The following is a 42,189-nucleotide window of genomic DNA, read 5'->3' as shown; positions in this document are numbered from 1 at the left end:
AGATGTTTATAAGAGCCAGGGTAGGGGCGGGCGACCGGGCAGGACCGGTGCCGTCGTCCCCGAGACCCGTGGAGCCGTCATGGACACGCCCACGCCCGAGCTGCAGACGATGCCGCTGGGCCTCTACGACGTCGTGCAGCTCGCGCTCCTGGGCGCCGGCTTCGCGCTGTTCGCCTACTTCGTCTACGCCTGGACGACCAGGGACGAGGTGTCGCCGCGGTACCGGCCCTCGGCGATCGCGGGGCTGTGCCTCGCCGGCGTCGCGATGCTCGCCTATCTGCTGCTGTACATCGACTGGGACACCGGCTTCCGGCTCGAGGGTGAGGTCTGGGTCCCCAACGAGGAGGCCCGGTCCACCGAGGGCACCCGCTACATCGACTGGACGGTGACCGTTCCGCTGCTGACCGTGGAACTGCTCGCCGTCTGCTCGGTGGCCGGCGCCGCCGCCCGCAGGCTGCGCTTCACCACGATGGCTGCGGCCTTCCTGATGATCGTCACCGGGTACATGGGCGCTCAGGTGCTGTCCGAGGGCCGCGACACCACAGCGCTGGTGGTGTGGGGGCTGATCAGCACCGCGTTCTTCGTCTACCTCTACGTCGCGCTCATCGGTGCGGTGCGCACCTCGATGCCCACGATGGGCAGGGAGGCCGCGGCCAGCCTGCGCAACGCGACCATCGTGCTGCTGAGCAGCTTCGGGGTGTACCCGCTGATCTACGCGATCCCGGTCTTCGTCGACGTCACCCCGGCCTGGTTCACGGCCATGCAGGTCGGCTACTCGGTGGCCGACGTCATCGCCAAGGTCGGCTTCGGGGTGCTCACCCACAAGGTGGCCAAGCTGCGCACCGCCGAGGACGTCGTCAACGGCGCGGACACGCACCCGGAGCCGGTGTGGTCGAGCCACGTGCACAAGAGCGACGCCGTGCTGCCCGAGCTGGCGCGGGTGTCCCCGTCGGTGCTGTCCGCGGTGCGCGGAGGGGTCACCCCGGCCGACGACGGGCGCCGGCCGGGGGACACCGGGCTCAGCGGGCGCTGATGCCCGCGGCCACCTCGCTCGGACGCTGCTGCTCACCGGCGTAGGAGCTGATCGCGACCAGCGTGCCGGTGAGGGCCGGGATGACCCACTGCAGCGTGTCCAGCTGCTGCTGGGCGGCGGCCACGTCGGCCTGGGCCACCTTGGTCCGCTTGCTCGGCTTCGTGCCCGACTTCGACGGCACCCCGCCGGCGGCCGACACGCGCGCGCCGAGCACCCGGCTGTAGGCGGTCGCGCCGAGCGCGGCGGCGGTGACCAGCGTCTTGAGGGCGGACATGCTGGCGGCACCCTCCTGGGCGGCGACCCGCTGCTTGTTCGCGCGCAGCTGGCCGATGCTGCCGATCAGGTGGGCGCCGATGGCGGCGGCGTTGACCGGCGTCCAGCGGTCCCAGCCGGCGTTGGCGACCCGGCCGGAGGCCGAGTCCGATCCGGCCTCGCCGGCGGCGGCGTTCAGTGCGACGGCGTTGGCCAGCGTGCCGCCGAACCAGGCCGACAGGCCGAGGTCGTGCAGCGAGCGGGACAGGGTGTTGCGAGCCATGGGAACTCCTCGGCAGGGGGGATGGTCGCTGCCTCCTACCCCCGGGGCCCGGGCCCATGCCGGTCGTGCTCGACCGGACGGCGATCAGCGACGGCGCAGCAGCCGGGCCAGGCGGTGCCGCCGGCCGGCGGTGAGCTCGGCGGGAGGAGCCGGCTCAGGGGGCGTCGTCAGGGCCGCGTGCCGCTCGTGCAGGCGGGTGCGGACGTCGTCGGCCGTGTAGGACCGGCGCTGGCGCTCGTTGCGGGCGAGCACCACGCCGCCGGCGGCGACACCCGCGAGACCGGCAAGTCCGAGCAGCTTGGTCAGGCGCACGGTCCGTAACGTAGCCGCTCGTGCCCGAGCTCTCGTTGGACGACGCGGTCGACCTCACCCGCACCGGCGACGTGTGGATCTTCCGCGGCGCCTCGGTGGCCGACCGGGCCATCCAGACCCTGACCAACGCGCCGGTGAACCACGTCGGCATGGCCGTGGTCCTGGAGGACCTGCCGCCGCTGCTCTGGCACGCCGAGCTCGGTCGCTCGCTGCCCGACGTCTGGACCGGCACCCACCAGCGCGGCGTCCAGCTGCACGACCTCCGGGACGCCGTCCGCACCTGGCGGCACAAGTACGGGCAGCGGGCCTGGCTGCGCCAGCTGGTCGGCCCCTCGGACGACGGCGGCGTGACCCCCGAGATGGAGGACGCCGTCCTGCGCACGATCGCCCGCATGGACGGCCGGCCCTTCCCGACCACGCCCCGGCTGGCCCGCGGCTGGGTGAACGGACGGCTGCGCCGCGGCACCAGCACCGAGGCGGTCTACTGCGCCGAGCTGGTCGCGGCCACCTACACCGCGATGGGGCTGCTGCCCGCCGACCGCCCGGGCAACTGGTACGACCCGGGCAGCTTCTGGTCCGGCGACGGGCTCGACCTGCAGCAGGGCGCGAAGCTCGGACCGGAGATCCCGGTGGATGTGCCGGCCGGCTGACCCGGCTCAGGCGCTCCGGGCGGGAGCCGCGCCCAGCCGGAGGACGGTGTCGCCGGCGCGCTCGACGTCGTCGTCGTGGGTCACGCAGACCACCAGCCGTCCGGCGAGCCCGGACCGCAGGTCGCCGAGCAGCGCCGCAGCCGTGGGTGCGTCGAGGTGCGCCGTCGGCTCGTCGAGGAGGAGGACGTCGCGGTCGGCGAGCAGGGCCCGTGCCGCGGCCAGCCGGCGCCGCTCCCCACCGGAGAGCGCGGTGCCGCCGGCGCCGACGGGGGTGTCCAGCCCGTCGGGGAGCGTGGCCAGCAGGCTGCCCAGCCCCGTGGCGGTGAGCGCCGCCCGCATCCGGACCTCGCCGTCGGCGCCGGTCAGCACCCCGCGGGGCGCGGCCAGCGCCAGGTTCGCGCGGATCGTCGAGGCGAAGACGTGCGCCTCCTGCGGCAGCCAGGCCATCCGGGCGCGGAGGTCGTCGCCGAGCAGCCGGTCCGCCGGTCGCCCGTCCAGGGTGTAGTCGCCGGCCCGGGGTCGCAGCGCCGCCATCAGCACGGCGAGGAAGGTGGACTTGCCGGTGCCCGAGGGGCCGCGCAGCACCAGCCAGCCGTCGCCGGCCGTCAGGGCGGCGTCGATCCCCCGCAGCACGTCGGGTCCACCGGGCCAGCCCGCGACGAGCCCCTCGGTGCGCAGGGACGTGACGCCGGCCGGCGCGGGCAGCGGATCGGCCGGGTCGGCGGCTCCCGGTGCCCCGATCACGGCGTCGAGCCGGCTCTGCGCGTCTGCCAGGGCTCCGCGCCGCTGCAGCCCGCCTCCCAGTCCGGCCAGTGGCTCCGCGAGGGCCAGCGGGGCGAGGGCGAGGACGGCCAGGGCGGGGCCGGGCAGGTTCTCGGCGGCGGCGACCGCGGTGCCGGCCACGGCCGCGAGCCCGGTGCCGAGCACGACCAGACCGGTGCCGAGCGCGGCCGCCCGGCTCCCCGTCCGGGCGGCGGCGGCCTGCCGGTCGGCCAACGCGGCGAGGTCGGCGGCGGCGGACCCGGCCAGGCCGTGCGCCCGCAGGTCGGCCAGCCCGTCCAGCACGGTCGTCGTCTCGTGCAGCGCGGTGATCCGCAGCGTGGTCTCCGCGCGGGCCGCGCCGGCGTCCACCCGGCGGTGGGCGAGCACGACCAGGGCACCGGTCGCCGCGAGCACCGCCGCCACGGCGGCGCCGGCCGCGAGGTCGACCGCGGCCAGCCCGGCGACGGTGAGGCCGGGAACCACGCCGGCGACGGCGATCGGGAGGCGCACCCGCACGGTGAGGTCCTGCACCGTCCCGACGTCGCCGACGACCCGGGCCAGCGCGGAGCCGGGGGTGCGGTCGGCGGCCAGCCCCTGGGCGGCCAGCGCACGCCACACCCGCACGCGCAGGTCCGCTGCCTGGCGCAGGGCGGCGTCGTGGGCGGTCACGCGCTCCAGCCAGCGCAGCAGCGCCCGCCCGAGGCCGAAGAAGCGCACCCCGACGATCGCGACCATCAGCGTCAGCACCGGCGGCATCTCGGCTGCCCGCACGATCAGCCAGCCGGACACGGCGGTCAGCGCGACCCCGGCACCCGAGGAGAGCGCGCCGACCGCGACGGCCAGCCCCATCGCGGTCCCCGACGTCGCCTCCCCGGGACTTCCGATACCGGAAGTCCCCCCGCCTGCCGGGACTTCCGGTACCGGAAGTCCGCGAGCGGGAGCGGGAGCGGTGATCCCGACGTTCCCGGCGGGGAGGTCGACGGCGCGGTCGGCCAGCGCCGCCAGCACCGGGTCGTGGGTCACGAGCACCGTAGTCACCGTGCCGCGGAGGTCGGCGAGGACGGCGGCGACGCGGTCGCGGGCGTCGTCGTCCAGGTGCGCGGTGGGCTCGTCGAGCAGCAGCAGCCGGGCGCCACGACGCAGCCGGACCAGGGCTCGGGCCAGGGCCACGCGCTGGAGCTCACCGGGGGAGAGGAACTCCGGTGCGCGACCGGCGAGGTCCTCGGCGCCGACCCGGGCCAGCGCCTCGATCACGAACGCCTCGCCGGCGACCTCGTCGAGGCCGGGCTCCGACGCGGCGTGCCGGCGCAGCTCGTCGGCGACGGTCGCACCGGTGGTGCGGGGGAACTGCGGCACGACGGCGACCGACCCGACGCCGGTCACCGCGCCGCCGCGCCGGGCCCCGGGGTCGACGAGGCCGGCCAGCGCGGCCAGCAGCGTCGACTTCCCGGAGCCGCTGGGTCCACGGAGCACGAGCAGCTCGCCGGGCCGGACGGCGAGGTCGGTGGGCGGGAGCGCGGCTCCGCCCCGGCCCGGATAGGACACGGTCAGCCCGCGGACGGCGACGTCGGCGCCGCGCGGGTCGTCGTCGACGGCGGGCACCGTGACGGGCGGCGCCGGGGCGGCCAGCGCGGCCCGCGCCTCGGCGGCGGCCAGGGCGGCGTCCTCGGAGGCGTGGTGGGCCGACCCGAGCGCGCGCAGCGGGGCGAACGCCTCGGGTGCGAGCAGCAGTGCGGTCAGCCCGACGGCGAGCGCCAGGTGCCCCTCGACGAGCCGGATCCCGACGGTGACCGCGACGAGGGCGACCGAGAGGGTGGCGATCAGCTCGAGCACCAGCGCGGACAGGAAGGCGACCCGCAGGGTGGCCAGCGTGCGGGTGCGGTGCGCCTCGCCGAGCGACGCCAGCGCGACGGTCTGCTCGGCGGCGCGGCCGAGGCCGACCAGGACCGGCAGGCCGCGCACCAGCTCGGCGACGTGCGCGGCGATGCGGTCGAGAGCCCGGGCGGAGTCCGCGGTCGCCGACTGCGTGTGCCGGCCGACCAGCACCATGAACACCGGCACCAGCGGGAGCGTCACCGCCACGAGCGCCGCCGACAGCAGGTCGGTGGCGGCGAGGACCAGCAGCAGGACCGGAGGCACGACGATCGTCTGCGCGAGCGCCGGCAGGTAGGTGGCCAGCGCCGGGCCCAGGTCGTGCAGCCGGGTGGTGGCGAGGACGGCGGCCGGGCCGGGGCCGCCCGCCGCGGTCACGGCCGCTGGCGAGCCGGCCAGCCGGTCGAGCAGGCCCCGCCGCAGCCGGTCCTCCGCGCGGCGGGCGTCGCGGGCGGCCACCGCCTCGCCGACGGCGCCGGCGCCGGCCCGCAGCGCCGCACCGACCGCGGCCAGGAGGAGCGGCACGGTGGGGGTGCCGTCGGCCATCCCGGCCGCACGGGCCACGGCGTGCGCCAGGCCGCCGGCGAGGAGGACCAGGCCCGTGGTCTGCACGAGGGCGGCCGTCGCGGCCCGCCCCAGCGCACCGGTCAGGCCGGGCACACCGGCCAGTGCGCCGAGCGGGCCCCGTCCGGCCGCCGTCGGAGCGGTCATGCGTGCGCGGCCTCGGTCGGCTCCCCGTGCACCGGCTCGGCGGTCAGTCGCTTCCGGAACACCCAGTAGGTCCAGGTCTGGTAGGCGAGGACGACGGGGAGTCCGACGCCTGCGGCCCAGGTCATGACCGTGAGCGTGTAGTCGCTGACCGAGGCCTCGGCGAGGGTCAGGTCGAACGCGGGGTCGATCGTCGACGGCACGACCACGGGGTAGGCCGCGCCGAACACGGTCGCCGCGGCGGACACCAGCATCGCGCCCCAGGCGGCGAAGGCCTGGCCCTCGCGGCCGACCCGGATGCGCGCCCAGGCGACGACCACGGCAAGCGCGGCGACCAGCCACAGCACGGCCGTGACCGGCGTGCCGTACCGCAGGTGCACGAGGCCCGCCCAGGCCAGCAGGGGCAGCGCCGCCAGCGGCGACCACCGGACGGCGAAGATCCGGGCGCGGGTCCGCAGGTCGCCATCCACCTTGAGCGCGAGGAAGAGCGCGCCGTGCACCAGCGAGAAACCGAACACCGCGACCGCGCCCAGCAGGGCCGGCCGGCCCAAGCCGGCGAAGGCGCCGCCCACGCGGTTGCCGGCGTCGTCGATCGGCAGGCCGAGCGTCGTGGCACCCAGGGCCGCGCCGATGCCGAGCGAGGCGATCAGCGAGCCGGTGACGACGACCCGCGTCCACGTGGTGTCCCACTGCTCGGTGGAGTGCGAGTGCCGCCACTCGAAGGCGACCGCCCGGATGATCAGACCGATCAGCACCAGGACGAACGGTAGGTAGAGCGCGGGCAGCCAGCTGGCGTACCAGCCGGGAAAGGCTGCGAACACGGCGCCGACGGCGGTGATCAGCCACACCTCGTTGCCGTCCCACAGCGGCCCGATGCTGCGCAGCATCAGGTGCCGGTCGCTCGTCCGGCGGCCGAGCACCGGCAGCAGGGCGGCGACGCCGAAGTCGAAGCCCTCGAGCAGCAGGAAGCCGATCCAGAGGGCGGCGACGGCGGCGAACCAGACGGTCTGCAGGTCCATGTCAGCTTCCGTTCTCAGTAGGCGAACGAGAGGACGTCGTCGTCGCGGCGACCGCCGTCGGCTCCGCCCGGCACGTCGTCGTCGGGACCGCCCTCGGGGGTGTGGCCGGGTACGGGTGCGCCGTCGCCGGTGGTGATGCCGCGGCGGACGAAGCGGGTGATCAGCCACAGCTCGACCACCGCCAGCGCGCCGTAGACGACGGTCAGGGCGATCAGCGACGTCCACACCTCGGCGGCGCTGATCCCGGGGGTCACCGCCTGGGCGGTGAAGAAGTACACCTGGTCCTCGACCGGCACGTCGGGGTTCGGGTGGACGACGAAGGGCTGGCGGCCCATCTCGGTGAAGATCCACCCCGAGGCGTTGGCGACGAACGGCGCGCCGACAGCCAGCAGCGAGCCGTAGACGCCGATCCGCGACATCGGCACGCGGCCCCTGCGGGTCGACCACAGCGCGTACGCGGCCACGGCGGCGGCGACTCCGCCCATGCCGATCATCAGCCGGAAGTTCCAATAGGTGACGGCGAGCAGCGGCGTGTAGTCGATCGGCTCGCCGGCCTCGGCGCCGAAGGACGGGTCGTCGGGGTAGCTCGCCCCGTAGACCTCCTCGTACTGCGCCTGCAGCTCGTTGACGCCGGGGACGGCGGTGCTGAAGTCGCCGTGGGCGAGGTAGCTGAGGATGTAGGGCACGGTGATCGAGTGCACGTCGTCGCACTCGTTGGAGCCGAACTTGGCGAAGGCGAAGATCGAGAAGGACGCCGGCGCCTCGGTCTCGCACAGCGCCTCGGCCGAGCTCATCTTCAGCGGCTGCTGCTGGTACATCAGCTTGGCCTGGAAGTCCCCGGTGAGCGCCACGAGGACGAACGCCGCCAGCGAGACCCAGCCGCCCAGCCGCACCGACCGCCGCCAGACCAGCTGGTCGGGATCGGTGGCGGGCTGCTCGGCGAGCTTCCGCTTCCGCAGGTGCCACAGGCCGATGCCGACCAGCGCCGACCCGGCGACCATGAGCGCGCCGACGATCGTGTGGCTGAACGCCGCGAGCGCGGTGTTGTTGGTCAGGACGGCGAAGAAGTCGACCTGCAACGGGCGGCCGGTCGCGTCGTCGGTCACCACCCCGACCGGGTGCTGCATCCAGGAGTTCGCGGCGATGATGAAGTACGCGCTCACGATCGACCCGATGACCGCTGCCCACAGCGCGGCGAGGTGCACCTTCTTCGGGATCCGGCCCCAGCCGAAGATCCAGAGCCCCAGGAACGTGGACTCGAGGAAGAACGCCAGCAGGGCCTCGAGGGCGAGCAGCGAGCCGAACACGTCGCCGACGAAGCGCGAGTACTCGCTCCAGGCCAGGCCGAACTGGAACTCCTGGACCAGGCCGGTGGCGACGCCGAGGACGAAGTTGATCAGGTAGACGCGACCCCAGAAGCGGGTCATCCGCAGCCACTCGGGCTTGTCCGTCCGCACCCACATCGTGTGCATGACCGCGACGAGGACGCCCAGGCCGATCGTCAGCGGCACCATCAGGAAGTGGTAGACGGTGGTGATCCCGAACTGCCACCGCGCGATCTCCAGCACGTCCACGGGCCGGGCTCCTTCTCGTCGTCGAGAGCGACCGTCGTACGATCGACTCGTTCTTTCTACGCCGTGTAGAAGCTGAAGTTCTACAGAACGTAGAAGAGTGTCGTGTGATCCCTGGAACAGGAGGACCCGTGGCGTCGCTGGGGGAGCTGGAACGGGCCGTCATGGACCGGCTGTGGGCCGCCGACGGGCCGGTGGCCGCGACCCGGCTGCGGAACGAGCTGGCCGACCGCGGCGTCGCCCTGACCACGGTGCACACCGTCCTCACCCGGCTGGAGCAGAAGGGTTTCGTGCGGCACGACGACGCCCGTCCGCGTCGCTTCTCGGCCCGCGCCAGCCGCGAGGACCACGCCGCCGAGCTCATGCACGAGGTGCTCGGCCAGGCGGCGGACCGGCAGGCCGTGCTGGCCCGCTTCGTCGGCAGCGTCAACGACGAGGAGGCCCGCCTGCTGCGGGAGCTGCTCGCCGGCGGCTCCACCGGCTGACCCTGCTCCTCCCCACCGATGCTGCCCGTCACCGCGGTCGCCCTCGCCGTCCTGGCCGCGCTGCTCGCGTGGCCGGTGCCGGCGCTGCTGGCCCGTGCGCAGTGGCCGGGGCGGGACCCGCTGGTGGCGCTGGTGTGCTGGCAGGCGGTCGGCCTGGCCGGGGGCCTGTCGATGATCGGGGCGCTGCTGGTCCACGGCCTCGCGCCGTGGGGTCACTCGCTCCCCGAGGCGGCGTGGGCGGTGGTGCGCGGGCACGTGGTGACCGAGCCGGTGCGCGGTGATCACTGGGTCGCGCTGACACTTGCCGGGGTTCTGGCCTTCGAGCTGGTCGGGGTGCTGTTGCTCAGCTGGGCCCGGATCGTCCGTACCCGCCGTCGGCACCGGGAGCTGCTCGAGCTCGTCGTCCAGCCCGGTCCGCAGCCCGATGCGCGGCTGCTCGACCACCCGGCGCCGGTGGCCTTCTGCATCCCCGGCGCGCGGCCGTTGCTGGTGCTCTCCTCCGGCATGGTCGCCGAGCTCGATGACGGGCAGCTCGCTGCCGTCGTGGCGCACGAGCGAGCACATCTCGCCGAGCACCACCACCTGCTGCTGCTGCCGTTCGTGGCGTGGAAGGCGGCGCTGCCCGTGCTGCCCGCGGCCGAGCGCGCTCACGGGGCGGTGCGGGAGCTGGTCGAGATGCGCGCCGACGACGTGGCGCTGGGCTCGCTGTCGGGGACCTCGCCGCGGCGCACCCTCGCCGAGGCGATCGTCGCGGCGGCCGGCGGGGCCGGAGGAGTGCCCACGGGAGCCCTCGCGGTCTCGGGCGCCGGGGTCCGGGCCCGGGTGGTGCGGCTGCTGGAGCCGGCTCACCCGCTGCCGGCCGCCGCTCGGTGGACCGCGCTGAGCGGTGCCGTCCTGCTGCTGCTCCTGCCGACGGCGCTGCTGCTGCTCCCCGCCCTCGGGTGACCGCGGACCCGTCCCCCGGCGCGGGCGGGCTCAGGGACGGCGACCTGGACGCGGGGCGCCGCGGCTATCCACGATTCGGCGGCGCCATCGCGGGTCCCAGAACTGCGTACGCCGCGGCCAGGCCACCGGTCACGAGTGCGGCCCGCCGGTAGCGGGGGAGGGCCAGCACCGGCACCATGCTGGCCGCGTGCAGCCCGTCGACCGCCGCGGCCGCCCGGACCACCGCCGCCTCCGGCGCGGCGAGCACCAGGGCGTGCTGGGCGAGCAGCCGGGCGCCGAGCACGCGCCCGATCCACAGCCGCTCGCGCGGGAACCGGGGGGCCACCGCGGCGGCCACGGCGCCCGGCCGGGCCAGCAGCGCCAGCCCGGCGAGCAGGCCGGCGCCGGCCAGGGCGCGCGTCAGGTCCCGCCGTGCGTCGTCGTCGGAACGGTTCACCGTGGGCCTCCGGAGGCTGGGACGTCTCTCTGCGGACGCTCTGACTCTGCCCCATATGTGGGGCAGAGTCAGAGCGTCGCGGGATGTGCCGGGTCCCCTCAGCGCGCCGGCGTCGCCTCGCGGTTCTCCGCGAGCGGGGCGAACCCACGCAGCCGCAGGCTGTTGGTCACCACGAACACCGAACTGAAGGCCATCGCCGCACCCGCGATCATCGGGTTGAGCAGCCCGGCCACGGCCAGCGGGATCGCCGCGACGTTGTAGGCAAAGGCCCAGAACAGGTTGCCCTTGATGATCGCCAGGGTCCGCCGGGACAGCCGGATCGCGTCGGCGGCCGCGCGCAGGTCACCGCGCACCAGCGTGAGGTCGCTGGCCTGGATCGCGACGTCGGTCCCGGTTCCCATCGCCAGCCCCAGGTCGGCCTGGGCGAGCGCCGGGGCGTCGTTGACGCCGTCGCCGACCATGGCCACGACCCGGCCCTCGTCCTGCAGCCGCCGGACGACGTCGACCTTGTCCTGCGGTAGCACCTCGGCGATCACCTCGTCGATGCCGACCTGCGCGGCGACCGCGCGGGCGGCGCGGGCGTTGTCGCCGGTCAGCAGCACCGGGGTGAGCCCCAGGTCGCGCAGCTGCCGGACGGCGTCGGCGGAGGTGTCCTTGACCGCGTCGGCGACGACCAGCACGCCGCGGGCGGCGCCGTCCCAGCCGACCGCGATCGCGGTGCGGCCGGTCCGCTCCGCCTCGTCGGCGGCGCGGGCGAGCGGCTCCGGCAGGGTCAGCGACCAGTCGGCGAGCAGCCGCGGTCGGCCGACCAGGACCGCCGCGCCCTCGACGACGCCGCGGACGCCGAGGCCCGCCTCGTTGGCGAACCCCTCGACGGCGGGCAGGGGACCGCGCTCGGCGGCAGCGGCGGCCACCGCCCGGGCGATGGGGTGCTCCGACGCTGCCTCCAGGGCGCCGCCCAGCCGCAGCAGCCGGTCGGCGTCCTCGCCCTCGGCGGGCACGACGTCGAGCAGCGTCATGTGCCCAGTGGTGACGGTGCCGGTCTTGTCCAGGACGACGGTGTCCACCCGGCGGGTGCTCTCCAGCACCTCCGGGCCCTTGATCAGGATGCCCAGCTGTGCGCCGCGGCCGGTGCCGACCATCAGCGCGGTCGGCGTGGCCAGCCCGAGGGCGCAGGGGCAGGCGATGATCAGCACGGCGACGGCGGCGGTGAACGCGACCGGCAGGCCCTCGCCGGCGCCGATCCAGAAGCCGAGGGTGGCCGCGGCGAGCGCGAGAACGACGGGCACGAAGACGGCGGAGATCCGGTCGGCCAGCCGCTGGACGTCGGCCTTGCCGTTCTGCGCGTCCTCCACCAGCCGGGCCATCTGGGCCAGCTGCGTCTCGCTGCCCACCCGGGTGGCGCGCACGACCAGCCGGCCGCCGGCGTTGACCGTGCCGCCGGTGACCGCGTCGCCCGGCCCGACCTCCACGGGTACCGACTCCCCGGTGAGCATCGAGGCGTCGACGGCGGAGGCGCCCTCGGTGACCTCGCCGTCGGCGGCGATCTTCTCCCCGGGCCGGACGACGAACAGGTCTCCGACCACGAGCTGGTCCACCGGCACGCGGGTCTCGCTGCCGCCGCGCAGCACCGACACCTCCTTGGCGCCCAGTCCGAGCAGCGCCCGCAGCGCGGCGCCGGCCCGGCGCTTCGAGCGGGCCTCGGCGTAGCGGCCGGCCAGCAGGAAGGTGGTCACGCCGGCCGCGGCCTCGAGGTAGATGTTCCCGGCACCGTCGGAGCGGGCGACGGTGAGCTCGAAGGGGTGCGTCATGCCGGGTTGACCGGCGCTGCCCAGGAACAGTGCGTAGAGCGACCAGCCGAAGGCGGCCAGGGTGCCGAGGGAGACCAGGGTGTCCATGGTCGCGGCGCCGTGCCGCAGGTTGGTCCAAGCCGCGCGGTGGAAGGGCAGGCCGCCCCAGACGACGACCGGGGCGGCGAGGGTCAGCGAGAGCCACTGCCAGTACTCGAACTGCAGCGCCGGCACCATGGCCAGGAGGACGACCGGGAGGCTGAGCAGTGCGGAGACCAGCAACCGCGTGCGCAACGTCGCGGTCGGCGGAAGGACCCCGTCCTCCTCACCCCTCGCAGGCTCGGGGTGAGCCTCTGGACGGGGCCGAGGGAGTGTGGCGGTGTAGCCGGTCTTCTCCACGGTGGCGATGAGGTCGTCGGTCGTGACGTCGCCGGCGACGCTGACCTTCGCCTTCTCCGTGGCGTAGTTGACCGTCGCGGTGACGCCCTCGAGCTTGTTGAGCTTCTTCTCCACGCGGGCGGCGCACGAGGCGCACGTCATGCCGCCGATGAGCAGCTCGACGTCGGTGGGAGTGCCGGTGGAGGTCATGACCCGTGCTCCTCGTGGGCCTCGACGGTCACCGTGAACGCGGCGGTGCGGACGACGTCGCCGTGGCGGAAGTCGAGGAACAGCCGGTAGGTGCCCGCAGTGGGTGCTGTGGTGGCGAAGCGGACGTGCGGCCCGGGTGCCGGTGCGCGGCCGTCGTCGGGCTCTCCGGGGTGGACGTGCAGGTAGCCCAGGTCGCCCTCGCGCAGGGCGACGAGGTGGCCGTAGGCGCCGAGGTAGGGCTGCAGATCGGTCACCGGAACGCCGTCGCGGCTGACGGCGAGCGTGAGCTCGGACTCGCTGCCCGGCGTGAGCTCACCGGAGAGGACCACCGTGTAGCCGTCCACGTCGGCGACCGTCGACGGCGCGGGCAGCGGGCTGGGCTCGTAGGACCCGGCGACGGCCAGGTCGGCGCCGAGCGTCCGGTTCTCCCCGTCGGCCGCCGGGGAGAAGTCGGCGAACAGCCGCCAGGTGCCGGGGTCCAGCGCCAGCGGTGCCCGCCAGACGCCGTCGGCGCCGAGCTCGGGGTGTACGTGCTGGTAACCGGTGAGGTCGCGCCGGACCGCCACGAGGTGCAGGTCGACGTCGTGCTCGCGGTCGTAGGCGCTGACGGCGGAGCCGTCGGGCCCGAGGATCTGGAAGGCGATGGGCGTGGCCGGACCGGCCGCTGCGGTGCTCGACGCCAGTGCCAGCGTGTAGCCGTCCTCGCTCACCTGGAGCCCGCCGGGACCGGCGTCGGCCGCCTCGGCGTGACCGGCTGCGGCATGGCTCCCGCCGCCGTGCGCGCTCTCGGTGTGCGCCGGTGACGACTCGGTCGCGGTGCCGAACGGCCCGACCGCGGCGCCCACGCCGACGGCCGCGCCGAAGACGGCGACCAGACCCAGCGTGAACGCCGCGACGCGCAGGGGGGTGTTCATGGCATCGGCCGCGTCAGCGGCCGCTCACCTCGTATCCGGCTTCCTCGACGGCGGCGCGGACGGCGGACTCGTCGACCGGCTGCTCGCTGGTGACGGTCAGGCCACCGGTGGCGAGGTCGACGTCGACGTCGGTCACGCCGGGGAGCGCCGAGACCTCCTCGGTGACGGCGGTGACGCAGTGCCCGCAGGTCATGCCGGTGACGGTGTAGCTGGCGGTGCTGCTCACGGGAGCTTCCTCTCGGGTGGGGGGTGGTCAGGAACGGACGAGCCGCGCGATGGCCTGGGTGGCCTCACGCACCTTCTCCTCGGCCTCGCGGCCACCGGCCTTGGCGGCGTCGACGACGCAGTGGCTGAGGTGCTCCTCGAGCAGGCCCAGGGAGACCGCCTGCAGCGCCTTGGTCATCGCCGCGACCTGGGTGAGGATGTCGATGCAGTACTTCTCGTCCTCGACCATCCGCTGCAGACCGCGGGCCTGCCCCTCGATCCGGCGCAACCGCTTGAGGTAGTCGTCCTTGCGGTGGATGTAGCCGTGCGCGTGGTCGTGGCCGGCGCAGCCGGTCTCCGCAGTCTCCACGAGGTGCCCTCCTGACGGCGCCGCGGTCCTGCGGCTCCGGAGGAACCGTACCCCCCTAGGGTTCCTTGTGTCGACCTGCCAGGCGGTCGAGATCGGCACGGGCGGAGGCGAGCTCGTCCTGCAGGCCGACGATGACCTCCGCCGATGCGAGCGAGTGGCCGTCGTCGAGCAGCACCCGCACCCGGGCGGCGAGGACGAGCTGCTGGCGCGAGTAGCGGCGGTGACCACCGCGTGACCGATGGGGGTGCAGGACCCCGGAGCCGTCGAGGCTGCGCAGGAAGGCTGCCTGGACGCCCAGCAGCTCTGCGGCCTGGCTCATCGTCAGTGCCGGGTAGTCGGGATCGTCGAGCCGGCCCAAGGGGTCACCGGGCGACGCTCCGTCCTCGATGTCCACGGCGCGCTCCCGTCGTCGGTGTCCTGGTGGGTGCCCGGCTCCGGGCTGGGCGATGTACGCGGAGGGGGTGGCCCTCGCTCCGACGTGCATCCTCCGCGCACATCGCCGGCGGCGGGTCGGCGGAGGTCCGGATGCGACGCAGGGGCCGGACCCGCGCGGATCCGGCCCCTGCGACGTCGCCTCGCGGCGGGGCGATCAGCTCTCGACCGCCGCCTGCTCGCCCTCGATGGTGCGCGCCTCGACGGCGGCCGGCGTGTCCGCGCGGGTCACCGTGATCTTGCGGGCCCGCGCCTTCTCGGCCACCGGGATGCTGAGGGTCAGCACCCCGTCGTGGTAGCTGGCCTCGAGCCGATCGGTGTCGAGGCTGCGACCCAGCACGAGCTGGCGGGTGTAGCTGCCGAACGGTCGCTCGGCCGCCGACCACTCCGCGCCCTCCAGCTGCGGGACCGAGCGTTCAGCGCTGACGGTGAGGGTGTTGCCCTCGACCGACAGGTCGATCGAGCCCGGGTCGACGCCGGGGAGGTCGAAGTGGGCGACGAAGTTGTCACCCACCCGGTAGGCGTCCATCGGCATGCCCGACAGCGGGCGGGCGGTCGAGGACCCGCTGCGGCCGGTGAGCTGGTCCAGCGCGCGGAACGCGGCGGACGTGGCGGCGAACGGGTCGTACGCGGTCAGCATCATGGCTGGAACCTCCATGGGATGAAGGAACTGGTGTTCGCTGCCCGAGGTGGAACCTCTAGTGGCGACTGGAGATTACCTCGTTGGCGCAGCCAGGTAAACGTCTGCGAGGCAAAAATGTTCCGCACCGTCCTCCCGGAGCCGATCGTCGACCGCGTGCGTGAACCGGGAGCCGACGGGGCAGTGGCACGGCGTGGACGAGACGACCGGCGGCCAGCCGCAGACCCCGCCCGCCGACGACACGCCGGGCACCGAGCCACGCGTTCAGCACGAGGTGGACGGTGAGACGGTCCGGCTCACCATCAGCGGTGAGCTGACCGAGGCCGCCCGACGGCCGCTGGTCCGGACGCTCACCGACCTGCTGCTCGCCGATCACGGACTCCGCCGGGTGGAGCTGCACCTGGCCCAGGTCGGTTTCATGAACTCGGCCGGCCTGGCGGTGCTCGTGCAGCTGCAGAAGATGGCCGTGCCGCGGGCGATCGAGGTGGCCCTGGTGGAACCGCCGTCGACGGTGACCCGCCCGCTGCAGCTGACCGGGCTGTGGCACCGGTTCACCGTGGTGCAGGCCGACGGCGAGGTCACCGCGGAGGCCACGGGCGACGGTGGACCCCCGGGACCGGCCGACCACTCCTGACCGGTGTCGGGGCGGCCCCGGGGCGGTGCGCCTCCTAGCCTGACCGGGTGTCGTCTCACGCCCACAGCCACGGACCCGATCCGGACGCCCCGCCGCCCACCGAGGAGGCGCTGGGGCGCCGCCGCCGGGCCGTGTGGCTGATGCTCCTGCTGCTGGTCCCCGTCGGCCTCGCCACGGTCATCGGGCTGTTCGTGCTGTGGCCCTCCGGCGAGCCGACACGGGCGCAGGAGGTCGCCGCCACCTATCTGCCGCCGGGCACCACCTATCCCGACGGGGAAGTGGTGTCGGTCGAGACCTACGACTGCGGTGACCCCGAGGGCAGGCCGGCCGACTGCGCCCGCGCGGTGGTGGAGATCCTCGACGGCGAGGGCACGGGCGACTACCAGTCGGTCGACCTGCAGTCCGACGTCGTGGCCAGCGGGGTGGAGGAGGGCGACACGCTGGTCCTGACCCGCGACCCCGCCGCCGAGGGCGGCCCGTCGTACCAGTTCTACGACTACCAGCGCGACGTGCCGATCATCGGCCTCGCCGTCGCCTTCGCGGTGGTGGTCGGCCTGGTGGCCCGGTGGCGCGGACTTGCCTCGCTGGTCGGCCTGGCCTTCGCCTTCTTCGTGCTGCTGCAGTTCGTGCTGCCCGGGCTGCTGGCCTACGACTCGCCCGCGATGGTCAGCCTGGTCGGCTCCGCGGCGATCATGTTCGTCGTCCTCTACCTCGCGCACGGGTTCTCGGCCCGCACGACGACCGCGCTGGTCGGCACCCTGTTCGGGCTCTCGCTGGTCGCGGTCCTCGGCTCGCTCGCCGTGGCGACGGCCCGGCTCACCGGCCTGACCAGCGAGGAGACGACGACGCTGAACAACTTCGACCCGACCATCGACTTCTCCGGTCTGGTGCTCGCCGGCATCGTCGTCGCCGGGCTGGGCGTGCTCAACGACGTGACGATCACCCAGGCCTCGGCGATCTGGCAGCTGCACGAAGTGGACTCGTCGATGACGTGGCGGGAGCTCTACACGCGGGGAATGGCCGTGGGCCGGGACCACATCGCCTCCACCGTCTACACGATCGTCTTCGCCTACGCCGGAGCGGCGCTGCCGCTGCTGCTGCTCTTCGAGCTCTACGACCAGCCCGGGTGGGTGGTCCTGACCTCCTCCGGGCTGGCCGAAGAGGTCATCCGCACCCTCGTCGGCGCCATCGCGCTGGTGCTCGCGGTGCCGGTCACCACCGCGACCGGGGCGTTCTTCGCCAAGGCAGCCGACACCGAGGCCGGGGCCGCGACCGATCGCCGGCTGACCGCGCTGCGGACGCGGTTCGCCCGATGAGCCAGGCTGTGCCCGTGAGCACCGAACTCCTCGTCGCAGCCCAGGCCGCTCCCGGGTTCATGCCCGACGACGAAGGGCGGGCCCTCTACGAGGCGGCGCGGACCGTCGCCGTGCCCGGGCCGCTGCTCGAAATCGGCACCTGGATGGGCAAGTCGGCGCTGTACCTGGCCGCGGCTGCCCGGGAGACCGGCCGGCTCGTGGTCACCGTCGACCACCACCGCGGCTCGGAGGAGCACCAACCCGGCTGGGAGTACCACGACCCGTCGCTGGTCGACCCCGCCGTCGGGCGGATCGACACCCTGCCGAACTTCCGCCGCACCATCGCCCAGGCCGGCGCGGAGGACGTCGTGATCGCGGTGGTCACCCGGTCGGAGACACTGGCCCCGCTGTGGACGGCGCCGCTCGCCCTGCTCTTCCTCGACGGCAGCCACACCGAGGAGTCCGCGCGCCGGGACCAGGACGCGTGGGTGGCCAAGCTGGCGGTCGGCGGCACGCTGGCCATCCACGACGTCTTCCCGGATCCGGCGGACGGCGGGCAGGCGCCCTACGGGGTCTACACCCGGGTGCTGGGGAGCGGGGACTTCGAGGAGCTGCCGGGCACCGGGTCGCTGCGGCTGCTGCGTCGCAGGAGGACCCCGTCCCTCTCACCCCTCGCAATCTCGGGATGAGCCTCCGGACGGGGCCGGAGAACCCGCTGGGCGCGGAGCGGGCGGCCGCGCAGGCGCAGATCGAGGCGCTGACCCGGATGTTCGACGAGGTCGTGGCGGCGTCGAAGTCGTCGAACGCCGACGACGAGCACGACCCCGAGGGTGCGACGATCGCGTTCGAGCGCCAGCAGGTCGCCGCTCTCCTGGACCAGGCACGCCGCCGGCTGGCCGATGTCGACGTCGCCGTCACCGCGGTGGAGGCCGGGACCTACGGCCGGTGCGAGACCTGCGGCCGCCCGATCGCGCCGGAGCGGCTGGCCGCCCGCCCGACCGCCCGCACCTGCATCGACTGCGCCCGCTGAGCATGGGAAGCGATACACCCGTTGGGGCCCGCGAGACGCATGTATCGCTTCCCATGCCCGAGGTGGAGGGCTAGCTGACGTAGCGGCGGGCGGTCGACGTGCGCTGCGCCTCCTCGAGAGCGGCGAACCGTGCCTCGGCGTGCGCTGGGAGCACCCGGCGCTCGCGCACCACCCACGGCAGTCCGCACACGGCGGCCAGCAGACCGCGCGCCGTGACCCGATCGCGCGGAACCGAGCGCAGCAGGTGCAGCGTGCGGCGCGCGGCGGGGCGGATCGGGCGCCGCAGCCACGTCGTCCAGAGCGTGTTGCGGATGCCGTCGGCCCGCCGCCGGTGAGGGTCGCGGGCGGAGCTCGCCTGGTGGTGCACGGTGAGCTGCGGCAGGTAGCAGAGCTCCCAGCCGGCCGCGGCCAGGTCGCCGGCCATGAGTTCTTCCTCGCCGCCCAGCCACAGCCGTTCGGAGAAGCCGCCGACCGCCTCGAACGCCTCGCGCCGCACCACCGACGCGCCGGCGAGGAACGAGCCGAGCGCCGGTCCGGGTAACCACGGGGCGCCCCGGACGGGGGAGTCGCGCAGCTCCGGCACGATCGGGTCCTCGCGGCCGCCGGGTTCGACGAGGATCCGAGCGGTCACGACGGCCAGCCGCGGGTGCGCGTCGAGCACGTCGGCGGCGGTGCGCAGCGAGCCCGGCTCCCACCAGGTGTCGTCGTCGCAGAAGGCGACGTAGTCGGTGTCCAGCCGGGCCACCCCGACGTTGCGGCCCACGGCACCCAGGTTCTCCGGACTGGCGATCAGCTCGACCTGCGGGAACCGCTCGCGAACCGCATCGGCCGTGCCATCGGTGGAGCCGTTGTCGACGACGACCACGTGCGGTCGCTCGGGCAACGCCAGCAGACGTTCCACGGCCAGCAGCAGCTCGTCCCGCCGCTGGTGGGTGATGACCACGACGGCCACCCGCGGATCCGCGGTCACGATCCGCTCCCGGCGAGGACGCGCAGTTGCTCCCGGACGGCCACGGGCACCGGCCGGCGCGAGCGCAGGGCAGCCGGCACGTCGGGCAGCGCGCGCAGCAGCCCCCGTCGCTCGGCCGTACCGGTGCGCAGCGCCCGCAGCACCACTCGCCCGACTTCCGGCGCGGGCTGGCGCATGACCGCGGTCAGCACCCGGCTGCGCCAGATCGCGGTGCGGCGCTGATCGGGCGCGGCCCGGCGCGGTGAGGGGTGGTGGTGCACGGTCACCTCGTCGACGTAGGCCATGCCCCATCCGGCGGCGGCGAGGTCGAGGGAGAGCCGTTCCTCCTCACCGGGGAAGCGCACGACCCGGTCGAAGCCACCGACGGCGAGGAACGCCTCGGTGCGCACCATGGCCCCGCAGGCGATGAAGCCCAGGAGCGCCGGCCCCGGGAGGTCGGGCGGCGTACCGAGCGGGCTCCCCGCCATCTCCGCGCAGGTCGGGTCCAGCCGTTCCTCGGGGCCGACCAGGATCCGGGCGTTCAGAACGGCCAGCCGCGGATGGGCGCGCATGATCGCGGCCGCCCGGGCGAGGTCGCCGGGTGCCCACCAGGAGTCGTCGTCGGCGAACGCGACGAATTCGGTGCCGGCGCGCTGCACGCCGATGGTGCGGGCGTAAGAGCCCGCGTTCTCCGGCAGTGGCACGACGGTGACGCCGAGGCATGCCGCGCGCACCGCCTCCACCGTGCCGTCCGTGGAGGCGTTGTCCACCAGGACGACCGGCGCCTCGTGCCGGGGGAGGGTGGCGAGCAGGTCGTCCCGGCGGTCGCGGGACATGACGACGACGGTGACGTCGGAGGGGGCCGGTGTGGTCACGGAGGAACCCTGCCCGCGCGCCGCGCCGCTCAACCGGTGCGTGCGTCACCCTCCGCCAGCGGACCCCTGGCCTCTGCAGCAACCGGCAGCGCGAACACGAAGACGTTGTCCTCGTAGTTCCCGGTGCGCGTGTCGAACGCGCCGCCGCAGGACACGAGCACCAGCCGACCCGTTCCCGGCGCCGGCCCGAACGCATTCGTCTGGTCGTACAGCATCTGTCGCAGCTCGGGCCGGGCAGCCAGCGCGTCCTTGTCGTGACGTTCGCCGCCGGTGATCCGGTAGTCGAGCCGGCGGCCATCGGCGAGCTGCACGGTGAACGTCTGCCCGATGTGCTCGACGGCGTACTCCGCCAGATCGGACAGTGCTCCGCGGACCAGTTCCCCGTCGACCACGTAGTTGACGTGACCGACGAGGATCGCGGTGCCCCTGCTCGAGCCGGGGGCCGCGTCGTCCGATGCCCAGCTCAGCGTCCGGGGGTCCTCCGGAACGAACAAGTCGCCCCGCTCGGTGAGGGGATCGGCGGAGACCGAGGCGGTCACGCCGTCCGGGTGGTTGCTGCTCGCGAACGGGATCTCCAGCCCCACCGGCACCCCGGACTCGTCGGGGCCCCGTTCCGCGGCAGGGGAGACCGTCTCGCCGGCGGCCCCGGCTGACATCGGCGTCCGGGAAGGAGGCTGGTGTCCCGAGGCGTGCTCCACGAGGAGGGCAGCGCCCGCCACGGACATCAGCAAGCTCAGGACGACGATCGCCAGCCGGGGCATCCGCACTGTTCTCAGTTCCCTGCGAGCCGACGGCGGTAGAGCGCCGTCCCACCGGCCAGGGCGCCCATCGAGGCCAACGCCAGACCCACGGTCAGCTGCCAGGTGTCGGCCATGCCTTCACCGGCGTCCGCGGCCCCGGGGATGGGACCCACGTCGGAAGCGCGAGACGCCGTGGCCGAACCCGCGCCCTCCGAGGTTCCGTTCCGTGCCGCGGTGGCGGGTTCCCGGCCGTCCGAGCCCGGGGTTCCGGCGTGGAGGGAGGCACCCGGGGTGCCCGAGTCACCCGGATGTGCCGTGTCGCCCGGGGTCCCCGGAGTCTCCGGCTGCCCCGGGACGTGCGGCTCGGTGGGCGTCTGGCAGCCGCCGGCGAAGAACGACTGCCCATCCGTCGTCCAGTTGAGCGAGTAGGTCGATCCCTGGTACGTGAACGGCGGGATGATGTCGCCCCGGCCGAGGTCCTCGTGCTGGGTGTAGTGGCCGTTGTAGGCCCCAGCGGCAGCGACCGTTATCCGGACATAGGGGTTGCTGGTCGAGCCCGTGGCGTGGCAGAGCGTGACCTTCGGGTCCTTGCCCGGCCCGCTCGGAGTGCCGGGGTTCCCCGGGTTGGCCGGCTTCTCGGGCGTGCCCGGGTTCTCGGGCTCGTGGGGGTTGCCGGGGTTGCCGGCGTTGCCGGGGTTCTCGGGCTTGCCTGGGTTGCCTGGGTTGCCTGGGTTGTCCGGCTTCTGAGGTCCGCCCGTGGTCTCCACGGTGCAACCCCTCGCGAACGTCGCCTGTCCCGCGCCGTCCCAGTTGAGCGAGTACGTCGAGCCCTGGTATGTGAACGGCGGGATGATGTCCCCCTGGCCGAGGTCCTGGTGCTGGCTGTGGTGGCCGTTGTACGCCGCGTCGTCGGCCACGGTGATCTGCACGTACGGATTGCTGGCGGACCCAGTTGCGTGACAGAGGGTCACCTTCGCGCCGCCGTTTCCCCCGGGCGCTGCCGCGGCCGGCATGGCGGTGGCGAGCACCAGCGCAGAGGTTGCGGCCAGGAGTGTCGTGCCGGCAGTGGCCGTGCCGAAGATCCGGTTCCGTGCGTGCGTCATGTGCGTGTTCCCCCCGTGCGTTCGTCCGGCGCCGGCGGGTCTGCCTGGCGCCCGGCCGTCGGCCCAGTCGAGCCGTGATCGGTCGAGAGCCAGTAGGAAAGCCGTTGACGCTGCGTGCACGGTGAGAAGAGGAATTACGCCGAGTGGGTGATCGGATGGAACGGGCGGCACCGATAATCTCACGGTGCGTAGTCGCGATCGAGGGGTGTCACGAGCCCCGGCTACGGGTGCCGGATACCTGCGAGTGCTGTTCCCACGCGGGTCGACGCGAGAAAGTCAGTTCCGGATCGTGGGACTCGCCGGGCGCCCGGCCTGGATCGATCGATGCGTGGAAAAACTCTGAGTAGTCGAGAAAATGGCCGGAGACGCATGTCGAGAATGGTCACCGACTGGGCCTTTCCGTCGCTGCCCGGCTCGATCTCGTCCGGGGTGTGCGCCTGTGGTGCGATCGGCCGCCTGCTCGACGCCAGCACGCGCGGTCGGTCGCATGGACCGCGGGAGGAGCCGGCCGAGCGCCCCGCCGGAGCCGGCCGTTCGCGCGGCAGTCGTCGATCCGCTGGACGGGCGCATCCACGGTGCCGAGTTCCCCGCCGACAGGCTCGTGGACAGCTCCGTCAGTCGGTCACGGACAGTGAGCCTTGCCGGAGTGGCGCGAGGTCCCGGCACCGGCGTCACCCGCGGTCGCGGCTCACGACAGTGCGGTGTCCGCCCCTTCCGCCAGCCGTCCGGCTGGTTGCGTCCCGGCGTCTGGCACCCCGGCGACCGGCAGGGCGGCGGGGTCGGAGAACAAGCCTGCCGCCGGTGTGGCGCCGGCGATCGCGTCGGCGGCCAGGACGACCGCCGCCGCCGTCCAGGTGGTCCGCTCGATCGGCCAGCGCGCGTCGTCGGGGTACACGAAACCGGTCCAGTACGACCCGTCGTCGTGCCGGAGGTGCTGCATCGCGGCGACCTGCGCGAGGGCGTCGTCCGGCCGCCCGGCGGCGGTCAGCGCCAGCGCGAGCTCGCAGGTCTCGGCGCCGGTCACCCACGGGCGGTCGGACACGCACCGGATGCCCAGTCCCGGAACGACGAAGGTGTCCCAGGAGGCGGCGAGCCGGTCATGCGCGGCGGTGCCGGAGACGGCACCCGCGAGCACCGGGTAGTACCAGTCCATCGAGAAGCGCGACCGGTCCCCGAACGCCGCCGGGCGCTCCCGCAGGGCGGTGCCGAGATCGGCGACGGCGAGCTCCCAGTCCGGCTGGGCCTCCCCGGCCAGCTCCGCCAGGGCCAGTCCGCAGCGCAACGCCTGGAAGAGGCTGGCGTTGCCGGTCACCAGCGCGAGGTCGTCGGGCGTGCCGTCGGGGCGCAGCGCCCAGCTGATCGCGCCACCGGTGAGTTGCATGCGGGTGACGAGGTCCAGCGCCCGGCGCACGACCGGCCACAGGCCGACGACGAGCTCCTCGTCCGCGCTGATCAGCCAAGAATGCAAGAGGCCGACGGCGAGGTAGCCGGCGTGGTTGCTCTCGACGGCGGGGGCGGTCTCCGCGCCGTCGCGGTACTCGGCGGCCCAGCTGCCGTCGGGCCGCTGCCGCCCGGCGAGCCAGCGGTAGGCCGCCGCCGCCCGCTCGTGCTCGGCGCCGACGTCCAGCGCCATGGCCGCCTCGACGGAGTCCCACGGATCGAGCTGGCCGCCCCGGAACCACGGCAGGGCCCCGTCGGCGCACTGCTCGCCGGCGATCCAGCCGACGGTCTGCCGCACCTGGGCAGCGGTCAGCACCCCCGGCAGCTCCGGCAGCGGAACGCGCCGGTCAGCGGGCAGCGGACCGCTCCCGTTCCTCGGCGACGCCGAATGCCCGGGCCCGGGCATCGGTCGCCGCGTCGGCGGGCTTGTCGGCGTAGACGACGAAGCTCTTGCCGATCAGCGGGTCGAGCACCTTCTCCGCGAGGCGGGTGACCAGCGGACGGGAGGTGAGGTCCCAGACCAGGAGGCGGTGGTAGGCGCGCACCAGCGCGGAGTCCTTCTCGACGCCGACGGCACACTTCAGCCACCAGAACGGGGCGTGCAGCGCGTGCGCGTGGTGGCTCTTCCCCGGCACCAGCCCGGCGGTGGCGAGCCGGGCCCGGAGGACTCCGCCCCGGTAGATGCGGATGTGGCCGCCCTCGTTGGCGTGGTACTGGTCCGACAGCGCCCAGCACACCCGCTCCGGGCCGTAGCGGGGCACGGTCACGACGGCCCGGCCGCCGGGCTTGAGCACGCGGAAGATCTCCCGCATCGCCGTCGCGTCGTCGGGGATGTGCTCCAGCACCTCCGAGGCCATCACGCGGTCCACGCTGGCGTCGGGGAAGGGCAGGTGCAGCAGGTCGCCGCGCACCACCTCGTAGCGCGCGACCACGTCGTCGCCCACCCGCCCGGCCTCGCCCGCCTCGGCGATCGCCCCCAGCCAGCGCTTCGTCGTCTCGACCTCCGACCGGCCCCAGTCGACGGCCACCACCTTCGCGCCGCGGCGGTAAGCCTCGAAGGCGTGCCGGCCCTCGCCGCAGCCCAGGTCCAGGACGGTCATCCCCGGCTGCAGGTCCAGCAGGTCGTAGTCGACGGTCAGCAAGGCCGCCCCTTCCGCTCGAGGGTCTGCGCGTACCAGTCGGCGGTGCGCTCGGCCGTGGCCCGCCAGGTGAAGGAGTCCAGGACCCGTCGCCGCCCGGCACGGCCCAGCTGCTCGGCCAGTGACGGCGAGTCCAGGACCAGCTGGAGCGCGGCGGTGAGCTCGCCGACGTCGCCGGCCTTGACCCGCAGCCCGGCCTTGGTGCCGACCACCTCGGGCAGCGCGCCGGCGTCGGTGGTGACCAGCGGCGTCGCGCACGCCATGGCCTCGATGGCCGGCAGCGAGAAACCTTCGTACAGCGACGGGATGGCGACGACGGTGGCGCGCTGCAGCAGCGAGATCAGCTCCGCCTCGGGCACCGGCCCGGTGAAGCGGACGGCGTCGCGCAGCCCCAGCCGGTCCAGCGCGATCTCGGCCGGGCCGCCGGGCCGGGCGGTACCGACGACGGTGAGCCGCACCGGACGCTCGGTACGCAGCTTGGCCAGCGCCTCGAGCAGGTGCACCAGGCCCTTGAGCGGCACGTCGGCGCTGGTGATCGCCAGGACCGAGTCGGTCTCCCGGGGCTGCCCGGCGGAGGGCGGGGTCAGCCGGTCGGGGTCGATGCCGACCGGGATGACCGCCATGCCGTCGGCCGGCAGGCCCATGTGCGTGGTGATGTCGCGGCGGGAGTTCTCCGAGACGGTGGTGATCCCGTCCAGCTGCCGCACGACGCGCGCCTGCATGCCGGTGAAGGCGTACCAGCGGCGCAGCGTCAGCTTCCGGCGCAGCGTGGGGGCGGCGGCCAGCTCCAGCTCGCGGTCGATGGCGATGGGGTGGTGGACGGTCGCGACGGTCGGGATCCCGGCCTTCACGAGCCGGAGCAGGCCGTACCCCAGCGACTGGTTGTCGTGGACGACGTCGAACTCGTTGCGGCGGGGGAGGAGGTGCCGGGCGGCCCGCAGGCTGAACGTGAGCGGCTCGGGGAAGCCGGCGGTGCACATCGTGGCCCACTCGGCGACGTCGATCCAGTCGCGGAACTCCGAGGGCCGGGGTGTGCGGAACGGATCGGGCTCCCGGTAGAGGTCCAGGCTCGGCAGCCGGTTGAGCGGCACGCCGTCGTCGAGCTCGGGGTAGGGCTGACCACTCAGCACCTCCACGCGGTGCCCCAGCTCGGCGAGCTCCCGGGAGAGGGCGCGGACGTAGACGCCCTGGCCACCGCCGTGCGGCTTGCTGCGGTAGGACAGCAGTGCGATGCGCAACGACCGTCCCATGAGGCGGACTCTAACGAGCCGCGTCGGGGCGTCGTGCGCCAGCCGGGCGGTGCCACCCGGTCGGGGCTGGCAGGGTGGCGGCATGATCCGACACGTCGTGGTCTTCACCTGGTCCCCGGACGCCGACGCCGAGCGCAGGGCGGCCACCGTCGCCGCCCTGCGGAGGCTCCGGGAGGACGTCGGCGGCATGACGTCCCTGGTCGTCGCCGACGACGCCGGCCTGACCGAGGGCAACGCGGACGCGGTGCTCATCGCCGACTTCCCCGACGCCGAGGCATTCCGCCGCTACGCCCAGGACCCGGTGCACCTGGCGGTGATCGCCGAGCACGTGCGGCCGATCCTCGCCTCCCGGAGCGCGGTGCAGTACCAGGCCTGAGCCGACGGTGGTGGTCGCCCGTCCACATCCGGGCCGGCGTCCACAGTCCGCCCCGGTCCCTGGTTGCCCGGGGTTCGCGTGCCACAGGGTCGGCGCATGGACATGCCGACCGCGCCCCCGACCGCCGACCGACCCGAGGTCCGGCTCTCCGACCCCGGTGAGATCGCCGCGGCCCTGCCGCACCTGCTGGGCTTCCACCCCCAGGGGTCGGTCGTGCTGATCGGGCTCGGGGGTCCGACCGGGAGCCGGGTCGGTCTGACGGTGCGGGCGGACCTGCCCCCTGCGCACGAGGCCGCGGCGGCGGCCGCGGTGCTGACCCGGAGCCTGCGCACGGACCGGCCCGACGCCGCGCTGGTCGTCGTCGTCTCCGAGGAACCCGACCGCGTCGACCCGTGGGACGTGGACGACGACGAGGGCTCTCCCGACGCCGCGCTGCCGCACCGGCCGGTCGTGCACGCCCTCGTCGTGGCGCTGGCCGCGGCCGACGTCGCGGTCCGCGACGTGCTGCTGGTGCGCCGCGGGCGCTGGTGGTCCTACGACTGCCCGTACGCCTGCTGCCGTCCCGGGGCCGGGACCCCGGTGCCCGGCGGGGTGAGCGCGCTGGCCGCGGCCGCGGTCACCACCGGGCAGGTGCTCGCCCCCGACCGCTCGGCGCTGGCGGCCCGGCTGGACCCGCCGCCGGGCACGGCCGAGGACATGCGGGCGGCCTGCCTCCGGGTGGCGTCGGAGCGGGCGGCCCGCGCCCGGGTGGACGGATGGGCGGCGCTGCGAGAGGAGGGGTGGTCGGATGTCCTCGCGGCCGTGGCCCGCTCCCGGCCGGGTGGCCGGTCGGAGCTGCTCGGCGACGTCGAGCTGGCGCGCCTGGCCTGGGCGGTGCGCGACGTCCGGGTGCGCGATCGGGCGCTGGCCCTCGCCCTCGGGGACGACGCCGCGGCCGCCGAGGCGCTGTGGACCGAGTGCACCCGGCGGGCTCCCGCCCCGCTGGACGCCGCGCCGGCCACCCTGCTCGCCGTCAGCGTGTGGCTGCGCGGTGACGGCGCCATGGCCAATGTGGCGCTGGAGCGCGCGCTGGACAGCGATCCCGAGCTCTCCCTGGCCCAGCTGCTCCGCCAGGGCCTGGACGCCTGCGTGACGCCGGGTGACCTCCGGGACCTGGTGGAGCGGGCCGTCGACGGTGGCTGACCACGGCCGGCCGACCGCTGCCGCCTCAGAGCAGTGCGGGGCGGTGCCACTCCTCGTCCAGCACGTGCTCGGCGAGGAACGCCAGCACCGCCTCGTACCAGATCTGGCTGTTCCCCGGCGTCAGCACCCAGTGGTTCTCGTCGGGGAAGTAGAGGAACTTCGACGGGACGCCGCGCTTCTGCAGGGCGTACCAGAGCGCCAGGCCCTCGCCGATCGGCACGCGGTAGTCCTTGTCGCCGTGGATCACCAGCATCGGCGTGCGGATGGCGTCGGCGAACCGGTGCGGCGAGTTCCGGTCGTAGCGCTTGGGGTCGGTCAGCGGGTCGCCCCACTCCTTCTCCCAGTAGTAGGCGGCGTCCGTGGTGCCGAGGAAGCCCTCCAGGTTCCAGAGGCTGGCGTGGCTGACGATGGCCTTGAAGCGGTCGGTCTGCGTGGCGATCCAGTTCGCCATGTAGCCGCCGAACGAGCCACCCATGGCCGCGGTCCGCGTCCGGTCGATCTCCGGGCGCTGCTCCGCCGCGTCCACGGCCGCCATGAGGTCGGTGTAGGGCGCCTCCCCCCACTCGCCCCAGCCCCGGCGCACGAAGTCCAGGCCGAACCCCTGCGACAGCGCCGGGTTGGGCAGCAGCACCGCGTAGCCGCGCGCCGCGAGGACCCAGGGGCACCAGCGCCACGACCACGAGTTCCAGCTCATCAGCGGACCGCCGTGGACCCAGAGCACCAGCGGCGCCGGGTTCTCGGCAGACGCCCCCTCGGGCAGCACCAGCCAGGACTGCACCTGCGCGCCGTCGGCCGCCGTCGTCGTGAACTCCTGCAGGGTGCCGGGCAGGTGTTCGACCGTCGCCGGGCTGGGCAGCGGGGACGGGTCCTGCACCGGCGCCTTCGGGTCCAGGCGGACCGGCACCGGTGGCGAGTCGTAGGCCGAGCGCAGCGCGAACAGGGCGCTGCCGTCGCGGGCCACCTGGAGGTGGCTGTAGGCGCCGTCGCCGGTCAGCCGCACCGGCTCCCCGCCGTCCAGCGGCACCCGGAACACCGCGTGCCGGCCCTGCTCGTCGGCCAGGAAGTAGACCGCGGTGCCGTCGGCCGCGAACTGCGGAGCGCTGGGCCAGCGGTCGAAGTCCGGGGTGAGCTCACGCGCGGCGCCGTCGGCCACGTCGACGAGCAGCAGCGTGTAGTCCGGCGGGTCGGCGTAGGTCGACATCGACTCCCGAACGCACACCAGCCGGTCGCCGGCGGGGGAGAACGCCGCCCCGTAGACGTCGGCCAGCGGATCGTCGACCAGCACCCGGGTCTCGCCGGTCGCGGTGTCGGTGAGCACCAGGCGGGTGCGCCGTCCGGCCGGCCCGTCGGGCACGTCGTCGGTCCGGGCCAGCAGGCCCCCGTCGGGGGAGAGGGCGACCTCGTCGCCGGCGCCGTTCGGCGGCAGCGCATCCGGCGTCAGGTCGCGCAGCTCGACCACCGCCGGGGCGATGGGGTCCTCGTCGGCCGTGAGCCGGCCGGCCCAGAACACGTGCGGCACCGCCGGTCCCAGATCGGAGTCCCAGTACCGGACCGGATAGGCCTCGTGCAGGATCGCGGTCACGCCGGCGTCCGCCCGGGCCTTGCGCCGCTCCTCGTCGTCGCCGGGCTCCGAGCCGCCGGGCAGGGTCGAGGACACGACGACGACGTCGCCGCTGTCGGCGGCCACGGCGAACGCCCCGATCCCGCCCGGCCGGGCGATCACCGGACGGGCCTCACCGCCGTCGGCGGGGAGCCGCCACAGGGCCGGCTTCGGCTCGTCCGAGGGCGCGGCGCCGGGGTCGGGCCGGGCGGAGGTGAACAGCAGCGAGCCGTCCGGAGCCCACGTGGGCGCGGACTCGCCCGGTGCGCTGCGGGTCAGCCGGCGCGCGGGGCGCTGCCCGCCGGCGTCCAGCTCCCACAGGGCGGACTGCCACTTCTTGCCCTCGCGGTCCAAGGTGACCAGCGAGACCGCCAGCCGGCCCTCCGGCGAGAGCGCCAGCGCACCGATCCGGGGGATCGCGACGAAGTCGGCCAGCCGGTGGAACGGGCTGGGCGCCGGCTCCGGGGACGGGTCGGCGGATGCGGGCGCGGACGAGGTCACCGGGGCCTTCTCTCACGGGGGAGCGGGACGGGCCCACCGTAATGAGGCACTGGGGGAGCCGCCGGTCAGCGGTCCCGCCAGGCCGCCAGGAACTCCTCGACGGTCAGCCGGTCCAGCTCGGCGCGCACCGACGCCAGGAGGTCCCCGGCGATCATCGGCTCACCGGCCGGGACGCGGAGCACCTCGCTGCCGTCGTCCCGGCGGACCACCACGACGTCGGCACCGAGGGCCCCGGCAGCAGCTGCCCCAGGGCCTCGCTCAGAAAGGCACCCGCCACCCGGAGCGCCGAGCGCAACCGGCCGCCCGGTCGGAGCCGCAGCTCCGCGGTGAGGACGACGCCGGCGCGGGGCTGCGGAACCGTCTCGTCATCCGGCCCCCGCCCACCGTCAGAGCCGGGGAGCGGCCTCGAGCGGGGTCAGCTCCTCGTCGACCGCGCTCACGAACATGTGCTGGGCCACGCCCATCGGCAGCACGTAGCCGTCCAGGCTGACCGAGCCCTCCACCAGCTGGGCGGTCATCGTCACGCCCGGGCGCACGCCGTGGTCGGCCAGGGCGCGCAGCAGCTCGGCGTTCTCCTGCAGCTGCTCGCTGATCCGCCGGACCACGATCGGGCGGCCCTCGGCGCTCGCCGTCGTCGACAGCAGCGTGAGGGACTCCAGGACGGCCGACGTCCCGCCGCCCAGCGGCTCCTCACCGCGCAGCGCCTCGAGGCCGGGGATCGGGTTGCCGAAGGGGGACACCGTGGGGTTGCCCAGCAGCGACAGCAGGCGGCGCTCGACCGCCTCGCTCATCACGTGCTCCCAGCGGCAGGCCTCCTCGTGCACGTCGGCGTAGTCCAGACCGATGACGTCGACGAGCAGGCACTCGGCCAGGCGGTGCTTGCGCATGACGGCGGTGGCCACCTGCCGGCCCTCCTCGGAGAGCTGCAGGTGCCGGTCGCCCTCCACGGTGAGCAGGCCGTCGCGCTCCATGCGGGCGACCGTCTGGCTGACCGTGGGGCCGCTCTGGTGGAGGCGTTCGGCGATGCGCGCGCGCAGGGGGGTGATCCCCTCCTCCTCCAGCTCGAAGATGGTCCGGAGGTACATCTCCGTGGTGTCGATGAGGTCGTTCACTCGCACTCCTCCGTGTCGGCGGACAGTCTACGGGGCGGCAGCCCCGCGCCCACCGGTCCGGAGAGCGGTCCCGGCGACCGACGGGGCCCGGAGCGACCCGGTAGCGTCCGGCGGGAGCGGGCGCGCCGGGGCGCCGGCAGGGGAGGGGGCCCGTGAGCGACTCGATCACGGTCGTCTGGGACGACTCGCTGCTGGGCTACACGATGGGTGGCGACCACCCGCTGCACCCGGTTCGCCTGGACCTGACCATGCGGTTGGCCGACAGCCTCGGCGTCCTCGCCACCGACCGGCTGCGCGTGCTCAGCCCGACCCCGGCCGACACCGAGCTGCTCGCCCTGGTGCACGACCCCGCCTACCTGGAGGCGGTCCGCCGGGCGCCCACCGACCCCGGGGTGGGGCACGGGCTGGGCACCGCGGACAACCCGGTCTTCGAGGGCATGTACGACGCCGCCGCGCTGATCACCGGGGGCAGCGTGCTCGCCGCCCAGCAGGTGCACAGCGGTGCCGCGCAGCACGCCGTGAACATCTCGGGCGGGCTGCACCACGCGATGCGCGGGAACGCCTCCGGGTTCTGCGTCTTCAACGACGCCGCGATCGCCATCGCCTGGCTGCTGGGCCAGGGGTACGAGCGGATCGCCTACGTCGACCTCGACGTCCACCACGGCGACGGCGTGCAGGCGGCGTTCTACGAGGACCCGCGGGTGCTCACCGTGAGCATCCACCAGACGCCCCTGACCCTGTTCCCGGGCACCGGTTACCCCGAGGAGACCGGCGACCCGGACAAGGCGCTGGGCAGCGCGGTCAACCTGGCCCTGCCCAACGGCACCGACGACTCCGCCTGGTTGCGCGCGTTCACCGCCGTGGTGCCCAGCGTGCTGAAGGCCTTCGAGCCGCAGATCATCGTCACCCAGTGCGGCTGCGACGCCCACCACGAGGACCCGCTCGCCGACCTCGCGCTCACCGTCGACGGGCAGCGGGCCAGCTACAAGGCCATGCACGAGCTGGCCCACCAGCTGTGCGACGGCCGGTGGATCGCCCTCGGCGGCGGTGGCTACGGCCTCGTGCGCTGCGTGCCCCGCGCGTGGACCCACCTGCTCGCCGAGGTGAGCGGTGCCCCGCTGGACCCCGCCACCGAGATCCCGGAGTCGTGGCGGGAGGACGTCGTCCGCCGCGGGCTGCGCACCCGGCCGCCCACGCACATGACCGAGGGCGGGTACACCGGCTTCTCCCGCTGGGACAGCTTCACCGAGACCCGCGTCGACCGGGCGGTCATGCGCACCCGCCGTGCCGCCTTCCCGTACTTCGGCCTCGACCCGGACGATCCCCGTGATTGACAGAGGACCGCTCTCCCCCCCACCGCTCGCAGGCTCGCAGCCGGCCCCTGGACAGGGGCCGTCCGCCGAGGACGACATCGTGCCCATTCCTCCGCCGCACTGGGAGGCCGACATCGTGGCCGCCGACGGCGGGACGGTGCACCTGCGCCCGATCTGCCCCGACGACGCCGAGGGGCTGACCGGGCTGATGGACCGGAGCAGCGACCAGACGCGCTACTACCGGTTCTTCGGCCCGATGAAGCGGCTGTCGGAGAAGGATCTGCACCGGTTCACCCACGTCGACCACGACACCCGGGTCGCCTTCGTGGTGCTGCTCGGCGAGCAGATCATCGCCGTGGGGCGTTACGACCGGTACCCCGGCACCGACGACGCCGAGGTCGCGTTCCTGGTCGAGGACGCCCACCAGGGCCGTGGGCTGGGCTCGGTGCTGCTCGAGCACCTCGCGGCCGCGGCCCGTGAGCGGGGCATCCGCCGTTTCGCCGCCGAGGTGCTGGCCCAGAACAGCAAGATGGTGCGGGTCTTCCGCGATGCCGGGTACAAGGCCGAGCGGTCCTACGAGGACGGCGTCGTCCACCTGACGTTTCCCATCGAGCAGACCGAGGACGCCCTCGCCGTCGCCTACGAGCGCGAGCAGCGCAGTGAGTCCCGCTCCATCGCCCGGCTGCTCACGCCGTCGTCGGTCGCGGTCGTCGGGGCCAGCAACGACGAGGGCAAGATCGGCAACGCCCTGCTCCGGCACCTGCTCGACTACGGGTTCGCCGGGCCGGTCTACCCGGTCAACCCCGGCGCGCGGCACGTGCGGGGGGTACCGGCCTACGCCGACATCGAGTCCATCCCCGACGACGTCGACCTCGCGATCCTCGCCGTTCCCGCTGACGAGGTGGCCCTCGTGGTCGAGGCCTGCCGCCGCAAGCGGGTGCGCGGGCTGGTCGTCGTCTCCGGCGGCTTCGGCGAAGCCGGTGCGGAGGGTCGCGCCGCCGAGCGGTCACTGGTCGCCGCGGCCCGGGCCTCGGGCATGCGGGTGGTGGGCCCGAACTGCCTGGGCATCGTGAACACCGATCCCGAGGTGCGGCTCAACGCCAGCCTCGCGCCGATGGTGCCCGGGCGCGGCCGGGTCGGGTTCTTCGCCCAGTCCGGCGCGCTCGGCGTCGCCCTGCTCGAGCGGGCCCGCAGCCGCGGCATCGGCCTGTCCACGTTCGTGTCGGCCGGCAACCGCGCCGACGTCAGCGGCAACGACCTGCTGCAGTACTGGGCCACCGATCCGGGCACCGAGGTCGTGCTGCTGCACCTGGAGAGCTTCGGCAACCCGCGCAAGTTCGCCCGGCTGGCCCGCACGGTCGGCCGGACGAAGCCGGTGGTCGCGGTCAAGAGCGGCCGGCACGTCGGCGTCACGCCCGGCCTGGCCGGCACGTCGGTCGCGGTCCCCGAGCAGTCGGTGGCCGCGCTGTTCGCCTCCGCCGGTGTCATCCGCGTCGAGACGGTGGCGCAGATGTTCGACGTCGGCACGCTGCTGGCCCACCAGCCGCTGCCGGCCGGCGACCGGGTCGCCGTCGTCGGCAACTCCACGGCGATCGGGGTGCTGGTCGCCGACGCCGTCCTGGAGGAGGGGCTGCAGCTGGCCCAGGAGGCGCCGGTCGACATCGGCGTGCGGGGCACGCCCGAGGCGTTCCGCGCGGCCCTGCAGGCGGCGGTCGACGACGACGGCGTGGACGCGGTCGTCGCGGTCTTCCTCCCGCCGCTCATGGCCGGCTCCCACGAGTACGGGCCGGCGCTGCGCGAGGTCTCGGTGAACTCCTCGAAGCCGATCGTGGCCAGCTTCCTCTCCACCGAGGGCATCCCGCCGGAGCTGAGCGTCCCCGATGAGCACGGCATGCCCGCCCGCGGATCGGTGCCGTCCTACAGCACCCCCGAGCGGGCGGTGATCGCCCTGGCCAAGGCGGCCGAGTACGCCCGCTGGCGGCGGCGCCCGGTCGGCGAGTTGCCGGAGCTGCTCGACGTCGACGAGGCGGCGGCGCAGGCGATCGTGCGCGGCGTCCTGGCGGAGACGGCGGTCGGACGGGAACTCACCGACGCGGAGCTGCTGGAGCTGCTCTCCGCCTACGGCGTGCCGCTGCTCGGGACCCGCACGGTCACCGACGCGGAGGCGGCGGTGGCGGCCGCCGAGGAGATCGGCTACCCGGTCGTCCTCAAGTCGACCGCGCCGTGGCTGCGGCACCGGTCCGACCTGGGCGGTGTGCGACTGGACCTGGTCGACGCGGAGGCGGTGCGGGCCGCGTTCGCCGCGATCCCGTCCGGTGATCCGGTGATCGTGCAGGAGATGGCGGCGCCGGGCGTGGCCACCGTCGTGGAGATCGTCGACGACCCGTCGTTCGGTGCGCTGGTGAGCTTCGGCGTCGGGGGAGTGGCCACCGAGCTGCTCGGAGACCGCGCGTTCCGGACGCTGCCGCTCACCGACCTCGACGCCGCCGAGCTGGTCCGGGCGCCGCGCGCCTGGCCGCTGCTCGACGGCTGGCGGGGGTCGGAGCCGGTCGACACCGGCGCGCTCGAGGACCTGCTGCTCCGGGTGGCGCGACTGGCCGACGACCTGCCCGAGGTGCTGCGGCTGACTCTGGAGCCGGTGATCGTCGGACCGCCGAACCCGTGGCACGGGGGTCGCTCGCTGGTGGTCGCGGGCGGCACGGCGCTCGTCGGCCCACCCACGGCCCGCGTCGACCCCGGCCCGCGGAGGATGCGCAGCCCCGTCTGATCGCCGCCCTGGCTCACCATGGCGGGTCCTGGCTCACCACCGGTGCTGAGCCAGGATCCCTGATGATCAGGAGACCTGATCATCAATGCAGCGAGAGCCCGCCCCCCCGGGAGGGGACGGGCTCTCGGCCGGTACGACTCAGGCGAGGTAGTCGCGCAGGGCGTCGGCCCGCTGCGGGTCGCGCAGCTTGGTCATCGTCTCGCGCTCGATCTGCCGCACCCGCTCGCGGGAGAGCCCGAACTGCTTGCCGATCTGCTCCAGGGTCCGCGGCTGCGCGCCGTCGAGGCCGAAGCGCAGGATGACGACGTCGCGCTCCCGCTCCTCCAGCGTGTCCAGCACGTGCCGGACGTCGCCCTTCATCATCTGGAAGGCGACCGCGTCCTCGGCGACCGCGGCGTCGGCGTCCTCGATGAAGTCACCCAGCCGCGACTCCTCGTCGGTGCCCACGGTCTGGTCGAGGCTGACCAGGTCGCGGCTGTACTCGAGCAGTTCGCTGATCCGCGCCTCGGGCATGTCCAACTCGAGACCCAGCTCCTCGGCGGTGGGTTCGCGCTCGAGCTCCTGGTGCATCCGCCGGCGGGTGCGCACGACCTTGTTGACCTGCTCGGCCAGGTGGACGGGAAGCCGGATCGTCCGGCCCGAGTCCGCCATGGCGCGGGTGATGGCCTGACGGATCCACCACGTCGCATAGGTCGAGAACTTGAAGCCCTTGGTGTAGTCGAACTTCTCGACCGCACGGATCAGGCCGACGTTCCCCTCCTGGATGAGGTCCAGGAACGTCATGCCGTGGCCGGTGTAGCGCTTGGCGACGGACACGACGAGGCGGAGGTTGGCCTCGAGCAGATGGGCCTTGGCGGCCTTGCCGTCGGTGGCCAGGATCTTGTAGTCGCGCTTGCGGGCGGGGGAGAGGTCCTTCTTCTCGCCCAGCAGTCGCTCGGCGTACAGACCCGCCTCGATCCGCTTGGCAAGCTCCACCTCCTGCTCGGCGGTGAGCAGCGCGGTCTTGCCGATGGTGTTCAGGTAGACGCGCACGAGGTCGGTGGAGACCAGACCACTCGCGTCGGGCTCGCGGCGCGGGGATCGCACCTCGAGCGTGTCGGTGGGGGAAGACTGCAGCAGCGTCACGATGGGTCTTCGTCCTTGCCTTGGATTCGGATGCATCCGCAGTGGCGGCGGTTGGTCATCCAGGCGTTCGGCGGGCTTCGGCCCGGGGTCGCCGGCCGGTCCCGCCCTTCTCTGTCCGATGTGGTACGCCCTGCACAACGGTCACCAGGGGGCCCGGTGTTCCAGGAACCCGACCTTCACAGTGAACCGACAGGGAGTGTCTTCGGTCACCCAGAGGTACCCGGCGCTCACGGCCCCCAGACATGCAATTCGCCCGGACCCGAACGACGAGGTCAGACCTCCAGGAGCAGGGTCATCGGACCCTCGTTGACCGAGGAGACGCTCATGCGGGCCCCGAACCGACCCGTCGCCACCGTCGCTCCCCGCCGGCGCAGCTCGGCGACGACCTCCTCGACCAGTGGTTCGGCCGTCTCGCCCGGCGCGGCGTCCTGCCACGAGGGGCGCCGTCCCTTCCGGGTGTCGGCGTAGAGCGTGAACTGGCTGACGACGAGCACCGGCAGTCCGAGGTCCGCGGCCGACACCTGGCCGTCGTCCCCGGTGAAGATCCGCAGCTCGTGGATCTTCCGCGCCAGGGCGCGGGCGGCGTCCGCGTCGTCCTGCCGGCCCACTCCGACCAGTGACAGCAGACCCGCGCCGATCTCCCCCACGACGACGCCGTCGACGGTTACAGCGGCTGCACTGACTCGGCTGACGACGGCGCGCACCTGCGCATTCTCCGTCTGGGTGGAGTGGCCGGATCGAGCGGGTCTTCTCGAAAAGTGCTGCTACGTTTCGAAAGCATGGCGGAGGGCCGGTGACCGCCGTCGCGACGGTCACCATCGACGTCCATCGCTGATCGGCGCACCTCCTACGGCCCCCGACCACAGCCCGTGGTCGGGGGCCGTCCGCGCCGCGAGGGGTTCCGGCGGTGGGGCGGTGCGGCTGCTCAGCCGCGACCCGCTCGCGCTGCTGATCGGGATGCTGCCGGACCAGCACATGCGTCGACGAAGCAGGTGAACGCCCGGGCGTGAGTCCGACGAGCCCTCAGCTCGGCGTCACCGTGCGGACGGCCCGTCGAGGCGGAGTGGGCATGTCTCTCGACACCACACAGGCGGGAACGCGAGCAGTCGTAGCAGCGACATCGAGCGCGACGAGCAGACGCTGTCCGTCGCCGGCCAGGGCGTGGACCAGTTGCTCGTTGGCCCCGTGCACCTGCTCAGGCACGGCATGGTGCAGCCGGCCAGCGATCCCGCCGGTGCAGCCCGCTGAGCCACCGGTGCGTCGCGAACGTCGGTACGTGCAGCGGGGCGAGTGCGGGTGGGTCAGGGGAATGGGCGGCCGGACGGCGTCGCCTCCCACCGGGTCGGTGCTCCTCCACGCCGGTGACCCCTGTTCATCACCCGACCACACCGCCGGCGTCCCGCCGATGCCGCAGCTCCCAGGCGGTCGGGCGGTGCGCTCGGCCGATCAGGTCGTGTGCCCTGCCAGTGGGTGGGCATCGACCCTGCCGTGGGCGATTACCTCATCGTGCTCGGCTTGGCGTCGCTGCCAGCGGTCGGCAACTTCGCCGGGGCCCTGTTGTCGGAGACCATCGACGTCTCCGAGCGGATGCTGAGCCTGGCCCTGCACCTGGCCGCCGGGATCGTGCTGGCCGTCGTCGGCCTGGAACTCATGCCCGAGGCGCTGGCCGGGTCGCCGGCGTGGGTGTCGATCGTGGCGTTCGTCGCCGGTGGCGCGTTCTTCGTCCTGCTCGACCGCACCCTGGGCTTCGTGCAGGCGCGGCTGGATCTGGGCGAGAAGGCGAGCGGACCGCTGGCCATCTTCTCCGGGGTCAGCCTGGACCTGTTCAGCGACGGGGTGATGATCGGCACCGGCACCGTGCTCAATCCGGCCCTGGGCCTGCTGCTGGCCACCGGCCAGGTGCCGGCCGACCTGCCCGAGGGGTTCGCGGCGGTGGCCTCATTGCGCCGCGCCGGCCTGAGCCGCAGCCGCCGGCTGCTGCTGGCCTCCGCCTTCGCCATCCCGATCTTCGTCGGCGCCACCCTCGGCTACTTCGCGCTGCGCGACGCCCCGGAGATCGTCACCTTGTCGGTGCTGGCGCTGACCGGCGGCGCGCTGGCCACCGTCGTGGTCGAGGAGATGATCCCCGAGGCCCACGAGGGAGAGACATCGCGGTTGGGCGCCATCTTCTTCACCGCCGGGTTCGCCGTCTTCACCGCGATCTCGGTCTACGTGGGCGGGTGATCAGATCCCGGAGTCGATGCCGCCACCGGTCGGCGGTGTGATCCCTCGGCCACGGCCAGCGGCGACGACCCGGCGCAGTCGACCCGTGTGCGGGCCCCCGGGGGACGCACCGGCGTGACCGTCGGCGAGGTGCGCCGCGGAGACGGCGGACTCGCCGGGGGAATCGGGACCCACCCGGTTGCGGCCACCTGGGCGACGCGAGCCGCCGTCGAGGTGGTCCACGACCGGGTCACCGATGTCCCGGTCAGCGCGGCTGCTCGGCACCGAGCGGACGCCCCCACCCGCCCCTATGGTCGAGCCACGTCGCTGACCCTGGGCACCGGGCCCGCTCGCCCGCACCGCGCAGGGGCAGCTGAACGCCGACCTGTGGTCGGTCGCGCCGGCACACGCGCTGTACCTCCACCCGGTGCAGGAGCGCATCCGCGGAGTCCTGGCTGGGCGCACCATCGTGGACACGACCGGTGCCGTCATGCTGCACGAGACCGGGCTGCTGCCGCGCTGGTACCTGCCGGAGGCCGACGTGGCCCCGGGTGTCCTGCAGCCCAGCGACACGCGCACCACATGCCCGTTCAAGGGGGAGGCCAGGTACTGGCATCTGTCGGTCGACGGCCGCCACGTGGAGGACGCCGCCTGGTCCTATCCGGACCCGGTGGAGGGCTGCCCGCCTCTCGCCGGGCTGGTCTCGTTCTCCTTCAAGGAGCTGGACACCTGGCTGGTCGAGGACGACGAGCAGATCGGTCACCCGCGCGACCCGTTCCACCGGGTCGACGCACGCCGCTCGTCCCGGCATGTGGTCATCCGCTCCGGCGGTGAGGTGGTCGCCGAGACGGGCAGCCCGGTCGCGGTGGCTGATGCCGGGATGCCGGGATGCCGGTGCGCTGGTACGCGCCGGAGGCAGACGTGCGCGACGGCGTCCTGGAGGACAGCGAGACCACCACGGTCTGCCCGTACAAGGGCGTGGCCACCTACGAGCACGTGGTCGTGGGCGGACGACGGTACGAGGACGCGGCCTGGTGCTACCGGGAGCCGCTGCTGGAGGCCCTGCCTGCGGCGGGTTACCGGTCCTTCGACGGCGAGGACGTCGAGGTCCAGGTCGGAACCTGACGGTCACGCGAGCTGGGCGGCGAGGTCGTCGAGACCGGTGGCCCGCAGCGACGATGGCGTGAAGCACTCGGGGTAGGGAGTGCCGGCGCGGTGGATCCACGCGGTGATCAGGCCGGCGCGGGCGGCCCCGTCGATGTCCCAGGGGTGGACGGCGACCAGCAACATCTCGGCCGGGTCGGTGCCGCAGGCCCGGGCGGCGTAGTCATAGGCGGCGCGGGCCGGCTTCCAGGCCCCGGCGTCCTCCACCGACAGCAGCGCCTCGAACTCGTCGCGGACGCCCGCAGCGGTGAACAGCTGCTCGGACACCCCCGTGGAGCCGTTGGTGAGGGTGACCAGGCGCCGCCCGGAGGCGCGCAGCGCGGGGCGGCGTACGGCGCGGAGATCCGCGGCCCGGGGCGGCCGAGCTGGTCGCCGGGACCCGGTAGCCCACCGCATCTGATGCCGACCCGGTCGGTCCCCGGGGCGGGTCCATGGACCCGCCCCGGGGAATGGGCCAAGGTTCAGGCGACGAGCTTGGCGGTCACCTCGGCGAGACGGCGTCCCTGGTAGCGGGCCGCGGCCAGCTCGGCCTCGTTGGCGGTCGCCGACTGGCCGCCGGAGGCGTTGGACACGCCGTAGGGGTTGCCGCCGGCCTCGAACAGGAGCGGGTCGGTGTAGCCGGGCGGGACGATGATCGCGCCGAAGTGCGAGAAGACGTTGAACAGCGTGAGGATCGTCGATTCGTTGCCGCCGTGGACGTTCTGCGCGCTGGTGAACGCGGTGGCGCCCTTGTTCGCCAGCTTCCCGGTGAACCACAGCCCGCCGAGGGTGTCGATGAACTGCTTCATCTGGGCAGCGGGAGTGCCGAAGCGGGTCGGCGTGCCGAGGGCGTAGCCGTCGGCCCACTCCATGTCCGCCGGGGTGGCCTCCTCGACCTCACCGGCGGTCGCGTCGACGTGCGCCCGCCAGAGCGGGTTGGAGTCGATGGCCTCCTGGGGGGCCAGCTCCGGCACCCGCCGGAGGCGCACCTCGGCGCCCGCCTCACGGGCACCGTCGGCGACGGCGGCGGCCAGCTGGTGGACGTTCCCGGTCGACGAGTAGTAGACGACGGCGATGTTGGGCACGGTTCTCCCCTGTAGCGCATGGTTCGGACAGGTCGGACGCAGTCGGCGTATCGTTGAGCACTCAACTACGGTGCCGACGCTACCGCGAGGCCGCTCGCCGCGCATGCCGAAGAGAGGCGCCCGGCACGCAGGGCGCCCACGGCGGCGGTGGTCGCCGCCACCGCGGTCGAGCCGCACGACGCAACGTCAGGGAACCCAGGGGGAGGGGTCTCGATGGAAGGTCAGCGGTACGGCGGGAGGGTCGCGGCCGCGCTCGAACCGGAGAGCGTGCTCCTGCCCGGGCGCCACGTGCCGCTGGGGTGGTACACCACCGTCCGCCGGCTGCTGCCGCAGCGGCAGCGCCGGATGGCGGGCCGCTGGTGCTTTGTCGACCACTTCGGGCCCGAGGACGTCAGCGGCCGACCTGGCATGCAGGTGCCGCCCCATCCGCACACCGGTCTGCAGACGGTCACCTGTGTCGTGGACGACGACATCGTGCACCGCGACAGCTTCCTCACCGAGGATGAGGCCCGGCTGCGTCTGGTCCCGTCGAGGACGACGTTGCTCGGCCTGCTCGAGCACATCACATGTGTCGAGGGCGTCTTGTGCGATCAAGCGCTGACCGGTCGGTCGAGCCGACAGATCGGCTTTCCGTCGACGCCGGACCGCTCGTTCCAGCTGCGTCGCGAGGACACCATCGTCGCGGTGCAGCGGGCATACCGGAAACGCCGTGCGAGGTGTGGGAGGCCACCGCGGCTCGGGACCTCGAGGACGTCGTCGCCGGCCGGGAGTGAGCGCCCGGTCCGGGCGCTGTATCTGCAGATGCTTCACGCAATCGCCCAGCACTGCGGCCAGGCCGGCATCCTTCGGGAGCAGGTGCGCGTACGCCGGGCTGCCTGATGCCCGTCGGAAGACGCCCTGCTGGCGGGTGATTGCGCCGGGATCGCCCTACGGCACCATCTCCGTGTGCCGACGCTCCGCATCGCCCAGGACGACGCCGCCGACGAGCTGCTCGGCCGTGACCCGCTGGCGCTGCTGATCGGGATGCTGCTGGACCAGCAGTTCCCCATGGAGCGGGCCTTCGGGGCCCCGCGGCTGCTCGCCGACCGCCTCGGCGTGGACACGCTGTCGGCGGAGCGGATCGCCGCCATGGATCCCGAGGACCTGGTCCGCGTCTTCCAAGGGCCGCCCGCCCTGCACCGCTATCCGGGCTCCATGGCCGGGCGCACGCAGCAGGTGTGCCGAGCGCTCGTCGAACAGTACGGCGGCGAGGTGCCCGGGCTGTGGGCCGACGACCCCACGGGTGCCACGCTGCTGAAGCGGCTCAACGGCCTGCCCGGGTTCGGTGCGCAGAAGTCGAAGATCTTCCTGGCACTGCTCGGCAAGCAGTACGGGGTGACGCCGGTGGGCTGGCGGGAGGCGGCCGGGGACTATGGCGCCGAGGGGTCGCGCCGCTCCGTCGCCGACATCACCGGTCCGCAGTCGCTCGTCGAGGTGCGGGCCTTCAAGCAGGACCAGAAGCAGGCCGCCAAGGCGGCTCGCCAGGCCGCGAACGGCTGATCCGGGCGGCCGCCGCCGGTCGCCGATCCGGTGGCACCATGGGGGTGGTCCGGGAGCGCCGCAGAGCGACCCGGCCGGCGGAGGGAAGGTGCCCGTGGCCTCGAGCCAGCAGTCCCCGCGGTCGCGCAGGTCGGAGCCGGTGCTCATCACCGAAGTCGAGCTGAGCCCGGCCGAGCAGCACGCGGCCCGGAAGCGGCGCTACGCGATCACGATGGCCACGCGCACGGTGGCCCTGATCCTGGCCGCCGTGTTCTACAAGGTCGTCTGGCTGATGATCATCTTCGTGATCCTGGGGACGGTCCTGCCGTGGGTCGCCGTCATGATGGCCAACGACCGGCCGCCGAAGAAGAAGACGCAGATGCGGGGCTACACGCCGCGGCCGGATCGCGTCCTGGACAACCCCACGCGGTCGTCCCGGATCATCGACGTCTGACGCCCGGGAGCCGTTCGGCCCCGCGCCGCGCCCTGTCATCATGGGGGCCGGGTGCGGGAGGAGCGCGGCGGACGTCGCGGCCCGCACGAC

General features: G+C 74.0%; 43 protein-coding genes and 1 pseudogene. 18 read left to right on the top strand and 26 right to left on the bottom strand.

Features of this window, described 5'->3' with window-relative positions:
- Positions 1-79 precede the first annotated feature (79 nt).
- Positions 80-1,033: a bacteriorhodopsin gene (locus tag C5508_RS02830; RefSeq protein ID WP_232796884.1), complete on the top strand. Its 954-nt coding sequence runs from the start codon at positions 80-82 to the stop codon at positions 1,031-1,033.
- Here the strand turns inward: C5508_RS02830 and C5508_RS02825 are convergent.
- Positions 1,020-1,568: a hypothetical protein gene (locus C5508_RS02825; protein ID WP_104523384.1), complete on the bottom strand. Its 549-nt coding sequence runs from the start codon at positions 1,566-1,568 to the stop codon at positions 1,020-1,022. The two genes, C5508_RS02830 and C5508_RS02825, sit on opposite strands and share 14 nt — an antisense overlap.
- 84 nt (positions 1,569-1,652) lie before the next feature.
- Entirely contained in the window at positions 1,653-1,880 is a 228-nt protein-coding gene (locus C5508_RS02820) for a hypothetical protein (protein WP_104523382.1), read from the bottom strand.
- Positions 1,881-1,900: 20 nt separating this feature from the next.
- Between C5508_RS02820 and C5508_RS02815 the strand changes: the two genes are divergently transcribed.
- Positions 1,901-2,530, top strand: a complete 630-nt coding sequence (locus tag C5508_RS02815) for a hypothetical protein (protein WP_104523380.1) — start codon at positions 1,901-1,903, stop codon at positions 2,528-2,530.
- A gap of 6 nt (positions 2,531-2,536) precedes the next feature.
- Here C5508_RS02815 and cydC read toward each other — a convergent pair whose 3' ends face one another.
- The 3 genes from cydC to C5508_RS02800 are packed head-to-tail and all read right to left on the bottom strand — an operon-like array spanning position 2,537 to position 8,465.
- On the bottom strand, positions 2,537-5,875 hold the full coding sequence (gene cydC / locus C5508_RS02810) for a thiol reductant ABC exporter subunit CydC (RefSeq protein WP_104523378.1): 3,339 nt from the start codon (positions 5,873-5,875) through the stop codon (positions 2,537-2,539).
- Positions 5,872-6,891, bottom strand: coding sequence for a cytochrome d ubiquinol oxidase subunit II (cydB, locus tag C5508_RS02805; RefSeq protein WP_104523376.1), 1,020 nt, complete (start codon positions 6,889-6,891; stop codon positions 5,872-5,874). The genes cydC and cydB overlap by 4 nt, the downstream gene beginning before the upstream one ends.
- Positions 6,892-6,905: 14 nt before the next feature.
- Entirely contained in the window at positions 6,906-8,465 is a 1,560-nt protein-coding gene (locus tag C5508_RS02800) for a cytochrome ubiquinol oxidase subunit I (RefSeq protein WP_104523374.1), read from the bottom strand.
- A gap of 128 nt (positions 8,466-8,593) precedes the next feature.
- On the opposite strand from C5508_RS02800, the gene C5508_RS02795 reads away from it, so the two are divergent.
- Positions 8,594-8,947 carry a BlaI/MecI/CopY family transcriptional regulator gene (locus tag C5508_RS02795; RefSeq protein WP_104523372.1) on the top strand — a complete coding sequence of 118 codons (354 nt, stop codon included), beginning with the start codon at positions 8,594-8,596 and terminating at the stop codon, positions 8,945-8,947.
- A gap of 18 nt (positions 8,948-8,965) precedes the next feature.
- Complete coding sequence (locus tag C5508_RS02790; RefSeq protein ID WP_104523370.1) at positions 8,966-9,892, top strand: M56 family metallopeptidase; 927 nt, start codon at positions 8,966-8,968, stop codon at positions 9,890-9,892.
- Positions 9,893-9,956: 64 nt separating this feature from the next.
- Here C5508_RS02790 and C5508_RS02785 read toward each other — a convergent pair whose 3' ends face one another.
- From C5508_RS02785 to C5508_RS02755, 7 genes are all read right to left on the bottom strand, one after another.
- Positions 9,957-10,328 carry a hypothetical protein gene (locus tag C5508_RS02785; protein WP_104523368.1) on the bottom strand — a complete coding sequence of 124 codons (372 nt, stop codon included), beginning with the start codon at positions 10,326-10,328 and terminating at the stop codon, positions 9,957-9,959.
- A gap of 98 nt (positions 10,329-10,426) precedes the next feature.
- The gene (locus tag C5508_RS02780; RefSeq protein ID WP_104523366.1) at positions 10,427-12,706 is read right to left on the bottom strand and encodes a heavy metal translocating P-type ATPase; all 2,280 of its coding nucleotides are present in this window, start codon (positions 12,704-12,706) and stop codon (positions 10,427-10,429) included.
- Positions 12,703-13,620 (bottom strand): hypothetical protein, encoded by a 918-nt coding sequence (locus C5508_RS02775; RefSeq protein ID WP_104523364.1) that lies wholly within the window; start codon positions 13,618-13,620, stop codon positions 12,703-12,705. Before C5508_RS02775 ends, C5508_RS02780 begins: the two co-directional genes overlap by 4 nt.
- A 13-nt stretch (positions 13,621-13,633) precedes the next feature.
- Complete coding sequence (locus C5508_RS02770) at positions 13,634-13,846, bottom strand: heavy-metal-associated domain-containing protein (RefSeq protein WP_232796883.1); 213 nt, start codon at positions 13,844-13,846, stop codon at positions 13,634-13,636.
- Between the two features lie 27 nt (positions 13,847-13,873).
- The gene (locus tag C5508_RS02765) at positions 13,874-14,194 is read right to left on the bottom strand and encodes a metal-sensitive transcriptional regulator (RefSeq protein WP_104523362.1); all 321 of its coding nucleotides are present in this window, start codon (positions 14,192-14,194) and stop codon (positions 13,874-13,876) included.
- Positions 14,195-14,249: 55 nt separating this feature from the next.
- Positions 14,250-14,588, bottom strand: coding sequence for a MerR family transcriptional regulator (locus C5508_RS19785; protein WP_232796882.1), 339 nt, complete (start codon positions 14,586-14,588; stop codon positions 14,250-14,252).
- A 195-nt stretch (positions 14,589-14,783) separates the two neighbouring features.
- A complete protein-coding gene (locus C5508_RS02755) occupies positions 14,784-15,284 on the bottom strand; it encodes an Hsp20/alpha crystallin family protein (RefSeq protein ID WP_232796881.1) in 501 nt (166 codons plus the stop codon).
- A 175-nt stretch (positions 15,285-15,459) separates the two neighbouring features.
- Between C5508_RS02755 and C5508_RS02750 the strand changes: the two genes are divergently transcribed.
- The 4 genes from C5508_RS02750 to C5508_RS02735 are packed head-to-tail and all read left to right on the top strand — an operon-like array spanning position 15,460 to position 18,225.
- The gene (locus C5508_RS02750; protein WP_104523419.1) at positions 15,460-15,900 is read left to right on the top strand and encodes an STAS domain-containing protein; all 441 of its coding nucleotides are present in this window, start codon (positions 15,460-15,462) and stop codon (positions 15,898-15,900) included.
- A gap of 47 nt (positions 15,901-15,947) precedes the next feature.
- Positions 15,948-17,216: a YibE/F family protein gene (locus C5508_RS02745; protein ID WP_104523358.1), complete on the top strand. Its 1,269-nt coding sequence runs from the start codon at positions 15,948-15,950 to the stop codon at positions 17,214-17,216.
- A gap of 14 nt (positions 17,217-17,230) precedes the next feature.
- Entirely contained in the window at positions 17,231-17,884 is a 654-nt protein-coding gene (locus C5508_RS02740) for a class I SAM-dependent methyltransferase (protein ID WP_232796880.1), read from the top strand.
- Positions 17,881-18,225: a TraR/DksA family transcriptional regulator gene (locus C5508_RS02735; protein ID WP_104523354.1), complete on the top strand. Its 345-nt coding sequence runs from the start codon at positions 17,881-17,883 to the stop codon at positions 18,223-18,225. Before C5508_RS02740 ends, C5508_RS02735 begins: the two co-directional genes overlap by 4 nt.
- Positions 18,226-18,295: 70 nt before the next feature.
- Here C5508_RS02735 and C5508_RS02730 read toward each other — a convergent pair whose 3' ends face one another.
- From C5508_RS02730 to C5508_RS02695, 7 genes are all read right to left on the bottom strand, one after another.
- A complete protein-coding gene (locus C5508_RS02730) occupies positions 18,296-19,195 on the bottom strand; it encodes a glycosyltransferase family 2 protein (protein ID WP_232796879.1) in 900 nt (299 codons plus the stop codon).
- The gene (locus C5508_RS02725) at positions 19,192-20,049 is read right to left on the bottom strand and encodes a glycosyltransferase family 2 protein (RefSeq protein WP_232796878.1); all 858 of its coding nucleotides are present in this window, start codon (positions 20,047-20,049) and stop codon (positions 19,192-19,194) included. The genes C5508_RS02730 and C5508_RS02725 overlap by 4 nt, the downstream gene beginning before the upstream one ends.
- Positions 20,050-20,078: 29 nt before the next feature.
- Entirely contained in the window at positions 20,079-20,810 is a 732-nt protein-coding gene (locus C5508_RS02720; protein ID WP_104523352.1) for a class F sortase, read from the bottom strand.
- 11 nt (positions 20,811-20,821) lie between these two features.
- On the bottom strand, positions 20,822-21,892 hold the full coding sequence (locus C5508_RS20165; protein ID WP_113684635.1) for a hypothetical protein: 1,071 nt from the start codon (positions 21,890-21,892) through the stop codon (positions 20,822-20,824).
- Positions 21,893-22,580: 688 nt separating this feature from the next.
- Positions 22,581-23,648, bottom strand: a complete 1,068-nt coding sequence (locus C5508_RS02705) for a prenyltransferase/squalene oxidase repeat-containing protein (protein WP_232796877.1) — start codon at positions 23,646-23,648, stop codon at positions 22,581-22,583.
- A 31-nt stretch (positions 23,649-23,679) separates the two neighbouring features.
- Positions 23,680-24,474: a class I SAM-dependent methyltransferase gene (locus C5508_RS02700; RefSeq protein ID WP_104523346.1), complete on the bottom strand. Its 795-nt coding sequence runs from the start codon at positions 24,472-24,474 to the stop codon at positions 23,680-23,682.
- Positions 24,468-25,721 carry a glycosyltransferase family 4 protein gene (locus tag C5508_RS02695; protein WP_104523344.1) on the bottom strand — a complete coding sequence of 418 codons (1,254 nt, stop codon included), beginning with the start codon at positions 25,719-25,721 and terminating at the stop codon, positions 24,468-24,470. The genes C5508_RS02700 and C5508_RS02695 overlap by 7 nt, the downstream gene beginning before the upstream one ends.
- A gap of 82 nt (positions 25,722-25,803) precedes the next feature.
- Here C5508_RS02695 and C5508_RS02690 point away from each other — a divergent pair, with 82 nt between their 5' ends.
- Together C5508_RS02690 and C5508_RS02685 are read left to right on the top strand one after the other, a co-directional pair.
- Positions 25,804-26,097: a Dabb family protein gene (locus C5508_RS02690; protein WP_104523342.1), complete on the top strand. Its 294-nt coding sequence runs from the start codon at positions 25,804-25,806 to the stop codon at positions 26,095-26,097.
- A gap of 96 nt (positions 26,098-26,193) precedes the next feature.
- Entirely contained in the window at positions 26,194-27,279 is a 1,086-nt protein-coding gene (locus C5508_RS02685; protein ID WP_104523340.1) for a DUF4192 domain-containing protein, read from the top strand.
- Between the two features lie 25 nt (positions 27,280-27,304).
- Here the strand turns inward: C5508_RS02685 and C5508_RS02680 are convergent, their stop codons facing one another.
- The 3 genes from C5508_RS02680 to C5508_RS02675 form a co-directional block, all read right to left on the bottom strand.
- A complete protein-coding gene (locus C5508_RS02680; protein WP_104523338.1) occupies positions 27,305-29,380 on the bottom strand; it encodes a S9 family peptidase in 2,076 nt (691 codons plus the stop codon).
- Positions 29,381-29,445: 65 nt separating this feature from the next.
- Positions 29,446-29,592, bottom strand: a complete 147-nt coding sequence (locus C5508_RS19365; RefSeq protein WP_157943916.1) for a hypothetical protein — start codon at positions 29,590-29,592, stop codon at positions 29,446-29,448.
- Between the two features lie 174 nt (positions 29,593-29,766).
- Positions 29,767-30,492 (bottom strand): metal-dependent transcriptional regulator, encoded by a 726-nt coding sequence (locus C5508_RS02675; protein WP_104523336.1) that lies wholly within the window; start codon positions 30,490-30,492, stop codon positions 29,767-29,769.
- Between the two features lie 152 nt (positions 30,493-30,644).
- Between C5508_RS02675 and C5508_RS02670 the strand changes: the two genes are divergently transcribed.
- Positions 30,645-31,826: an acetoin utilization protein AcuC gene (locus C5508_RS02670; RefSeq protein ID WP_104523334.1), complete on the top strand. Its 1,182-nt coding sequence runs from the start codon at positions 30,645-30,647 to the stop codon at positions 31,824-31,826.
- A gap of 79 nt (positions 31,827-31,905) precedes the next feature.
- A complete protein-coding gene (locus tag C5508_RS02665) occupies positions 31,906-34,572 on the top strand; it encodes a bifunctional acetate--CoA ligase family protein/GNAT family N-acetyltransferase (protein WP_232796876.1) in 2,667 nt (888 codons plus the stop codon).
- Positions 34,573-34,710: 138 nt separating this feature from the next.
- On the opposite strand, the gene sigB is transcribed toward C5508_RS02665, so the two are convergent.
- Entirely contained in the window at positions 34,711-35,697 is a 987-nt protein-coding gene (sigB, locus tag C5508_RS02660) for an RNA polymerase sigma factor SigB (RefSeq protein ID WP_104523332.1), read from the bottom strand.
- A 272-nt stretch (positions 35,698-35,969) separates the two neighbouring features.
- Positions 35,970-36,401: a D-aminoacyl-tRNA deacylase gene (gene dtd / locus C5508_RS02655; RefSeq protein ID WP_104523330.1), complete on the bottom strand. Its 432-nt coding sequence runs from the start codon at positions 36,399-36,401 to the stop codon at positions 35,970-35,972.
- A 766-nt stretch (positions 36,402-37,167) separates the two neighbouring features.
- Between dtd and C5508_RS02650 the strand changes: the two genes are divergently transcribed.
- The 3 genes and pseudogenes from C5508_RS02650 (at position 37,168) to C5508_RS19775 (ending at position 39,024) form a co-directional block, all read left to right on the top strand.
- Complete coding sequence (locus C5508_RS02650) at positions 37,168-37,920, top strand: ZIP family metal transporter (protein WP_232796875.1); 753 nt, start codon at positions 37,168-37,170, stop codon at positions 37,918-37,920.
- A 469-nt stretch (positions 37,921-38,389) separates the two neighbouring features.
- Positions 38,390-38,551 (top strand): annotated as a pseudogene (locus tag C5508_RS20645) (DUF427 domain-containing protein); the annotation flags it as partial.
- 236 nt (positions 38,552-38,787) lie between these two features.
- Positions 38,788-39,024: a DUF427 domain-containing protein gene (locus C5508_RS19775; RefSeq protein WP_198597806.1), complete on the top strand. Its 237-nt coding sequence runs from the start codon at positions 38,788-38,790 to the stop codon at positions 39,022-39,024.
- Between the two features lie 3 nt (positions 39,025-39,027).
- On the opposite strand, the gene C5508_RS02640 is transcribed toward C5508_RS19775, so the two are convergent.
- Together C5508_RS02640 and wrbA are read right to left on the bottom strand one after the other, a co-directional pair.
- Positions 39,028-39,459: an HAD family hydrolase gene (locus tag C5508_RS02640; protein ID WP_104523328.1), complete on the bottom strand. Its 432-nt coding sequence runs from the start codon at positions 39,457-39,459 to the stop codon at positions 39,028-39,030.
- Between the two features lie 65 nt (positions 39,460-39,524).
- Complete coding sequence (gene wrbA, locus C5508_RS02635; protein ID WP_198597805.1) at positions 39,525-40,127, bottom strand: NAD(P)H:quinone oxidoreductase; 603 nt, start codon at positions 40,125-40,127, stop codon at positions 39,525-39,527.
- Positions 40,128-40,340: 213 nt separating this feature from the next.
- Here wrbA and C5508_RS02630 point away from each other — a divergent pair, with 213 nt between their 5' ends.
- The 3 genes from C5508_RS02630 (at position 40,341) to C5508_RS02620 (ending at position 42,099) form a co-directional block, all read left to right on the top strand.
- Positions 40,341-41,006 (top strand): mycothiol transferase, encoded by a 666-nt coding sequence (locus C5508_RS02630; protein WP_104523326.1) that lies wholly within the window; start codon positions 40,341-40,343, stop codon positions 41,004-41,006.
- A gap of 66 nt (positions 41,007-41,072) precedes the next feature.
- Positions 41,073-41,666 (top strand): HhH-GPD-type base excision DNA repair protein, encoded by a 594-nt coding sequence (locus C5508_RS02625; protein WP_104523324.1) that lies wholly within the window; start codon positions 41,073-41,075, stop codon positions 41,664-41,666.
- A 139-nt stretch (positions 41,667-41,805) separates the two neighbouring features.
- The gene (locus C5508_RS02620) at positions 41,806-42,099 is read left to right on the top strand and encodes a DUF3099 domain-containing protein (protein ID WP_232796873.1); all 294 of its coding nucleotides are present in this window, start codon (positions 41,806-41,808) and stop codon (positions 42,097-42,099) included.
- Positions 42,100-42,189 lie beyond the last annotated feature (90 nt).

Origin of the sequence: Blastococcus atacamensis (genome assembly GCF_002938425.1) — a bacterium.
GTDB lineage: Bacteria > Actinomycetota > Actinomycetes > Mycobacteriales > Geodermatophilaceae > Blastococcus > Blastococcus atacamensis.
The sequence above is the reverse complement of the archived record's forward strand: the minus strand, read 5'-3'. Positions and strand labels throughout refer to the sequence as shown.

Excerpts from the sequence above, each read along its gene's own strand:
- C5508_RS02830 (WP_232796884.1), top strand. The coding sequence starts at position 80 with ATGGACACGCCCACGCCCGAGCTGCAGACGATGCCGCTGGGCCTCTAC.
- C5508_RS02825 (WP_104523384.1), bottom strand. The coding sequence starts at position 1,568 with ATGGCTCGCAACACCCTGTCCCGCTCGCTGCACGACCTCGGCCTGTCG.
- cydC (WP_104523378.1), bottom strand. The coding sequence starts at position 5,875 with ATGACCGCTCCGACGGCGGCCGGACGGGGCCCGCTCGGCGCACTGGCC.
- cydB (WP_104523376.1), bottom strand. The coding sequence starts at position 6,891 with ATGGACCTGCAGACCGTCTGGTTCGCCGCCGTCGCCGCCCTCTGGATC.
- C5508_RS02790 (WP_104523370.1), top strand. The coding sequence starts at position 8,966 with ATGCTGCCCGTCACCGCGGTCGCCCTCGCCGTCCTGGCCGCGCTGCTC.
- C5508_RS02780 (WP_104523366.1), bottom strand. The coding sequence starts at position 12,706 with ATGACCTCCACCGGCACTCCCACCGACGTCGAGCTGCTCATCGGCGGC.
- C5508_RS02775 (WP_104523364.1), bottom strand. The coding sequence starts at position 13,620 with ATGAACACCCCCCTGCGCGTCGCGGCGTTCACGCTGGGTCTGGTCGCC.
- C5508_RS02755 (WP_232796881.1), bottom strand. The coding sequence starts at position 15,284 with ATGGAGGTTCCAGCCATGATGCTGACCGCGTACGACCCGTTCGCCGCC.
- C5508_RS02735 (WP_104523354.1), top strand. The coding sequence starts at position 17,881 with ATGAGCCTCCGGACGGGGCCGGAGAACCCGCTGGGCGCGGAGCGGGCG.
- C5508_RS02720 (WP_104523352.1), bottom strand. The coding sequence starts at position 20,810 with ATGCCCCGGCTGGCGATCGTCGTCCTGAGCTTGCTGATGTCCGTGGCG.
- C5508_RS20165 (WP_113684635.1), bottom strand. The coding sequence starts at position 21,892 with ATGACGCACGCACGGAACCGGATCTTCGGCACGGCCACTGCCGGCACG.
- C5508_RS02695 (WP_104523344.1), bottom strand. The coding sequence starts at position 25,721 with ATGGGACGGTCGTTGCGCATCGCACTGCTGTCCTACCGCAGCAAGCCG.
- C5508_RS02690 (WP_104523342.1), top strand. The coding sequence starts at position 25,804 with ATGATCCGACACGTCGTGGTCTTCACCTGGTCCCCGGACGCCGACGCC.
- C5508_RS02685 (WP_104523340.1), top strand. The coding sequence starts at position 26,194 with ATGGACATGCCGACCGCGCCCCCGACCGCCGACCGACCCGAGGTCCGG.
- C5508_RS19775 (WP_198597806.1), top strand. The coding sequence starts at position 38,788 with ATGCCGGTGCGCTGGTACGCGCCGGAGGCAGACGTGCGCGACGGCGTC.
- C5508_RS02640 (WP_104523328.1), bottom strand. The coding sequence starts at position 39,459 with ATGCGGTGGGCTACCGGGTCCCGGCGACCAGCTCGGCCGCCCCGGGCC.
- C5508_RS02630 (WP_104523326.1), top strand. The coding sequence starts at position 40,341 with ATGGAAGGTCAGCGGTACGGCGGGAGGGTCGCGGCCGCGCTCGAACCG.